The sequence below is a fragment of the Pseudomonas sp. 3MA1 genome (assembly GCF_029237275.1).
GTDB lineage: Bacteria > Pseudomonadota > Gammaproteobacteria > Pseudomonadales > Pseudomonadaceae > Aquipseudomonas > Aquipseudomonas fluorescens_AP.
This window is the reverse complement of record NZ_JAACFX010000004.1, coordinates 339,213-396,626: the sequence shown is the minus strand read 5'-3', so window position 1 is coordinate 396,626 and position 57,414 is coordinate 339,213. Positions and strand designations below refer to the sequence as shown.

Genomic DNA, 57,414 nt, shown 5'->3' with positions numbered 1-57,414 from the left:
ATCTTGTTCTGGATACCGTCCAGGCCGGCCATCAGCAGAGCGGCGAAGGCCAGGTACGGGTTGGCAGCCGGGTCCGGGAAACGGGCTTCGATACGGCGGGCTTTAGGGCTCGAAACGTAAGGAATACGGATCGAAGCGGAACGGTTGCGTGCCGAGTAGGCCAGCATCACCGGGGCTTCGAAGCCTGGAACCAGACGCTTGTAGGAGTTGGTAGCCGGGTTGGTGAAACCGTTCAGGGCCTTACCGTGCTTGATGATGCCGCCGATGAAGTACAGAGCGGTATCGGACAGGCCGGCATAGCCTTCGCCAGCGAAGGTGTTCTTGCCGTCTTTCCAGATCGACATGTGCACGTGCATGCCCGAGCCGTTGTCGCCGTACAGTGGCTTAGGCATGAAGGTGGCGGTGCGACCGTAGGCGTCGGCCACGTTGTGCACGACGTATTTCAGGGTCTGGGTTTCGTCGGCTTTCTTCACCAGGGTGTTGAACTTGACGCCGATTTCGTTCTGGCCGGCAGTCGCCACTTCGTGGTGGTGAACTTCAACGGTCAGGCCCATTTCTTCCAGTGCGTTGCACATGGAGGTACGGATTTCGTGGTCGTGGTCGAACGGTGGAACCGGGAAGTAGCCGCCTTTGACGCCTGGACGGTGGCCCTTGTTGCCGCCTTCGATGTCCTGGTCGGACATCCACGAACCTTGTTCGGAGTAGATCTTGAACATCGAGCCGGAGATGTCGGACTTGAATTTCACCTGGTCGAAGATGAAGAACTCTGGCTCTGGACCGGCGAATACGGTGTCGCCGATACCGGTGGCTTTCAGGTGCTCTTCAGCGCGCTTGGCGATGGCCCGTGGGTCGCGATCGTAACCTTGCATGCTCGAAGGTTCGATGATGTCGCAGACCAGGATCAGGGTCGGTTCTTCGGTGAACGGGTCCAGCACGGCGGTTTCGTCGTCCGGCATCAGGATCATGTCGGAGGCTTCGATGCCTTTCCAGCCAGCGATGGAGGAACCGTCGAACATCTTGCCGGATTCGAAGAAGTCTTCATCCAGCGCATCACGGGCCGGCATGGTCACGTGATGTTGAGTGCCCTTGGTGTCAGTGAAGCGCAGATCAATCCATTTGACGTCATGATCTTTGATGAGTTGAACCGACTTCGACATAGTGTCCTCCGGGGTGGCTTCGGGCTTGGTGTTGGAGTGCCCTTAGAATGTGGGTGATGCCGGCGCGAATACTCTGCCATGGCAACCTGCCTCACAAGGGAGCAAATTGCATGCCAGTGCCCTGTGATGGGTTTTCTGCCCCAAAATCAGGCTTTGTGCGGCGGATTCGGCTAAATTTCGGCCTGTGGCGCACTGCAATGTAGCGCCTTACTCGATAAATGACCTGTTTTGGTGCACCGAAAACCTTCTGCACATTAATTGGTTAAACCTTGAGCAATTTCCGCTATAATCCGCGCCCCCCTTTTTCGGCTGGCCCAGCGCGCACAGTTTTCATGAAACTAATCGTTAAAGTTTTCCCGGAAATCACCATCAAGAGCCGCCCGGTACGGATGCGTTTCATCCGTCAGTTGGCCAAGAACATCCGTGCCGTGCTCCGCGATCTGGACCCGGCCGTGGTGGTCAATGGTGTGTGGGACAACCTTGAGCTGGAAACCACCCTCAGCGAGCCCAAGGCCCTGAAGGAGCTGGCCGAGCGCCTCTGCTGCATGCCCGGTATCGCGCACTTCCTGCAGGTCGACGAATACCCGCTGGGCGACTTCGACGACATCGTCGCCAAGTGCCAGCAGCACTTCGGCGAGGCCTTGCCCGGGAAGATTTTCTCGGTGCGCTGCAAGCGTGCCGGCAAGCATGAATTCAGCTCCATGGACGTGGAAAAGTACGTCGGCAGCCGGCTGCGTCGGCAGTGCGGCGCCGCCGGAATCTCCCTCAAAGAGCCGGAAATCGAAGTGCGGATGGAAATTCGCGACCAACGGTTGTTCGTGATCCACAGCCAGCACGATGGCATCGGTGGCTACCCGCTGGGTGCCCTGGAACAGACCCTGGTGCTGATGTCCGGCGGTTTCGATTCCACGGTGGCGGCCTACCAGATCATGCGCCGTGGCCTGATGAGCCATTTCTGCTTCTTCAACCTGGGCGGTCGTGTCCACGAATTGGGCGTGATGGAAGTCGCGCACTATATATGGAAGAAGTACGGCAGCTCCCAGCGCGTGCTGTTCGTCAGCGTGCCGTTCGAGGAAGTGCTCGGGGAAATTCTCGGCAAAGTCGACAACAGTCATATGGGCGTCATTTTGAAGCGTATGATGTTGCGTGCCGCCTCGAGCATCGCCGACCGCCTGCACATCGATGCACTGGTGACCGGCGAGGCGATTTCCCAGGTGTCCAGCCAGACCCTGCCGAACCTGTCGGTGATCGACTGCGTGACCGAGAAGCTGGTGCTGCGTCCGCTGATCGCCAGCCACAAGCAAGACATCATCGACCTGGCCGAACAGATCGGCACCGCCGACTTCGCCAAACACATGCCGGAGTACTGCGGGGTCATCTCGGTGAACCCCAAGACCCATGCCAAGCGCCATCGCGTCGAGCATGAAGAGAAAGAATTCGATATGGCGGTGCTCGAGCGTGCGATCGAGCGGGCCAAGCTGGTGCCGATCGATCGGGTGATCGACGAGTTGGGCCAGGATTTGCAGATTGAAGAAGTCAGCGAGGCGCTGGCCGGTCAGATCGTCATCGACATCCGTCACCCGGATGCCCAGGAAGACGACCCGCTGGAGCTTGCTGGCATCGAAGTACAAGCGCTGCCGTTCTATGCATTGAACGCCCGCTTCAAGGAACTGGACCCTACGCGCCAGTACCTGCTGTATTGCGACAAAGGCGTCATGAGTCGCCTGCATGCTCACCATCTGCTCAGTGAGGGACATGCCAATGTGCGCGTTTATAGACCGAGCTAAGTGCCCGGGGATGTTCGCCTGTGGCTTGCGTCACCGGCCCCCCGACGCCGCCGTCCAGCTGTAACGGCCAGGCCTGACTCTATTGTTAATCGCTGCCAGCATTTGTCAGCACACCGAATCCTCTGATCGAGATACACAAGTGATCGAAAATCTACGCAACATCGCCATCATTGCCCACGTTGACCATGGTAAGACCACCCTGGTAGACAAACTCCTGCGTCAATCCGGCACCCTGGAGCGCAACGAGCTCAACGACGAGCGCGTGATGGACTCCAACGACCAGGAAAAAGAGCGCGGTATTACCATCCTGGCGAAAAACACCGCCATCAACTGGAACGGCTACCACATCAACATCGTGGACACCCCGGGCCACGCCGACTTCGGTGGCGAAGTTGAGCGCGTAATGTCCATGGTCGACTCCGTGCTGCTGCTGGTCGACGCTCAAGACGGCCCGATGCCGCAAACCCGTTTCGTGACCAAGAAGGCGTTCGAAGCCGGCCTGCGTCCAATCGTGGTGATCAACAAGGTCGACCGTCCGGGCGCGCGTCCTGACTGGGTTCTGGACCAGATCTTCGACCTGTTCGACAACCTGGGCGCCACCGAAGAACAGCTGGACTTCAAAGTCGTCTACGCCTCGGCCCTGAACGGCATCGCCGGTCTGGACCACACCGACATGGCCGAAGACATGACCCCGCTGTACCAGTCGATCGTCGACAACGTACCCGCGCCGGCCGTTGACCGTGACGGTCCGTTCCAGATGCAGGTTTCCGCTCTGGACTACAACAGCTTCCTGGGTGTGATCGGCGTTGGCCGTATCGCTCGCGGTCGCGTCAAGCCGAACACCCCGGTTGTGGCCATCGACGTCAACGGCAAGCGCCGTAACGGTCGTATCCTCAAGCTGATGGGTCACCACGGCCTGCACCGTGTAGACGTTGAAGAAGCCGCTGCCGGCGACATCGTCTGCATCAGCGGTTTCGACGAGCTGTTCATCTCCGACACCCTGTGCGATCCGACTGTTGTCGAAGCGATGAAGCCACTGAGCGTCGACGAACCAACCGTTTCCATGACCTTCCAGGTCAACGACTCGCCATTCTGCGGTAAAGAAGGCAAGTTCGTGACTTCCCGTAACATCAAGGAACGTCTGGACAAAGAGCTGCTGTACAACGTTGCTCTGCGCGTTGAAGAAGGCGACTCGGCCGACAAGTTCAAGGTTTCCGGCCGTGGTGAGCTGCACCTGTCGGTACTGATCGAAACCATGCGTCGCGAAGGCTTCGAGATGGGCGTTGGCCGTCCTGAAGTGATCATCCGTGAAGTGGATGGCGTGAAGCAGGAACCGTTCGAAAACGTCACCATCGACATCCCTGAAGAATCCCAGGGCAAGGTCATGGAAGAAATGGGCCTGCGTAAGGGCGACCTGAGCAACATGGTTCCGGATGGCAAGGGCCGTGTACGCCTGGAATACAACATTCCAGCCCGTGGTCTGATCGGTTTCCGTAACCAGTTCCTGACCCTGACCAACGGTGCAGGCATCCTGACCTCGATCTTCGATCGCTACGCTCCGATGAAGTCCGGCCACATGTCCGGCCGTCAGAACGGCGTACTGGTATCGGTAGAAACCGGCAAGGCCCTGACCTACTCCCTGGAAACCCTGCAGGCGCGCGGCAAGCTGTTCGTCGAGCACGGCCAGGAGATCTACAACGGTCAGATCGTTGGTCTGAACAGCCGTGACAACGACCTGGGTGTGAACCCAACCAAAGGCAAGAAGCTCGACAACATGCGTGCTTCGGGCAAAGACGAAACCATCGCCCTGGTTCCACCTGTTCGCTTCACCCTGGAACAGGCTCTGGAATTCATCCAGGACGACGAGCTGTGCGAAGTGACTCCTAAGTCCATTCGTCTGCGCAAGAAGATCCTGGACGAAGGCGAGCGTACCCGCGCTGCCAAGAAAGCCAAGAACTGAGTCTTTAGTTCCGGCTGAATGAAAACGCCCCCGGTCTTGCGACCGGGGGCGTTTTTTTTCGCCTGGAGAAAACCTGTAGCCGCTGCCGAGCCTGCGAGGCTGCGCCCGGGCGCGCAGCGGCCGTCAACCCGGGCGGCGCCTAGTGCCTGAGCTACCGCGCTGGCCGTCTTGCGGCTGCCTTGCAGCCGTTCGCAGCCTCGCGCTGCTCGGCAGCGGCTACAGCAGTGCCAGCCAGCCTGAGGGGCAGGGGCTCAGAAGCGTTCCAGGGTCCGGCTGCTGGTATTGGTCGGACGCTCCAGGGGCTTGGGCTTGTAGGCGCAGTAGCCCGGACGCGGACCGATCTTCGGATGGTTGCGGCAGGTGTCCGGGCGCTTGTCATAAATGGTGCACAGGCGGCTTTTACGATCCAGATACAGGCAATCGTTGTTGCTCATGCGCTGCAGGGTGAAGATTTCCGATTTCTGGTTGTAGCGCTCGACGATGCCTTCTTTCTGCAGGCGCTTGGCGATGTTCTTCGCCGGCTCGCCGCGCTCGAATTCATCGACGATGCCAATCCGGATCAGGTCCTTGATCTTCACTTCCACCGGCAGCGTGCAGCAGCTGGACATGCAGGAACCGCACATGGGCGCGGAGTATTTGGCCCAGGTATCGAGACGATCGATTTCCGCGGCGGCGATCAGGTTGGACTTCATCAAGGTGGTTATTCCGGCATGTTCCAGGGCGCGCGATCATACCGGGACTGATGGATTTTTGAACGACTTTGGGTCGGATTTTTCTTAGAGGGCGTCGGATTTACGCCCGGCGGCACGGCATCTGCATCTTTTTCCCCGCAGGCGCCGAAGACTCCCCCTTGAGCCGAGCCATTTGCAGCAGCGCCGAACCAGAGCCTTCGCCTCGTGTCAGACCGACTAGGCTCAGACCATTCCATGCTCACTGTGTATCTCGTCAGAGGTCGTATCGATGACTCAGGAACCCCTAGCTCGTGACGCTGAGGTGGCCGCTTTTCGCGAAGCGGTCTTGACCAAACTCACCTACGCGGTCGGCAAAGATCCGGACCACGCCTTCGACCACGACTGGTTCGAGGCCATTGCCCTGGCCGCGCGGGACCACATGGTCGACCACTGGATGGATCACACGCGGCAGATGTACCGCAAGGGGCAGAAGCGGGTGTACTACCTGTCCCTGGAGTTCCTCATCGGCCGGCTCTTGTTCGACAGCCTGAGCAATCTTGGCCTGCTGGACGTGGCCCGCGAAGCCCTGACCGACCTGGGGGTGGACCTGGAGCGCATTCGCCTGCTGGAGCCCGACGCGGCCCTGGGCAATGGCGGCCTGGGACGCCTGGCGGCGTGTTTCATGGAAAGCATGTCGACCCTGGGCCTGGCCGGTCACGGCTACGGCATTCGTTACGAGCACGGGCTGTTCCGCCAGGCGATCGTCGATGGCTGGCAGCAGGAGCAGACCGAGCACTGGCTGGATTTCGGCAACCCCTGGGAGTTCGAGCGTCCCGAGGTGATCTATTCCATCGGCTTTGGCGGCAGTGTCGACAGCGTGACCGACGAGGCGGGCAATACGCGCCAGGTCTGGTGGCCGGCGGAGACGGTGCGCGCGGTGGCCTACGACACCCCGGTGGTGGGCTGGCGCGGGGCCAGCGTCAACACCCTGCGCCTGTGGCGGGCCCGGGCCATGGAAGACCTGCACCTGGAGCGTTTCAACGCCGGCGACCACTTGGGCGCGGTGGCGGAAGTGGCTCGGGCCGAGAGCATCTCCCGGGTGCTGTACCCGGCCGATAGCACCGAAGCCGGCCAGGAATTGCGCCTGCGCCAGGAATACTTCTTTGTCTCGGCCTCGCTGCAGGACTTGCTGCGGCGCCACAAGAACATGCACGACTCGGTGCTCAGCCTCGGCGAGCATGCGGCGATCCAGCTCAACGACACCCATCCGTCGATCGCCGTGGCCGAGCTGATGCGCCAGCTGGTGGACCTGCACGGCATCGCCTGGGACGCGGCTTGGCAGATCACCGTGGACACCCTGGCCTACACCAACCACACGCTGCTGCCCGAGGCCCTGGAAACCTGGCCGGTGGGCTTGATGGAGCGCATGCTGCCGCGGCACATGCAGATCATCTACCTGATCAACGCCCAGCACATCGATGCCTTGCGGGCCAAGGGCCTGCACGATTTCGACGTGCTGCGGGCGGTGTCGCTGATCGAGGAGGACAATGGGCGCCGGGTGCGCATGGGCAACCTGGCGTTCCTCGGCTCCCACAGCGTCAATGGCGTGTCTGGCCTGCATACCCAACTGATGCGCAGCACGGTGTTCTCCGAGTTGCACAAGCTGTACCCGGAGCGGATCAACAACAAGACCAACGGCATCACCTTTCGCCGCTGGCTGTACCAGGCCAACCCGCCCCTCACCGAAATGCTGGTGGATGCCCTGGGTCCCGAACTGCTGGACAGCCCCGAGCAGCTGTTGCGGGGGCTTGAGCCCTTTGCCGAGAAGCCGGCGTTTCGCAAGCAGTTCGCCGAGCAGCGCCTGCACAGCAAGCGCGCCCTGGCGGCGCTGATCCACGAGCGCCTGGGCATCGCCATCAACCCGGCGGCGCTGTTCGATGTGCAGGTCAAGCGCATCCACGAGTACAAGCGCCAGTTGCTCAACCTGCTGCACACCGTGGCGCTGTATCAGGCAATCCGCGCCGAGCCGGAAACCGACTGGGTGCCGCGGGTGAAGATCTTCGCCGGCAAGGCGGCGGCCAGCTATCACCAGGCCAAACTGATCATCAAGCTGACCAACGACATCGCCCGCACGGTGAACAGCGATCCGACCGTGCGCGGTTTGCTCAAGGTGGTGTTTTTGCCCAACTACAACGTCAGCCTGGCGGAAAGCATCATTCCTGCCGCCGACCTGTCGGAGCAGATTTCCACCGCCGGCTTCGAGGCTTCGGGCACCAGCAACATGAAGTTCGGCCTCAACGGCGCCCTGACCATCGGCACCCTGGACGGCGCCAACGTCGAGATGTGCGAGCAGGTCGGCGCCGAACACATGTTCATCTTCGGCCTCAGTGCCCAGCAGGTGGAGGCGCGCAAGCGCAATGGCGAATTCAGCGCGGTGCCGGACATCGCCGCCTCCCATCGGCTCAACGATGTGCTGCAGGCGATTCGCGGCGGGGTGTTCTCCCCGGATGATCCGTCGCGCTACACCGGGCTGATCGATTCGCTGATCGACTATGACCGGTTCCTGGTCTGCGCCGATTTCGACGCCTATTGGGACGCCCAGGCCCGGGTCGAGGAGCGCTGGCACGACTCCAAGGAATGGTGGCGCTCGGCGGTGCTCAACACGGCGCGCATGGGCTGGTTCTCTTCGGACCGGACCATCCGCGAATACGCCACGGAAATCTGGAAGGCCCTGGACTGACGGGCCCGGAAAAATGCCTGAACTGTGCACAAGGCCCAACGTTTGTTGGGTCGGGTCGATATACTGAGCGGCGATTTTATCTCCCATCGGGTGTCTTTTGGGCCGCGCTCGGCTTCCAATCGGGGAGAAATCTTCGCCGGCACGCCGGCTCCTGCAGTGATTGGTCGGAGCCTGAGTGCCGGTGAAAACCTCAACACCGCCGTACCCGTCCGTCCGTGGACCGCTTAGGGATATCGACACATGCAATGGATGTTCATGCTGCTGGGTGCCTTGCTGGGCTGGATCGTCGACCAGTCCATCAGCGACGCCCTGATTGGCGCGCTGCTGGGCCTGGTGCTTGGCCTGGCCATTCGTTTCGGTGCCCTGCAGCGACAGGTGCTCGACCAGCACCGTGAGCTGGAGCGGGCGAAAAGCACCCTCGAAGCCCTGGGCCAGCGCCTGGCCCTGCTGGAAAGCCCCGACGGCGCGGCCCAGGCGCTTGCAGAGCCCCAGGTCAGCAACCCACCTGCCGAGGCAAGCAGCGTCTTGAGCGCCGCGCCGGACCTGCAGGACCTGCCTGAATTCATTCTTGACGACGTGCGGCCGGTGGAACCGGCAGCGCCGGCTCCCGAGCTGGTCTGGGAGTTGCCCGCCGCGCCGCCGCCCGGTGCGGCAAACGAAGCCAGCCAGCCGCTGCCGGAGTCGGTCTGGCAGCCCCAGGCAGCGGCCCGTGAGCCTGCCGTGGCGCAGCCGCAGGAGCCGAACCTGATCGAGCGCGCCATCAGCGGGGCGCGCAACTGGCTGTTCGGCGGCAACACCGTACTGCGGGTCGGCGTGGTGCTGCTGTTCCTCGGCCTGGCCTTCCTGCTGCGCTACGCCACCGAAGGCATGGTGGTGCCCATCGAACTGCGCTACGCCGGGGTCGCGGCCAGCTCCCTGGGCCTGTTGGGGCTGGGCTGGTGGCTGCGGCGGCGCAACAGCAACTACGCCCTGATGCTGCAGGGCACCGGCATCGCCGTGCTGTACCTGACGGTGTTCGCCGCCATGCGCCTGCACCCGCTGCTCGACCCTTCCGCGGCCCTGGGCCTGCTGGTGGCGGTCACGCTGTTTTCGGCGATTCTGGCCATCACCCAGGATGCCCTGGGGCTGGCGGCCGCGGCGGCCCTCGGCGGCTTCGCCGCGCCAATCCTGACCTCCACCGGTGCCGGCAGCCATGTGGCGCTGTTCAGCTACTTCGCGCTGCTCAATGCCGGCATTCTGGCCATCGCCTGGTTCAAGGCCTGGCGCCTGCTCAACCTGATCGGTTTTGTCGGCACCTTCGGCATCGGCCTGGCCTGGGGCCTGCGTTCCTATACCCCGGAGCTGCTGTGGAGCACCGAGCCGTTCCTGATCCTGTTCTTCTTCATGTACCTGGCCATCGGTCTGCTGTTTACCCGGCGCAAGTTGCTGGAACTCAGCGATGCGCCGGCGGACGCCGATCGTCAGGCGCTGCTGCACTGGTCCGCGCGCAAGGGCGACTACGTCGACGGCAGCCTGCTGTTCGGTCCGCCGCTGGTGGGCTTTGGCCTGCAACTGGCGCTGGTCCAGCACCTGGCGTTCGCCGCCTCTTTCAGTGCCCTGGCCCTGGGCCTGATCTACATGGTCCTGGCACGGCTGCTGATGGGCGGTCGCGCGCTGTTGCTCGGTGAAACCTGCCTGGCCCTGGGGGTGATCTTCGCCACCCTGGCCATTCCGCTGGGCCTGGATGCGCGCTGGACGTCCGCGGCCTGGGCGGTGGAGGGCGCGGGGATCTTCTGGCTCGGCCTGCGTCAGCAACGTCCCCTGGCCCGGGTCTTCGCCCTGCTGCTGCAGTTGGGTTCGGCCCTGGCCTTCCTCAGTGAGCTGCGCCCCGGCGATTCCAGTCTGTTGGAGGGTGCGCCGTTGGGCGCGCTGTTGCTGGGCGCGGCGTTGCTGTTCAGTTTCGAGCAACTGCGCCGGGCCGATAAGGCCTGGTCGGCGAGCTGGGAGCAGGGCATGGCGCCGATCCTGGCAGTGGCCGGGCTGGGCTTCCTGTACCTGCTGGCGCCGCTGTTCTTGTTGACCCAGGGCACGGCCATCAGTTGGGCCCTGGCTGGGCTGGGGACCTTGTTTGTCGGCCTGCGCCTGCAATCGCGGACCTTCCTGTTCACGGCCTTTGCCGTGCAGCTGTTGGGCGGAGGGTTGTTCCTGATGCGCCTGCAAGGCGCGGACGGCGATGCCGGCGCGGTATTCAACGCCGGCTGGAGCGGCCTCATGAGCGCTTCGCTGATTGGCCTGACCCTGGTCGGTGGCATGCTCCTGGCCGCGCGCAACGACATGGTGCGCCATGAACCGCGCCTGCTGCGGGGCTTGTCGGTGGTGCTGCTGGCCGGGCTGATGATGATCAACCTGGCGGTGCTGTTCGTGCTGCCCTGGCGCACCGCCAGCGGCGTCTGGGCTGCCAGTGGGTTGTTGATCATCTGGCTCAGCCTGTACCTGCAGCAGCGCGCCAGTTTTGCCTTCGGCCTGCTGTTGCAGGTGATCGGCGGTAGTACTTTTCTGCTGGCCGGCACGGACGGCTTCTTCAGTGGCCTGGTCGAGGGCGTGCGGCCGTTGGCCAATGGCGATTTCTGGACGCCGATGGTCCTGGCGCTGGCGGCATTGCTCGGGGCGTGGCGCTTGCAGCGGGGCAATCACGGCTCGGCCTTCGACGCCTTGAGCCTGGGCCATCTGTCCGATCTGCTGCTGGCCTGGGGCGTTTGCTGGTGGGCGTTTACCTGGCTCCAGGAAGTGCTGCGTTTCGCCCCGGCCCATTGGCAGGCGAGCCTGTTGCTGTTGATCACTGCCCTCAGCGTGCTGCTCTGTGCGCTGTTGGCCCGGCGCCTGCAGTGGAAGTCCCTGGGGCTGGTGTGCAGCCTGTTGATACCGGCGGGGGCCCTGGTGCTGCTGGCCTCCTGGACGTCGCGCTATCACCCGGCGGCGAATCTGGGCTGGCTGGCCTGGACCCTGTTGTTCGCCGTGCACTTCTTCAGTGTGCGGCGCCTGGAAGCCTGGCTGCCGAAGCGGGTCTTGAGCATCGCCCATGTGCTGGGCTGCTGGTTGCTGATCGGCGTGCTGGCGCTGGAGCTGCGCTATGGCTTGCTGCTGTTGTCCGAGCAGTACAACGCCTGGCGCTGGCTGGGTTGGGCGATCCTGCCGAGCCTGTATCTGGTGGCGATGGCCGCGCCGCGAACCTGGCCTTGGCCGGTCAGTGCGCATTCCCGTGAATATCGTCTGTATGCCGCGCTGCCCCTGGCGCTGCTGATGCTGGGCTGGTTCTGGCTGGCCAATACCTTCAGCGATGGTCGCGCCGAACCGTTGCCGTACCTGCCGCTGCTCAACCCCCTTGAACTGGGGCTGCTGTTTGCCCTGTTCGGCGTCTATGTCTGGTCGCGCAGTGCGCTGCAGCAACTGGCGATCCGCGCCGATTACGCCGAGCGCGGCGCGCCGTTGCTGGCGGGGATTTCCCTGTTCGCCTTCTTCACCGTGCTGGTGATGCGCGCCGCCCATCATTGGAGCGGCGTGCCGTTCCAGGCCGATGCCTTGCTGGCGTCGATGATGGTCCAGGCCGGGCTATCCATCGTCTGGACCCTGATTGCCCTGGGCCTGATGATCGGCGGGCATCTGCGCCATCGCCGCGAAGTCTGGCTGATCGGCGCGGTGCTGATCGCCGTGGTGGTGGCCAAGCTGTTCCTGGTGGAATTGAGCAACCGTGGTGGACTGGCGCGGATCGTCTCGTTCATCGGGGTGGGGGGACTGCTGCTGGTGGTGGGCTATTTCGCGCCATTGCCGCCCAAGCGCGCCGAGGCCGAATCCGCGCCCGGAAAACCGTTGGATGAAGGAGTGTCATCGTGAGTTCGAAGCTGAGCCTGGGCTGGTTGGGCACTGTGAGCCTGTGTGTGGCGCTGTCCGCCGTGGCCCAGGACAAGCCGGGGGACTTCAAGTCCCAGGTGCCCTTGACCCTGAGTGGCGAGGGGCCTTGGTATCGCCTGGAGCTGCCGCTGGACGTGCAACTGCATGCCAGCCAGACCGATCTGCGGGATATTCGCGTGTTCAACGCCGCCGGCGAGCCCCAGGCCTATGCCCTGGCCCGTCAACAGGCCCAGACCCGCGAGCAGCAGAGCCTCACCGAGGTGAAGTGGTTCCCGCTGTACAGCTCGGCGCAAGCCGGCGACAGCACCCCCAGCGTGCGGGTGCAATCCAGTGCCAACGGCACCCTGGTGGAGGTGCAGCCTGCCACGCAGTTGGAGGCCGGCGAGGAAGTGCTGCGCGGCTGGCTGCTGGATGCCAGTGGCATCAAGGCCCCGCTGCAGCAATTGGTGCTGGACTGGACCAGCGAGCGCGACGGTTTCCAGCGTTTCAGCATCGAGGCCAGCGACGACCTGCAGCACTGGCAATCCTGGGGCGACGGTCAGGTGGCGCGCCTGTCATTCGCCGACGAGCGGATTGAGCAGCACGAAGTGGCCTTGCCCGGGCAGTCGGCGCGCTACCTGCGCCTGCTGTGGAACACCCCGCAATCGGCGCCGGTGCTGACCTCGACACAACTGCAGAGCAGCAGCACTACCAGCCTGGCGTCGCCGCTGGTGTGGTCCCAGCCGCTGCGCGGCACCGCCGCCAAGGCCGGTGAATACACCTGGCAGTTGCCCATGGGGCTGAATGTCGAGCGGGTGCGCATCGATCTCAAAGAGGCCAACACCCTGGCGCCGGCGACCCTGTATGGCCGCCGTGAAAGCAGCCTGCCCTGGCAGACCCTGAACAACGGCCTGCTGTACCGCCTGACTCAGAATGGCCAGGACGTGCAGCAGAACGAACTGCAAGTGCCGGGGCAGACCGTGCAGCAGTTGAAACTGGCGGTGGACGAGCGGGGCGGTGGCCTGGGGGCCGAGGCGCCGACCCTGGCGTTTGCCGTGCGCGGTACGCAGCTGGTGTTCCTGGCCCGTGGCGCCGGGCCCTACACGCTGGCGCTGGGCAACCCGAGCGCGACGGCGGCCAACCTGCCGCTGAGCACCCTGATTCCCGATTACAGTCCGCAGCGCCTCAGGGAGCTGGGCCAGGCCAAGGTCGAAGGCGCGACGCCATTGCCGCCAGCCACTGCTACGTCGCCGGCCGCCGCCGTGGCCGGCGGGCCGGACTGGAAGAAGATCGGCCTGTGGGCCGTGCTGCTGCTGGGGGTGCTGGCCCTGGGCGGCATGGCGGTGAGCCTGCTGCGCAAACCGGCGGCCAGATCCTGATCACCGTGGCGGGGGCAAGCGCCCCCGCGACGAATCCGTCTACGCTGAAAACCGGCGCCTGAACTCTATCTGCCAGTTCCCTGTCTGAGAGGAGGAAATGCGCCCCGACTCGCGTTAAACTGCGCGGGTTTTCAACCTCCCCCATTCCTCCGGAGCCGTCCATGTCCCGCGTTACCCTGAGTCGCTATTTGATTGAGCAGACCCGCAGCAACAATACTCCTGCCGATCTGCGCTTCCTGATCGAAGTGGTGGCGCGTGCTTGCAAGGAGATCAGCCACGCCGTGTCCAAAGGCGCCCTGGGCGGTGTCCTGGGCAGCATGGGCACGGAAAACGTGCAGGGCGAAGTGCAGAAGAAGCTCGATGTGATCTCCAACGAGATTCTCCTGGAAGCCAACGAATGGGGCGGTCACCTGGCCGGCATGGCGTCCGAGGAAATGGACAATGCCTACCAGATCCCGGGCAAATACCCGAAAGGCGCCTACCTGCTGGTATTCGACCCGCTGGACGGTTCGTCGAACATCGATATCAACGCGCCGGTCGGCACCATCTTCTCGGTGCTGCGCTGCCCGAACGAGTACCTGAGCCAGAACGAAGCCTTGAATGAAAAGGCCTTCCTGCAGCCGGGCACCCAGCAGGTCGCTGCCGGTTACGCCATCTACGGTCCGCAGACCATGCTGATCCTGACCCTGGGCCACGGCGTCAAGGGCTTCACCCTGGACCGTGAAATGGGCAGCTTCGTCCTGACCCACGAAGACATCCAGATTCCGGAGTCCACCCAGGAATTTGCCATCAACATGTCCAACGAGCGTCACTGGGAAGCCCCGGTCAAGCGCTACGTGAGTGAGCTGCTGGCCGGCGACACCGGTCCGCTGAAAAAGAACTACAACATGCGCTGGGTCGCGGCCATGGTCGCCGACGTGCACCGTATTCTGACCCGTGGCGGTCTGTTCATGTACCCACGCGACAGCCGCGAGCCGGAGAAGCCGGGCAAACTGCGCCTGATGTACGAAGCCAACCCGATGTCCTTCCTCATCGAGCAGGCCGGTGGTGCTTCCACCGACGGTCACCAGCGCATCCTCGACATTCAGCCTGAAGGCCTGCACCAGCGCGTGGCGGTGTTCCTCGGTTCGAAAGAAGAAGTGGCTCGCGTGACGGGCTACCACAAGGAGTAAGACATGGCCGCGCCTTGGCAGCCTCTGCTTGATTGGTGGTTCGGTTCAGCCGAAAAGCCGGCAGAGATGGTCGCTGCCAAGGGCCGGTTGTGGTTTGGCAAGCGCGACAGCCAGGACCTCGAAGCGCGCCAGCGCTTTGGCGACCTGACGGAGCAGGCACTGGCCGGCGGATTGACCGAGTGGACGCAAAGTCCCCACGGTTGGCTGGCCCTGGTGCTGTTGCTCGATCAGTTACCGCGCATGATCCACCGCGATACGCCCAAGGCCTTTTCCGGCGATGCCCGGGCCCAGGCCCTGGTGGCGCAAGGCATCGCGGCGGATTTTGACCGGCGCCTGTCGGCCATGCAGCGCAGTTTCATCTACCTGGTGTTCGAGCATTGCGAGCACCTGGCGGTGCAGAACGAAGGGGTTTCGCGCTTTGCCGCCCTGCATGACGAACAGCCCGAGGACGACCGCCCGGTGTTCGCCGATCAGCTGGACTACGCCGAACGGCACCAGAAAGTCATTGCCCGCTTCGGGCGCTTTCCCCATCGCAATGCCATTCTCGGCCGTGAATCCACTGCCGAAGAGCTGGCTTTCCTGCGCGAGCCTGGTTCGCGTTTCTGACGGCCGGCAAGCATTACCTGTCCGCTCGCAACAGGCGCTTCATCAGCAACGACTGCAGGTCTTTGCGTGTATCGGCAATGATGTGGATAAAGACGGTGTTCTCCCGCACTTCGTAGATCACCCGGTTAATGCCGCAAAGTACCTGGCGATAGTGGCGCAGATTGAGCTGCTGAATTTCGTCAGGTATCACGCCAGCGTAGGGCGAGGTCGCCAGTTGAGCCACGGTGGATTTCAAGTGCTGGAAGGTGCTGTGCCAGGCTTGGGGAGAGAATCGACTGATCAGGTAGTGTCTGAGTTCTTTCAGGTCATGTTCTGCCGAATGCAGAATGACCACCTTGAATCTCATTGCGGGTCGTCCCGCTCCAGGTCGGCAAACACCTGTTCTGCATCACGGAACTGGCCGGCTTCAATCTCCCGGTTGCCCAAGGCCAGAAGTTTCAACATGGCCAGGGTCGCTTCCTGTTCCTCAAAGCTCTGTACATCCATAACCACCAGCTTGGCTTCGCCATTCTGGGTAATAACCAGAGGCTCGCGGCTTTCCGTCAGTTGCTTGACGATCTCGGCGGTGTGGCTTTTCAGGTAACTGATGGGCTTGACCTGGGATGAAAGCTTCATGGGGCGGGCTCGACTGGAAAGGCAGGCCTGAGTTTAGTCTTAATCCAGTTCTGTTGGGGGCGTGCAGACCAGCGACTGTATTGCCGGATGTCCGCAATCGAATGATTTCGCCGGCAAGCCGGCTCCTACGAATACTGGTAGGAGGCGGCTTGCCGGCGAAGCTGCTCCTCAGATGCGGAAGCTGCCCACCAGGTGCTGCAGGCGCTTGGCCTGTTGTTCCAGGTCGGCGCAGGCGCGCAGGGTGGCTTGCAGGTTTTCCACCCCTTCTTGATTCAGGGTGTTGATCTCGGTGATGTCGACATTGATCGACTCCACCACCGCGGTCTGCTCCTCGGTGGCGGTGGCCACCGACTGGTTCATGCCGTCGATCTCGCCGATGCGCTGGGTCACGCTGCCCAGGCGCTCGCCGGCCTGGTTGGCAATGCCCACGCTGCTTTCGCTCTCGCGCTGGCTCTCGGTCATGGTGCCCACCGCTTCACGGGCACCGACCTGCAGTTCTTCGATCATCTTCTGCACTTGCTGCGCCGAATCCTGGGTGCGGTGGGCCAGGTTGCGCACTTCGTCCGCCACCACCGCGAAGCCGCGCCCGGCCTCGCCGGCGCGGGCCGCTTCAATGGCGGCGTTGAGCGCCAGCAGGTTGGTCTGCTGAGAAATGCTGGTGATGACTTCGAGGATCTGCCCGATGTTCACCGTGTTGCTGTTGAGGGTCTCGATGTTGTCGCAGGAGCTGCTGATCTTGGCCGACAGCTGGTGCATGGCGGCGATGGTCTGGTCCACCACTTGCTGGCCGTCTTGCGCCAGGCTGCGGGCCTCGCTGGAGTGCTGCGAGGCGAGGGCGGCGTTCTGGGCGATTTCCTGGGCGGCGGCGCCCAGCTGGTTGATGGCTGCGGCCACGCTGCTGGTGCGCGAAGCCTGTTGGTCGGAGTTGAACATCGACGAGTTGGAGGCGGCGACCACGCGCAGGGCCACTTCGTTGACCTGGCCGGTGGCCGAGGACACTTCGCGGATCGAGCTGTGGATGCGCTCGACGAAACGGTTGAACGACAGCCCCAGGGTGCCGAACTCGTCGTGGCCATGGATCACCAGGCGCTTGGTCAGGTCGCCTTCGCCTTCGGCGATGTCGTGCATGGCCCGGCCCATCACGTGCAGCGGCTGCATCAGCATGCGGATCAGCATGCCCAGCAGGCTGATGATGATCACCACCGCGATCAGCATGGCGATGATTGCCGAGGTGCGAAACTCGCTGAGTACGGCGAAGGCGGTGTCCTTGTCCAGCACCAGGGCCACGTACCAGTCGGCCGAAGGCACGCCGTTGACGTGGGTGAAGGAGATCAGCTGGGTCTTGCCATTGAGCTGCACTTCCTTCAGGCCGGGGCTGATGCTCGGGGCACCCGCGGGATAGGCCTCGGCGAGACTCTTGAGCACCAGCTTGCTGTCGGGGTGAATGAGGATCTTGCCGTCGGCGCTGACGATGAAGGCCTGGCCATGACCGCCGAAGTTCAGCGAGTTGATGATGGCGCTGATGCTCGACAGATCGATGTCGGCGCCGGCCACGCCGATCATCTGGTTCTGATGCTGCACCGGGGTGGCCACGGTGATCACCAGCTTGCCGGACGACGCGGCGATGTAGGGTTCGGTGACGATGGTCCGTTGTGCGCCGGTGGCCGCCTTGTACCAGCCGCGGGCGCGGGGGTCGTAGTCGGCGGCGCGATTGCCGGCCGGCACCGAGAACATCACGCCGTCCTGGCCGCCGAAGTAGCTGAGCTGGAAGTTGCTGGTATAGGCGGGCAGGCCGACGCTGCGTTTCAGGCTTTCGGCGCCACTGCCGTCCACGGCGATCTGCTGGGCCAGGGACTGCAGGAGCTGGATGCGGCTTTCCAGCCAGGTCTGGATATTGCTGGTGGTCAGGCTGCCCAGTTCCTGCATGGTTGACTCGGTGCTGTTGCGCAGGGCTTCGCGCTGTCGGTAGTCGTTGAACAGAATAAAACAGGCGAACGCGACGGCCACCACAAGGGCGGCGGCGAGCAGGATCTTGTGGCTGAATTTCATATTTCTGGTCATTAAGTGAACTACCGCGATGGGCTGGTCAACGAGGGGCGTCAATTTGCCACAGTGGAAGGCTTTGCGCTGCAGTTATGTCGACTGGCCATCAAGGAAGATGAGGGCCGGGCGGGGAAAACCGACGAACTGCAGGGCGGTCCGAAGAGGTGCTTGATTTACCGGGAAAATGCCTTGCTCGCCGGGTAAGAAATACCCGGCCGCGCGGGGAACCAGAAGGGGGTTTTCTCTTCTAAGCTTCTGGTTGGCTGACAGGCCTTCCCCCCTTCGTCCAGGAGTTCACCATGTCCCTGCGTTCTCTCGCTCTGTTGTCCTTCTGCGTGCTGCTGGCCGCGTGCAGCAAGGTCAATCAGGAAAACTATTCCAAACTCTCGGCGGGCATGCCCAAGGCCGAGGTCGAACAACTCCTGGGTAAACCGACCGACTGTTCGGGCGCGCTGGGTATGTCCAGTTGCACCTGGGGCGACAAGAACAGCTTTATCAGCGTGCAGTATGCCGGTGACAAGGTTCTGATGTTTTCCGGGCAAGGCCTGAAGTAAGAACCGGGGCCTTGGGCCCACGGGAGAAAAATAATGATGCGTTTTGTTTTCACTCTTCTGGTCGGCCTGCTCTTGGCCGGCTGCGCCACGTCCCGGGACGATTCGCTGGCGCCCAAGACCGTCAACCACGTCGATCTCAAGCGTTACCAGGGGACCTGGTACGAGCTGGCGCGGCTGCCGATGTATTTCCAGCGTAACTGTGCGCAATCCGAGGCGCGTTACACCCTGTTGCCCGAGGGCAACGTGGCAGTGCTCAATCGCTGCCTGACCCCGGAGTGGAAGTGGGAAGAGGCCCGTGGTACCGCCACGCCTCAGGTGCCGGGCAAGACCGACAAGCTGTGGGTCGAGTTCGATAACTGGTTCTCGCGGCTGCTGCCGGGAGCGACCAAGGGCGACTACTGGGTGCTGTATGTCAGCGATGACTACAAGACCGCGATTGTCGGCAACCCGAACCGGCGCTACCTGTGGTTGCTGTCGCGCACGCCGGAAGTCAACGAAACGGTGCGTGAAGAGTTGCTGAGCAAGGCGCGTCAGCAGGGCTATGACACCACGCGTTTGATCTGGCGGGTGTCGGACTCGGCCATGGCCAAGACTTCGAAGTAGACCTGTAGGAGCCGGCTTGCCGGCGAAGGCGCTCGCATGGACGCTTTCGCCGGCAAGCCGGCTCCTGTGCCTATGGGTCAGTTGAGCAGGTCGCGCAGAACCTGGGTGAAGGCCCGGTTGCTGTCTTCTTCGGCGGCGTGATGCCCGTCACGCACCACCCATTGCCCGCCCACCATCACATCCCGCACCTGACGGTCGCCGCCGGCGAACAGCCAGCGGTTGAGAATCCCGTCGCCATCGGCCGTGGCCAGGTAAGGGTCGTTGCCATCCAGCACCAGCCAGTCGGCGCGCTTGCCCACGGCCAGGGTGCCAATGTGTTGCCCCAGCGCCTGGGCGCCGCCATCCAGCGCGGCATCGTACAAAGTGCGGCCGACCATGGGCTGGTCCGCGCGGTACAGACGGTTGCGGCGCTGGTCCCGCAGGCGTTGGCCGTACTCCAGCCAGCGCAGTTCTTCCACCACACTCAAAGACACATGGCTGTCGGAGCCGATGCCCAGGCGTCCGCCTTGGGCGAGGAAGTCCACCGCCGGGAAGATGCCGTCGCCCAGGTTGGCTTCGGTGGTCAGGCACAGGCCGGCAATGGCCCGGCTGTTGGCCATGAGGCTGACTTCTTCCGGGTTGGCGTGAGTGGCGTGGACCAGGCACCAGCGTTGATCCACCGCGACGTTTTCGTACAACCATTGCAGGGGACGGCGTCCGCTCCAGGCCAGGCAGTCGTCCACTTCCTTCTGCTGCTCGGCGATGTGGATATGCACCGGGCACTGGCGGTCGCTGGCGGCCAGCACTTCGCTGATCTGCTGGGGCGTGACCGCGCGCAATGAGTGAAAGCACAGGCCCAGTTGCTGGTTGGCCTGTTGCGCCAGCACCGGTTGCAGGCGCTGTTGCAGTTGCAGGTAGTGTTCCGTGCTGTTGATGAAACGGCGCTGGCCGTCATTCGGCGCCTGGCCGCCAAAGCCGGAATGGCTGTACAGCACGGGCAGCAGGGTCAGGCCGATGCCGCTGCTGGCGGCCGCCTGGCTGATGCGTCGGGACAGCTCGGCGGGGTCGGCGTAGGGCTGGCCGTCGCTGTCGTGGTGCACGTAATGGAATTCGGCCACCGAGGTGTAGCCGGCCTTGAGCATTTCGATGTACAGCTGGCGAGCGATGATCTGCAACTGGTTGGGGCTGATCTTGCCTACCAGGCGGTACATCAGGTCGCGCCAGGTCCAGAAGCTGTCGTTGGGGTTGCCGGCCACTTCCGCCAGCCCGGCCATGGCTCGCTGGAACGCGTGGGAGTGCAGGTTGGGCATGCCGGGTAGCAGCGGGCCCTTGAGCCGTTGTGCACCTTCGGCGCTGGCGTTGGCCTGGATCTGTGTCAACAGGCCATCGGGGCTGACTTCAAGACGTACATGATTGGCCCATCCATCAGGCAGCAGCGCGCGTTCGGCGAAGAAGGCGGACATGGTTCAAGCACCCTATCGTGTGTTATTTGTATATACATATACAGACGTTTGCCTGCCCGGTAAACTCCGGCAAGCTAGTCACCTTTTTTGCTCAACAAGGATTTCCTGTGCCGACTCCGCCTGCCAAATCGCCGCTGGCTGCCCATCTGGGCGATAGTCCGGCGCCCTTGTATGCCCGCGTCAAACAGATGATCACCCAGCAGATCGAGAGCGGAAACTGGCCGCCGCACTACCGGGTTCCCTCGGAAAGCGAGCTGGTCAACCAGCTGGGTTTCAGCCGCATGACCATCAACCGCGCGCTGCGCGAGATGACCGCCGAAGGCATGCTGGTGCGCATGCAGGGCGTGGGGACTTTCGTCGCCGAGCCCAAGAGCCAGTCGGCCCTGTTCGAAGTGCACAACATTGCCGACGAGATCGCCTCCCGCGGTCATCGCCACACCTGCCAGGTCATCACCCTGGGCGAAGAGGCCGCCGGTTCCGAGCGCGCCCTGGCCCTGGACATGCGTGAAGGGCAGAAGGTCTTCCACTCGCTGATCGTGCATTTCGAGAACGATATCCCGGTGCAGATCGAGGACCGTTTCGTCAACGCCCTGGTGGCGCCGGAGTACCTCAAGCAGGACTTCACCCTGCAAACCCCTTACGCCTATCTGTCCCAGGTGGCGCCGCTGACCGAGGGCGAGCATGTGGTCGAGGCGATCCTCGCCGAGCCCGAGGAGTGCCGGCTGCTGCAGATCGAACGCGGCGAGCCGTGCCTGCTGATTCGCCGGCGTACCTGGTCCGGGCGTCAGCCGGTGACCGCCGCCCGGTTGATCCACCCCGGTTCCCGTCATCGCCTGGAAGGACGCTTTCACAAATGATCCAGCCCACCCTGTTACGCGCCGCCGACTACCCGCGCATGCCCTGGAAGAACGGCGGCGGCAGCACCGAAGAAATCACCCGTGACGCCGGCACTGGCCTGGAAGGTTTCGGCTGGCGCCTGTCGATTGCCGATATTGGCGAGTCCGGCGGCTTCTCCAGCTTTGCCGGTTATCAGCGGATCATCACCGTGCTGCAAGGCGCGGGCATGCAACTGACGGTGGATGGTCAGGCTGCGCGGCCCCTGCTGGCGCTGGACCCCTTCGCCTTCAGTGGCGCCAGCCAGGTGAGCTGCACGCTGCTGGACGGGGCGATCCGCGACTTCAACCTGATCTACTGCCCTGAGCGTTATGCCGCTCGTTTGCAGTGGTTCGATGGTCAGCAGCGCTTCTTTACCCAGGCCCACACCGTGCTGGTGTTCAGTGCCGCCGAGCAAGCCTGGGTCGACACGGGCAGCACCCCGTTGCAGGCCCTGGGTCGTTACGATTGCCTGCGTCTGGATGGCAATGCCGGAGTGCTGGAGATCGCCACCGACGGACGCTGCTGCGTCATCGAGCTCAGCGCCCGCTGATTCCCATGGGCCGTCGCTGGCCGGGACACGGACGGCGACGGCTGCAGGTTTTCCTTCCTTATATCCGCCCTTCGCTTGCCCCCGGATGCTGGTCCGCGGCGCAGGTTCGTGCCGTGCATCTTTCCCGGCCCGGGCGCTGTCTCCCGCGCACCCATTTGTTACCGAACGCCCCAGAACAGCGCGAAACCGTTGTTTGGTAACAGCCTCGCGGCTGAGCAAAATCCCCTTCTCGAAAAATCTCCCTCCTTTGAAAGCCTTGTTCCACAAGGGTTGCAGTTTTATCCCCAGGCTTTTCAGTGAAGTTTCATACAAGTTGGCCGCTTGATTGCATATGCTTGTATGTACAAGTAAATATGTGTGCGTAAGAGTCGATGGAATCCTCTTCGCACCTTGGACTCATCGCCGAGGAGTTTTTCCGTGACTGATAGCAAACCCACTAAATTCCGCAACGTCGAAATCCGCGCCGCACGTGGCAACAAGCTGACCGCCAAGAGCTGGCTGACCGAAGCGCCGCTGCGCATGCTGATGAACAACCTCGACCCGGAAGTGGCCGAAAACCCCAAGGAACTGGTGGTCTACGGTGGCATTGGCCGTGCCGCGCGCAACTGGGAGTGCTACGACAAGATCGTCGACGCCCTGACCCAGCTCAATGACGACGAAACCCTGCTGGTGCAGTCCGGCAAGCCGGTGGGCGTGTTCAAGACCCACAGCAACGCGCCGCGGGTGCTGATCGCCAACTCCAACCTGGTGCCGCACTGGGCCAGCTGGGAACATTTCAACGAGCTGGATGCCAAGGGCCTGGCCATGTACGGCCAGATGACCGCCGGCAGCTGGATCTACATCGGCAGCCAGGGCATCGTCCAGGGCACTTATGAAACCTTCGTCGAAGCCGGTCGCCAGCATTACGACTCCAACCTCAAGGGCCGCTGGGTCCTGACCGCCGGTCTGGGTGGCATGGGCGGCGCTCAACCGCTGGCCGCGACCCTGGCCGGGGCCTGCTCGCTGAACATCGAGTGCCAGCAGACCAGCATCGACTTCCGCCTCAAGACCCGCTACGTCGACGAGCAGGCCACCGACCTGGACGACGCCCTGGCACGTATCAAGAAGTACACCGCCGAAGGCCGCGCGATCTCTATCGCCCTGTGCGGCAACGCAGCGGAAATCCTGCCGGAACTGGTACGCCGTGGCGTGCGTCCGGACATGGTCACCGACCAGACCAGCGCCCACGACCCACTCAACGGCTACCTGCCCAAAGGCTGGACCTGGGAGCAGTACCGCGACCGCGCCAAGACCGAGCCCGCCGCCGTGATCAAGGCCGCCAAGCAGTCCATGGCCGAACACGTCAAAGCCATGCTGGCCTTCCAGAAAATGGGCGTCCCGACCTTCGACTACGGCAACAACATCCGCCAGATGGCCCAGGAAGAAGGCGTGGAAAACGCGTTCGACTTCCCGGGTTTCGTTCCGGCTTACATCCGTCCGCTGTTCTGCCGTGGCGTCGGTCCATTCCGTTGGGCGGCGCTGTCCGGTGACCCGCAGGACATCTACAAGACCGACGCCAAGGTCAAGGAACTGATCCCCGACGACGCCCACCTGCACAACTGGCTGGACATGGCCCGCGAGCGCATCAGCTTCCAGGGCCTGCCGGCACGGATCTGCTGGGTCGGCCTGGGCCAGCGCGCCAAGCTCGGCCTGGCGTTCAACGAAATGGTGCGCAGCGGCGAGCTGTCGGCGCCGATCGTCATCGGTCGCGACCACCTGGACTCCGGTTCCGTGGCCAGCCCGAACCGTGAAACCGAATCCATGCAGGACGGCTCCGACGCCGTGTCCGACTGGCCGCTGCTCAACGCCCTGTTGAACACCGCCAGCGGTGCGACCTGGGTTTCCCTGCACCACGGCGGCGGTGTCGGCATGGGCTTCTCCCAGCATTCGGGGATGGTGATCGTCTGTGACGGCACCGATGAAGCAGCCGAGCGGATTGCCCGGGTGCTGCACAACGATCCGGCCACCGGGGTCATGCGTCACGCCGACGCCGGCTACCAGATCGCCATCGACTGCGCCAAGGAACAGGGCTTGAACCTGCCGATGATCACCGGCAAGTAACCGCAACATCGGTTCACTCCACCCTCCCTGTAGGAGCCGGCTTGCTGGCCAAGCAAGCACCGCGGTGCATCAGTTGCACCGCCTCGCGAGCCAGCTCGCTCCTACAGTGGAAATCGTCTGCAGTGCCCATAGAGGTTTGACGTCCATGGCCTTAGCGAATGATCGTGCAAGCAACAAACCGTTGATCGAAAGGCGTTCGATCGACTACATCCCGGAAGCGGAAAGACACGGTCGTCTCTTGAGCCAGTTCACCCTGTGGCTGGGTGCCAACCTGCAGATCACGGCGATCGTCACCGGCGCGCTGGCGGTGGTGCTGGGCGGCGATGTGTTCTGGTCGTTGATCGGTCTGCTGATCGGCCAACTGCTGGGCGGCGGGGTGATGGCCCTGCATGCGGCGCAAGGACCGAGGCTCGGCCTGCCGCAGATGATTTCCAGTCGGGTGCAGTTCGGGGTCTATGGCGCGGCCATCCCGATGGTGCTGGTGTGCCTGATGTACCTGGGGTTCACCGCAACCGGCACGGTGCTTTCCGGTCAGGCGCTGGGCCAGATGTTCGGCGTCAGCGACAGTCTCGGCATCCTGATGTTCGCCAGCGTCATTGTGCTGGTCACGGTGCTTGGCTATCGGGTGATTCACTACATTGGCCGGGTCGCCAGCGTGATCGGTGTGGTCGCCTTCTTCTACCTGTTCAGTCGCCTGCTGGGGCAGACCGATGTCAGCGCCTTGCTGGCCATTCGGCACTTCAGCTGGAGCAGTTTCCTCCTGGCCGTGTCGCTGGCCGCGTCCTGGCAGATCGCTTTCGGTCCTTATGTGGCCGACTATTCGCGCTACCTGCCGAGCAAGACGTCGCCATTGAAGACCTTCTTCGCCGCGGGCGCAGGCTCGGTGATCGGTGCCCAGGTGGCGATGGTGCTCGGGGTGTTCGCCGCGGCCCTGTCCCAGGGCCAGTTCGCCGGTCGTGAAGTGGCCTACATCGTCGGCCTGGGCGGCAGTGGCGCGATTGCCGCGTTGCTCTACTTCAGCATCGCCTTTGGCAAGGTGACCATCTCCACGCTGAACTCCTACGGCAGCTTCATGTGCATCGCCACCATCATCAGCGGCTTTCGCGGCGAGCTGAAAGTGACGCGCTTGCAGCGGCTGGTCTTCGTGTTGCTGATCGTCGGTGCCGCGACCCTGATCGCGCTGCTGGGCCAGCACTCGTTCCTCGGCGCATTCAAGTCCTTCATCCTGTTCCTGCTGGCGTTCTTCACGCCCTGGAGCGCGATCAACCTGGTGGATTTCTACTGCATCACCAAAGAGCGCTATGACATCCCGGCACTGTCCAACCCGGACGATCGCTACGGTCGCTGGAATGTCATGGGCATCAGCATTTATGTGTTCGGCGTGCTGGTCCAGATGCCGTTCATCTCCACCCACTTCTACACCGGCCCCCTGGTGGCCAGTCTGGGCGACACCGACATCTCCTGGATCATCGGCCTGGTGGTGCCGGCGGCGTTGTACTACGTCTGCGCGAAGAAGTGGCATGGCGCGGTGCCCGAGCACCTGATCCTGCCGCAAGAGCAGGTTGCGCCGATCGAACAACAACTGAGTGGGACCGGCCGCGCTACAGCGGTGTGAGTCTTGATGGGACGTGGACAGGGCTGGATGCCTCTTAACTGCCGTAAGCCAACTCACGATTAGGAGCGTCACACAATGAAAATGCATAAGACCCTGCTGACCACGTTGCTGTCCATGGGCCTTGCGGCCGCTTCCGGCGCCCAGGCGGCCGGCTGGTGCGAGTCGGGCAAAGCGGTGAAGTTCGCCGGCCTGAACTGGGAAAGCGGCATGTTGCTCACTGATGTTCTGCAGTTCGTCCTGGAGAAGGGCTACGACTGCAAGACCGACAGCCTGCCGGGCAACTCCATCACCATGGAGAACGCCCTGGGCAGCAATGACATCCAGGTCTTCGCCGAAGAGTGGGTGGGCCGCAGCGAGGTGTGGAACAAGGCCGAAAAGGCCGGCAAGGTGGTGGGTGTTGGCGCGCCGGTGGTGGGAGCCGTCGAAGGCTGGTACGTGCCGCGCTATGTGATCGAGGGCGACGCCAAGCGCAAGCTCGAAGCCAAGGCGCCGAACCTGAAAAACATCGCCGATCTGGGCCAGTACGCCAGCCTGTTCAAAGACCCGGAAGAACCGAGCAAGGGCCGCTTCTACAACTGCCCGGCCGGTTGGACCTGTGAGCTGGACAACAGCGAGATGCTCAAGAGCTACGGCCTGGAAAGCAGCTACACCAACTTCCGTCCCGGCACCGGCCCGGCCCTGGATGCGGCGGTGCTGTCGAGCTACAAGCGGGGCGAACCTATCCTCTTCTACTACTGGTCGCCAACCCCGCTCATGGGCCAGGTGGACCTGGTCAAGCTGGAGGAGAAACCCGGCGTCGACAAGAGCGTGAGCATCAAGGTCGGCCTGTCCAAGACCTTCCACGACGAGGCCCCGGAACTGGTGGCGGTGCTGGAAAAGGCCAACCTGCCCATCGACCTGCTCAACCAGAACCTGGCGCGCATGACCCGCGAACGCATCGAGTCGCCGAAACTGGCGAAACTCTTTCTCAAGGAACATCCTGAAGTCTGGCACCCATGGGTCAGCGAAGACGCGGCCAGGAAAATCGACGCGGCCTTGTAGGTCGAGCCTTTCCGGCGGTTCGCAAGCACCGCCGGAAGCCGGACCACAACCTCCTTTGATCGAGAGTTTCTTATGTTTCCAGACCGTTTCACTTTTTCCATCGCCGACTGGGTCAACGGCTGGGTCGACGCCCTGGTGACCAACTACGGCGATGTGTTCCGGCACATTTCCGACACCCTGCTGTGGGCCATCGTCAACCTTGAAGGCCTGCTGCGGCTGGCGCCCTGGTGGCTGATGCTGGCGATTGTCGGCGGCATCGCCTGGCATGCGACCCGCAAGCTGCTGACCACGGCGGTGATCGTCGGCCTGCTGTTCCTGGTGGGCGCCGTCGGCCTGTGGGACAAGCTGATGCAGACCCTGGCCCTGATGCTGGTGGCCACGCTGATCTCGGTACTGATCGGCATCCCCCTGGGGATCCTTTCGGCCCGTAGCAACCGCTTGCGTTCGGTACTGATGCCGCTGCTGGACATCATGCAGACCATGCCCAGCTTCGTGTACCTGATCCCGGTGCTGATGCTGTTCGGCCTGGGCAAGGTGCCGGCGATCTTCGCCACGGTGATCTACGCCGCGCCGCCGCTGATCCGCCTCACCGACCTGGGGATCCGCCAGGTGGACGGTGAAGTCATGGAAGCGATCAATGCCTTTGGCGCCAACCGCTGGCAGCAGCTGTTCGGCGTGCAACTGCCCCTGGCCCTGCCGAGCATCATGGCCGGGATCAACCAGACCACCATGATGGCCCTGTCGATGGTGGTGATCGCCTCGATGATCGGGGCCCGTGGCCTGGGCGAGGATGTGCTGGTGGGGATCCAGACCCTCAACGTCGGGCGTGGCCTGGAAGCGGGACTGGCGATCGTGATTCTGGCGGTGGTGATCGACCGCATTACCCAGGCCTACGGTCGTCCACGTCATGAGGTGAGCAAATGAGCAGTGCTGCCGTGAGCAAGATCGAAGTCAGGAACGTCTTCAAGATATTCGGCAACCGCCCCTCTGACGCCCTGGCGATGATCCGCAAGGGCCAGAGCAAGGATCAGGTACTGGCCCAGACCGGTTGCGTGGTGGGGGTCAATGACCTGTCGCTGAGCATCGGCACCGGTGAGATCTTCGTCATCATGGGGTTGTCCGGTTCCGGCAAGTCGACCCTGGTGCGCCACTTCAACCGTCTGATCGACCCCACCAGCGGGGCGATCCTGGTGGACGGCGAAGACATCCTGCAATACGACATGGAAGCCCTGCGCCAATTCCGCCGGCACAAGATCAGCATGGTGTTCCAGAGCTTCGGCCTGCTGCCCCACCGCAACGTGCAGGACAACGTCGCCTATGGCCTCAAGGTGCGTGGCGAGAGCAAGGCGCTGTGTGCCGAACGGGCCCTGCACTGGATCAACACCGTGGGCCTCAAGGGCTACGAGAAGAAGTACCCGCACCAGCTGTCCGGCGGCATGCGCCAACGGGTCGGCCTGGCCCGGGCCCTGGCCGCGGACACCGACATCATCCTCATGGATGAAGCCTTCAGCGCCCTGGACCCGCTGATCCGCGCCGAGATGCAGGACCAGTTGCTGGAGCTGCAGAAGACCCTGCACAAGACCATCGTCTTCATTACCCACGATCTGGACGAGGCGGTGCGCATCGGCAACCGCATCGCGATCCTCAAGGACGGCCGCCTGATCCAGGTGGGTACGCCGAAAGAGATCCTGCATTCGCCGGCGGATGAATACGTCGATCGTTTTGTCCAGCGCCGCGCCGCCACCGTGTAGGAGCCGGCTTGCCGGCCAAAGGTCCGGCAAAGCGGCAGACAACCCAAGGTTTGCAAGAAGAGGTCCCCGATGTCCCAGGCTGAAAAAATCGTTATCGCCGACGCCCCCCTGGGTTGGCAGGATGTTGTCGCCGTCGCCCGTCATGGCGCGCAGCTTGAGCTGTCGGCCCAGGCCTGGGCGCGTATCGACAATGCCCAGGCCATCGTGCGCCAGGTGGTGGACAGCGGCGAGCGCGCCTATGGCATCAGCACGGGCCTGGGCGCCTTGTGCAATGTGCTGCTGGCTGGTGAGCAACTCAGCCAGCTGTCGCGCAACACCTTGCTCAGCCATGCCTGCGGCGTGGGCCCGGCCTTGGCCGATGAGCAGACCCGAGCGATCCTCTGCGCCGCCATCATCAACTACAGCCACGGCAAATCCGGCATCCACCGCCAGGTGGTCCAGGCGCTGCTGAACCTGCTCAATCGCGGCATCACTCCACAGGTGCCATCCCAGGGTTCGGTGGGTTATCTGACCCATATGGCGCACATTGGCATCGCCTTGCTCGGCGTCGGTCAGGTCAGCTATCGCGGTCGTATTGTCAGCGCCGAACAGGCCCTGGCCGAGGAAGGGCTGCAGCCGGTGCAACTGGGGGCCAAGGACGGCCTGTGCCTGGTCAACGGCACGCCGTGCATGACCGGCCTCAGCTGTCTGGCCCTGGCCGACGCCAGTCGCCTGTTGCAGTGGGCCGACGTGATCGGCGCCATGAGTTTCGAGGCCCAGCGCGGCCAGATCGACGCCTTCGATGCGCAGATCATTGCCCTCAAGGCGCACCCCGGCATGCAGGTGGTGGGCAGCAATTTGAGGGCCTTGCTCGACGGCAGCGAAGTGATCGCCAGCAGCCGGGGCATCCGCACCCAGGACGCCTTGAGCATCCGTTCCATTCCCCAGGTGCATGGCGCTGCCCGGGATCAACTGGCCCACGCCGTCCGGCAGGTGGAAATCGAGCTCAATGGCGCCACCGACAACCCGTTGCTGCTGGGCACCCCGGACCACTACCGGGTGGTGTCCCAGGCCAATCCCCATGGCCAGTCGGTGGCCCTGGCGGCGGATCTGCTGGCGATCGCCATGGCCGAGATCGGCTCGATCGCCGAGCGGCGCCTGGACCGCCTGATCAACCCCCATGTCAGTGGCTTGCCGGCGTTTCTGGTCAGCGAGCCTGGGGTCAACTCCGGAATGATGATCGTGCAGTACGTGGCCGCCTCGCTGTGTGCGCAGAACCGTCAGCTGGCCCAGCCGGCAGTGCTGGACAACTACGTGACCTCGGGCTTGCAGGAAGACCACCTGAGCCTGGGTACCAATGCCGCCCTGAAGCTGCATCAGGTGCTGGAGAACTGCACCCAGATCCTCGCCATCGAGTACCTGCTGGCGGCCCAGGCTTTCGAGTTTCTCAAGGCGCAGCGCTTCGGCACCGGCACCGGTATCGCCTGGTGCCTGTTGCGCGAGCGGGTCCCGGCCTATGACCAGGACCGCTGGCTGGCGCCGGACATTGCCAGCGCTGCGGCCCTGCTCAAGGACCCGGAGCTGCTGCACAAACGTTTTTCCAAGGTGCAATGAACCGTTTTTTCCATCACCAGCGTGCCAAGGCGTCACTCGCGCAAAACCGCGAATGACGACGGATAACGGAAGCTTCCGGAGCGACTGGTAGTTATTACAAAACTCTCAAAAGGAGCATGAATGTGACTGCGCTTAACCTGATTCCCGGCCAACTGACCCTGGCCCAACTGCGGGCCATCTATCAGCAGCCGCTGACCCTGACCCTGGACGACAGCGCCTCCGCGCAGATCGATGCCAGCGTCGCTTGTGTCGAGCAGATCCTCGCCGAGAACCGCACCGCCTACGGTATCAACACCGGTTTCGGCCTGCTGGCCTCGACCCGCATCGCCAGCGCCGATCTGGAAAACCTCCAGCGCTCCCTGGTGCTGTCCCATGCCGCTGGCGTGGGCGAGCCGATCAGCGACGATCTGGTGCGCCTGATCATGGTGCTCAAGGTCAACAGCCTGAGCCGCGGCTTCTCCGGCATCCGTCGCCAAGTGATCGATGCCCTGATCGCCCTGATCAACGCCGAGGTCTATCCGCATATCCCGCTCAAGGGCTCGGTGGGCGCTTCCGGCGACCTGGCGCCTCTGGCCCACATGTCCCTGGTGCTGCTGGGCGAGGGCAAGGCGCGCTACAAGGGCCAATGGCTGGAAGCGACCGCGGCCCTGGAAATCGCCGGCCTCAAGCCGCTGACCCTGGCCGCCAAGGAAGGCCTGGCGCTGCTCAACGGCACCCAGGTGTCCACCGCGTTCGCCTTGCGCGGGCTGTTCGAAGGTGAAGATCTGTTCGCCGGTGCCCTGGTGTGCGGCGGCCTGACGGTGGAAGCGGTGCTGGGTTCGCGCTCGCCGTTCGACCCACGGATTCACGCCGCGCGTGGTCAGCGCGGGCAGATCGATACCGCCGCGGCCTATCGCGCCTTGCTCGGCGAGAGCACCGAGGTGTCCGCCTCGCACCAGAACTGCGACAAGGTCCAGGACCCGTACTCCCTGCGTTGCCAGCCGCAAGTGATGGGCGCCTGCCTGACCCAGTTCCGCCAGGCCGCCGAAGTGCTGGTGATCGAAGCCAACGCGGTGTCCGATAACCCGCTGGTGTTCGCCGCCGAAGGCGATGTGATTTCCGGTGGCAACTTCCACGCCGAGCCCGTGGCCATGGCGGCCGACAACATGGCCCTGGCGATTGCCGAGATCGCGTCCCTGAGCGAGCGTCGTATCTCGCTGATGATGGACAAGCACATGTCCCAGCTGCCGCCGTTCCTGGTGGCCAATGGCGGGGTCAACTCCGGCTTCATGATCGCCCAGGTCACCGCTGCGGCCCTGGCCAGCGAGAACAAGGCCCTGGCCCACCCGCACTCGGTGGATAGCATTCCCACTTCCGCCAACCAGGAAGACCACGTGTCCATGGCCCCGGCCGCCGGCAAGCGCCTGTGGGAAATGGCCGAGAACACCCGCGGTGTGCTGGCCGTGGAATGGCTGGCGGCCTGTCAGGGCCTGGACCTGCGCGAAGGCCTGAAAACCTCGCCAACCCTGGAAAAAGCCCGCGCCATCCTGCGCGAGAAGGTGGCGTACTACGAGAAGGACCGTTTCTTTGCACCGGATATCAACGCGGCCAGCGAGTTGTTGGCTTCGCGCTGCCTGAATGGGCTGCTGCCAGCCCAGTTGTTGCCGAGCCTGTAATGCACGCCGGGCCACCCGATCACTCCGCGCTCGGCCGAGAGCGGTGGCCCGAGTGGGTTCGCTTTACCTGCAAGACGGGCGCGGAGCGTCCGCTTATGTCGCCCCGCGCTCCGGCGTGGGGTGCACTTGTCCGATAACAATAAAAGGGACGATGACATGCAATCGCAAGAAACAGGATTACGTCGGGGGCTGACTGCTCGCCACATTCGCTTCATGGCCCTGGGGTCGGCCATTGGCACCGGATTGTTCTACGGCTCGGCCTCCGCCATCCAGATGGCCGGCCCGGCGGTGCTGCTGGCCTACCTGATTGGTGGCGCGGCCGTGTTCATGGTGATGCGCGCCCTGGGGGAGATGGCGGTGCACAACCCGGTGTCCGGCTCCTTCGGGCAGTACGCCAGTCAGTACCTGGGGCCCTTGCCGGGCTTTATCCTGGGCTGGACCTATGCGTTCGAGATGCTGATTGTCTGCCTGGCGGATGTCACGGCCTTCGGCATCTATATGGGCTTCTGGTTTCCCGAGGTGGCGCGCTGGATCTGGGTGCTGGGCATCGTCCTGCTCATTGGCGGGTTGAACCTTTGCAGCGTCAAGGTCTTCGGCGAGATGGAGTTCTGGCTGTCGCTGCTCAAGGTCGGGGCGATCATCGCCATGATCCTCGGCGGCTTCGGCATCATGCTGTTCGGCGTTGGCAGCGCGCTCACCGAGCAGGCCACCGGCGCCAGCAACCTCTGGACCCATGGCGGCTTCATGCCCAACGGCATTGGCGGGGTGATCGCCTCCTTTGCGGTGGTGATGTTCGCCTTTGGCGGCATCGAGATCATCGGCGTCACCGCCGGCGAGGCCAAGGACCCGCAGCGGGTCATTCCCAAGGCGATCAACGCGGTGCCGCTGCGCATCCTGCTGTTCTACGTACTGACCCTGTTCGTGCTGATGTCGATTTTCCCCTGGCCGCAGATTGGCACCCAGGGCAGCCCGTTCGTGCAGATCTTCGACAGCCTGGGCATCAGCTCGGCGGCCACCATCCTCAATATCGTGGTGATTTCGGCGGCGGTGTCGGCGATCAACAGCGACATCTTCGGTGCCGGGCGCATGATGTACGGCCTGGCCCAGCAAGGGCAGGCACCCAAGGGCTTTGCCCAGATTTCCAAGGCCGGGGTGCCGTGGATGACTGTGGTGGTGATGGCCGTAACGCTGTTGGGCGGCGTGGTGCTGAACTACCTGATCCCGGAAAACATCTTCCTGCTGATCGCCTCCCTGGCCACCTTCGCCACGGTCTGGGTGTGGCTGATGATTCTGCTGACCCATGTGGCCATGCGTCGCTCCATGACCGCCGAGCAAGTGGCCCGGTTGCAGTTCAAGGTGCCGTTCTGGCCTTGGGCGCCGGCGGCGGCGATCGCCTTCATGCTGTTCATCTTTGGCGTGCTGGGCTACTTCCCGAAAACTCAAGCGGCGCTGATGGTGGGCGTGGTGTGGATCGTTCTGCTGGTGGTGGCCTATCTGTTGTGGGTCAAGCCGGCGGCGGGGCAGGCTCAGCAGATCCGCGCCGATTCTTCTTTACCTACTGATCATTAACGGAGGCCTTGGATGAAAACTCTTTGGCAACACTGCAACGTCGCCAGCATGGCCCAGGGCACTTACTCGATCATCGAGGACGCGGCCATCGTGACGTCAGGGGCGCACATCGAGTGGATCGGCCGGCGCCAGCAGGCGCCGGTCGCCGATGACCACCAGGTCCAGGACCTGGGCGGCGCCTGGGTCACCCCGGGGCTGATCGATTGCCACACCCACACGGTGTTTGGCGGCAACCGCAGCGGCGAGTTCGAACAGCGCCTGCAAGGCGTGAGCTATGCCGAGATCGCCGCCGCCGGTGGCGGTATCGCCAGCACCGTGCGGGCGACCCGCGCGGCCACTGAAGAAGAACTGTTCGTCAGCGCCCGCAAGCGTCTGCTGAGCCTGCTGCGCGATGGTGTGACCAGCGTCGAGATCAAGTCCGGCTACGGCCTGGATCTGGCCAGTGAGCGCAAGATCCTGCGGGTGATCCGTCGTCTTGGCGAGGAACTGCCGGTCAGTGTGCGCAGCACCTGCCTGGCGGCCCACGCCCTGCCGCCGGAATATGCCGAGCGCAGCGACGACTACATCGAGCATATCTGCAGCGAGATGCTTCCGGCCCTGGCGGCCGAGGGGCTGGTGGATGCGGTGGATGCCTTCTGTGAATACCTGGCGTTTTCCCCGGCCCAGGTGGAGCGGGTATTCATTGCCGCGCAGCAGCTCGGACTGCCGGTCAAGTTGCATGCCGAGCAGCTGTCGTCGCTGCACGGTTCGAGCCTGGCGGCGCGCTACCGGGCGCTGTCCGCCGATCACCTGGAGTTCATGACCGAGGACGATGCCATCGCCATGGCGGCTTCGGGAACCGTCGCGGTGCTGCTGCCGGGGGCGTTCTATTTTCTTCGGGAAACCCAGCTGCCACCGATGGACGCCCTGCGCAAGCACGGGGTGAAGATGGCGGTGGCCAGCGATCTCAATCCCGGGACGTCGCCGGTGCTGTCGCTGCGCCTGATGCTGAACATGGCCTGCACCTGTTTGCGGATGACGCCGGAAGAGGCGTTGGCCGGGGTGACCCTGCACGCCGCCCAGGCCCTGGGCATGGACAAGACCCATGGCTCGCTGGAAGTGGGCAAGGTGGCGGACTTCGTCGCCTGGCAGATCGATCGTCCCGCCGACCTGGCCTACTGGCTGGGCGGTGACCTGGAAAAACGCGTCGTGCGACACGGCGTTGAAGTGACTGTGTAGGAGAAGGCTTGTGGATAAGGTTCTGACGTTCAAACAAGGCCGGGTGCCGCTGCTGATCAGCATGCCCCACGCCGGTACGCGCCTGACCCCGGACGTGGCGGCCGGGTTGGTGCCCCAGGCACAGAGCCTGCCGGATACCGACTGGCACATTCCGCGGCTGTATGAGTTTGCCGAGGCGTTGGGGGCCAGCACCCTGGCCGCCGAGTATTCGCGCTTCGTCATCGACCTGAACCGGCCGTCCGACGACAAGCCGCTGTACGTGGGCGCCACCACCGGGCTGTATCCGGCGACGCTGTTCGATGGCCAGCCCCTGTTCGTCGAGGGGCAGGCACCGTCCAGTGAGGAGCGGCAGCAGTACCTGCAGCAGGTCTGGGTGCCCTATCACCGCACCCTGCAGGAGGAGCTGGCGCGGCTCAAGGCCGAGTTCGGCTATGCCTTGCTGTTCGATGCCCACTCCATCCGTTCGCTGATTCCGCACCTGTTCGAGGGCAAGCTGCCGGACTTCAATCTCGGCACCTTCAATGGCGCCAGCTGCGATCCGCAACTGGCCAGCCGCCTGGAGAGCATTTGCGCGGCCCACGGCGATTACACCCATGTACTCAACGGGCGTTTCAAGGGCGGGCACATCACCCGGCATTACGGCAACCCGGCCGAGCACATTCATGCGGTGCAGCTGGAGCTGGCGCAGAGTGCCTACATGGAGGAGTTCGAACCGTTCCGCTATCGCGAGGACCTGGCGGCACCGACCCAGGTGGTGCTCAAGGCGCTGCTGCAGGGGCTGCTGGACTGGGGGCAGGAGCGTTACCGCTGACATTGCTTGCGCCAGCAGGCTGGTTCCTACCGCTGATGCACACCTTCATGTAGGAGCGAGCTTGCTCGCGAAGCACCCTGCGCTACGCGTCGCAATCCCCCGAACAACCCTGTTTTCTTCAAGGACATGCTGATTGCGTGATTCGGGTTTATGATGCCGAACGGCAGAATAAATGAAGTCCCACCAGGGATGAACCCGACCTCCACGGAGCGCGTAATGCAGACTTTGTACCCGCAGATCAAACCCTATGCCCGGCACGATCTGGCCGTCGACGAGCCTCATGTGCTGTATGTCGACGAAAGCGGTTCACCGGAAGGGTTGCCGGTGGTGTTCATTCATGGCGGGCCGGGGGCCGGCTGCGACGCGTCCAGTCGCTGCTACTTCGATCCGAACCTGTACCGTATCGTCACCTTCGACCAGCGCGGTTGCGGGCGCTCCACCCCTCACGCCAGCCTGGAAAACAACACCACCTGGGACCTGGTGGCGGACCTGGAGCGGATTCGCCAGCACCTGGGCATCGACAAATGGGTGCTGTTTGGCGGCTCCTGGGGTTCGACCCTGGCCCTGGCCTACGCGCAAACCCATCCCGATCGGGTGCTGGGGCTGATCGTGCGGGGGATCTTCCTGGCCCGTCCCCAGGAAATCCAGTGGTACTACCAGTGTGGCGCCAGCCGCCTGTTCCCCGACTACTGGCAGGACTATGTGGCGCCGATTCCCCTGGAAGAGCGTCACGATCTGGTCAGCGCCTTCCACAAGCGCCTGACCGGCACCGACCAGATCGCCCAGATGCATGCGGCCAAGGCCTGGTCGGGCTGGGAAGGGCGCACCGCGACCTTGCGTCCCAATCCATTGGTGGTTGACCGTTTCTCCGAGCCACAGCGAGCGCTGTCGATTGCCCGGATCGAATGCCATTACTTCATCAACAATGCCTTCCTCGAACCCGACCAACTGATCCGCGACATGGGCAAGATCGCCCATCTGCCCGGGGTCATCGTGCATGGCCGCTATGACGTGATCTGCCCGCTGGACAATGCCTGGGAGCTGCATCAGGCCTGGCCCAACAGCGAGCTGCAGGTGATTCGCGACGCCGGTCACGCCGCTTCCGAACCGGGCATCACCGATGCTCTGGTGCGTGCCACTGATCAGATGGCACGGCGCCTTCTCGATCTGCCACCCGAAGAAGCATGAAGGGGCTGTTGCAGCGCGTAACCGGCGCGCGGGTCGAGGTGGCCGGGGAAATCGTCGGCGCGGTGGACCAGGGGTTGCTGGTGCTGGTGGCGGTGGAGCCCGAGGATACTCGGGCCAGCGCCGACAAACTTCTGCATAAGCTGCTTAACTATCGGGTGTTCAGCGATGCTGAAGGCAAGATGAACCTGTCCCTGACCGATGTGCAGGGCGGGTTGCTGCTGGTGTCGCAGTTCACCCTGGCAGCGGACACCAAGAGCGGGTTGCGCCCGAGCTTTTCCACGGCCGCGCCACCCGCCCTTGGCGAGGAGCTTTTTGACTACCTGGTAGTGAAGGCGCAACAGTTGCATGGCAAAGTGGCATCAGGGCGTTTCGGCGCGGACATGCAGGTGCATCTGGTCAATGACGGCCCGGTAACCTTCCTGTTACAGACCTGAAAACGCCTGAAACAGCTTTTTCCACCGAAATGCGGCGCAAACGGCTGTTTTTCGCAATAAATACTTTGTTACCCCTGATGCGTTGTAACGCGGGCTACTAGATAATCGCGCGCTACGGGGATCAGCGTTCGTTGGTCCATTTTGACTTAAGTAGAGACTTGTCCACGGCCGCTTGGGGAATCATTTAGCCCCATCGGAGTCGGAACAATGCTCGCCAACCTGGCATATAGATAGCTGGCCGTTGGTTTTTTGATCTGTTTTCGGCGAGGGTTGCTCGTGATTGTTAGTCCCTGTAATGCACCAAACTTGTTTGCCAAACGGTTACGAAACGCACTGGTGACGGGCTCTGCTCTGGTCTGCCTGTTCGGTGCCGGTCAACTCATGGCATTCAATCTGGATGATGTGTCGGCCAAGGCCAAGGACCTGGCCGGGCAGAAGTACGAGGCCCCGCGCAGTAACCTGCCGAACGAGTTCCGTGAGATGAAGTTCGCGGACTACCAGAAAATCCGCTTTCTCAGCGAAAAAGCCGAATGGGCCGATCAGAAGACCCCGTTCAAGTTGTCGTTCTATCACCAGGGCATGCACTTCGACACGCCGGTGAAGATCAACGAGATCAGCGCCAATACCGTATCCGAGATCAAGTACGACCCGAACCGTTTCGATTTCGGCGACGTCAAGTTCGATCCCAAGGCCACCGAGAAACTCGGCTATGCCGGTTTCCGTGTGCTGTACCCGATCAACAAGGCTGACAAGCAAGACGAAATCATGACCATGCTCGGCGCCAGCTACTTCCGCGTCGTTGGCAAGGGTCATACCTATGGCCTGTCCGCCCGCGGCCTGGCGATCGACACCGCCTTGCCGTCCGGCGAAGAGTTCCCGCGTTTCAGCGAGTTCTGGATCCAGCAGCCCAAGCCGACCGACAAGCACCTGGTGATCTACGCCCTGCTGGACTCGCCACGGGCCACCGGCGCCTATCGCCTGACCCTGCGTCCGGGCGCCGACACCATCGTCGACGTCAAAGCCCGGGTGTTCCTGCGGGACAAGGTCGGCAAGCTGGGCCTGGCCCCGCTGACCAGCATGTACCTGTTCGGCGCCAACCAGCCGTCGAAAGTCCTCAACTACCGTCGCGAGCTGCATGACTCCAGCGGCCTGTCGATCCATGCCGGCAACGGCGAGTGGATCTGGCGTCCGCTGAACAACCCGAAACACCTGGCCGTGAGCAACTTCTCGGTGGAAAACCCGCGTGGTTTCGGCCTGCTGCAGCGTGGCCGCGACTTCAGCCACTACGAAGACCTCGATGACCGCTACGACAAGCGCCCAAGCGCCTGGATCGAGCCCAAGGGCGACTGGGGCAAGGGCACCGTCGACCTGGTCGAGATCCCGACCGCGGATGAAACCAACGACAACATCGTGGCGTTCTGGAACCCGGAAAAACAACCGGAGCCCGGCCAGCCGCTGGACTACGCCTACCGCCTGCACTGGACCATCGACGAAGCCGCCCTGCATTCCCCGGACAGCGCCTGGGTGCAACAGACCCTGCGTTCCACCGGCGACGTCAAGCAGTCCAACCTGATCCGTCAACCCGATGGCAGCGTGGCTTACCTGGTGGACTTCCAGGGCCCGTCCCTGGCGGCATTGCCGGAGAATGCCGAAGTTCGCAGCCAGGTCAGTGTCGGCGACAACGCCGAGCTGGTGGAAAACAGCGTGCGCTACAACCCGGAAACCAAGGGCTGGCGCCTGACCCTGCGCATGAAGATCAAGGACGCGAGCAAGTCCACCGAGATGCGCGCCGCCCTGGTCCGTGACATTGCCCAGCCGGAGCCGGCCAAGGCCTCGATGCCGAACTCCAACTCCTCCGTGGCCAAGGCCGACAAGCTCGCCGCCAAGCAGCAGGAGAAGAAGGACAAGGAAGCCGCCGCAGCCGCCGCCAAGCAGGCGGAAGCCAAGCCGGCCAAGGATGCCAAGGGCACCAAGGACAAGGACCACAAAGACGCCAAGCAGCCTGCTGCTGCCGAAGCGGCCCCTGCCACACCGGAACCGGTTAAAACTGAACAAGTCCTGACCGAGACCTGGAGCTATCAGTTGCCTGCCGATGAGTAACTCTCAACTACAGCCAGAGTCTCTTGCCGAGTACCTGGCGCACCTGCCGATGTCGGATGCGCAGCGCGCGGAACTCGCGGGCTGCCAGTCCTTCAGCGAACTGCACCAACGCCTGTCGTCAAGCACCTTCGACGCCCCCGCCGATGCCGCCCAGGCCTCGGTGGGCCAGCGCCTGAACATGAGCACCGCCGCTGAACTCGAAGAAGCGGAAATGCTCGGTGTCGACGCCGAAGGCCGGGTCTGCCTCAAGGCCACGCCCCCCATCCGCCGCACCAAGGTGGTACCGGAGCCGTGGCGCACCAATATCCTGGTGCGTGGCTGGCGGCGCCTGACCGGGCGCAGCAACCCGCCGGCGCCGAAGAAGGACGAACGCGTGCTGCCCGCTGCCCGCTGGCGCACCGTGGGTTCGATCCGCCGCTACATCCTGCTGCTGTTGATGCTTGGCCAGACCATCGTCGCCGGCTGGTACATGAAAGGCATCATGCCGTACCAGGGCTGGTCGTTCGTCGATCTGGAAGAGGTCATGCACCAGCCGCTGATGCAGACCGCCCAGCAAGTGCTGCCCTATGCCTTGCAGACCAGCATCCTGATTCTGTTCGGGATCCTGTTCTGCTGGGTGTCGGCGGGTTTCTGGACCGCCCTGATGGGCTTCCTGGAACTGTTGACCGGTCACGACAAGTACCGCATTTCCGGGGCCAGCGCCGGCAACGAGCCAATCCCCAAGGATGCGCGCACCGCCTTGGTCATGCCGATCTGCAACGAAGACGTGCCGCGGGTGTTTGCCGGCCTGCGGGCGACCTTCGAGTCGGTGGCGGCCACCGGTGACCTGGACCGCTTCGACTTCTTCGTCTTGAGCGACAGTAACGACAGCGATATCTGCGTCGCCGAGCAGCAGGCCTGGCTGGATGTCTGCCGCGAAGCCAAGGGCTTCGGCAAGATCTTCTATCGCCGTCGCCGTCGCCGCGTGAAGCGCAAGAGCGGCAACCTCGACGACTTCTGCCGTCGCTGGGGCGGCGACTACAAGTACATGGTGGTGCTCGACGCCGACAGCGTGATGAGTGGCGAATGCCTGACCAGCCTGGTGCGCCTGATGGAAGCCACGCCGGACGCCGGGATCATCCAGACCGCGCCACGGGCCTCGGGCATGGATACGCTGTATGCGCGCATGCAGCAGTTCGCCACCCGGGTCTATGGTCCGCTGTTCACTGCTGGCCTGCACTTCTGGCAGTTGGGCGAGTCGCACTACTGGGGCCACAACGCGATCATCCGCATGCAGCCGTTCATCGAGCACTGCGCCCTGGCGCCGTTGCCCGGTAAAGGTGCTTTCGCCGGTGCGATCCTGTCCCACGACTTCGTCGAAGCCGCGCTGATGCGTCGCGCTGGCTGGGGCGTGTGGATTGCCTACGACCTGCCGGGCAGTTACGAAGAATTGCCGCCGAACCTGCTGGACGAACTCAAGCGTGACCGTCGCTGGTGCCACGGCAACCTGATGAACTTCCGCCTGTTCCTGGTCAAGGGCATGCACCCGGTGCACCGCGCGGTGTTCCTCACCGGGGTGATGTCCTACCTGTCGGCGCCGCTGTGGTTCTTCTTCCTGGTGCTGTCCACGGCCCTGCTGGCGGTCAACACCCTGATGGAGCCGCAGTACTTCCTCGAGCCGCGCCAGCTGTATCCGCTGTGGCCGCAGTGGCACCCGGACAAGGCCATCGCGCTGTTCTCCACCACCATCGTGCTGCTGTTCCTGCCGAAGCTCTTGAGCATCATCCTGATCTGGGCCAAGGGCGCGAAAGAGTTCGGCGGCAAGTTCAAGGTGACCCTGTCGATGCTCCTGGAGATGCTGTTCTCCATGCTGCTGGCGCCGGTGCGGATGATTTTCCACACCCGTTTCGTCCTGGCCGCGTTCCTCGGCTGGGCCGCGACCTGGAATTCGCCGCAGCGTGACGACGACTCCACGCCGTGGAGCGAAGCGGTCAAGCGCCACGGTCCACAGACCCTGCTGGGCTTCTGCTGGGCGCTCTTGGTGATCTGGCTGAACCCGAGCTTCCTCTGGTGGCTGGTGCCGATCGTCGGTTCGCTGATGCTGTCGATTCCGGTGTCGGTGATTTCCAGCCGGGTGGGCCTGGGCCTGAAGTCCCGTGACGAGAGCCTGTTCCTGATCCCTGAGGAATACAATCCGCCGCAGGCGCTGCTGGCCACCGACCAGTACACCCACGAGAACCGCTGGCACGCGCTCAACGACGGCTTTATCCGCGCCGTGGTCGATCCGCAGCAGAACGCCCTGGCTTGTGCCCTGGCGACGTCCCGTCATACCCAGGCCGAGCCGATCGAATGGCTGCGTCAGGAACGGGTGCGTCATGCCCTCAAAGCCGGCCCGGCGGCCTTGAACAACAGCGAGCGCCTGGCGCTGTTGAGCGATCCAGTGGCCCTGGGACGCCTGCATGAGCAGGTGTGGAGCGAGGGGCACAGCGAATGGCTGAGCGCCTGGCGCCAGTCGGTGGATACCGATCCCCATGCCCCCCTGCTGCCGTTGCAGCCGCTGAACGCGGCGCCGCAACCGGCCTGAAGCCAACGCCCTTGAGCTCCTGCTCAAGGGCGTTTTGCTATGTGCGGCCGATAGTCTCCATGCCCTTGGCCGGCAACAAAAATCCTTGTGCAAATGGCCGAGTGCGTTAGCATCGCACCCGCAAATTTCTGTGCGTGATCGATAACGGCTTGATCGTCGAAGACTTTCCTTCCAAGGCCCGCCGCGCGCAGACACCACAATAAAATGGCTTCAGGGGACTTGAGATGAAGAAGTATCTTTCGCTGCTGCTGGCAGGCGCTGCCGCCATGCTGGCGGTCACTACCGCCCAGGCCGGCGCCATCGATGACGCGGTCAAGCGCGGCACGCTGAAAGTCGGCATGGACCCGACCTACATGCCGTTCGAGATGACCAACAAGCGCGGCGAAATCATCGGTTTCGAAGTCGACCTGCTCAAGGCCATGGCCAAGTCCATGGGGGTCAAGCTGGAGATGGTTTCCACCGGTTATGACGGCATCATCCCGGCCCTGCTGACCGACAAGTTCGACATGATCGGCAGCGGCATGACCCTGACCCAGGAACGCAACCTGCGCCTGAACTTCAGCGAACCCTTCATCGTGGTCGGCCAGACCCTGCTGATCCGCAAGGAGCTGGAAGGCACCATCAAGTCCTACAAGGACCTGAACAGCGCCGATTACCGCATCACCTCCAAGCTGGGCACCACCGGTGAAATGGTCGCCAAGAAGCTGATCGCCAAGGCCAAGTACCACGGCTATGACAACGAGCAGGAAGCGGTGCTGGACGTGGTCAACGGCAAGGCCGACGCCTTCATCTATGACGCCCCGTACAACGTGGTGGCCGTCAACAAGGTGGGCAATGGCAAGCTGGTATTCCTCGACAAGCCGTTCACCTACGAGCCCCTGGCCTTCGGCCTGAAGAAGGGCGACTACGACAGCATCAACTTCATCAACAACTTCCTGCACCAGATCCACGAAGACGGCACCTACGATCGCATCCATGACAAGTGGTTCAAGAGCACCGAGTGGCTCAAGGACATGGAATAGGCGTCAGGCAACTGATTGGCGGTTGATCGCGAGCAAGCTCGCTCCTACAGGGCGTACCGCGTTTTTGTAGGAGCGAGCTTGCTCGCGATGATGCCCACCCAGGCTCTGCCGAACCTCCCCGCTGCAAACCGCTGGAACCTGCAAAGTGAACAAACAGAAAAAAGCCCAATGGCCCTGGCACGTGCTGACCGTGCTGGTGCTGATCGGTCTGGCTGGCGCGCTGTACTACGCCACCTCGTTGATGTCCTACGAGTGGCGCTGGAACCGTGTCCCCCAGTACTTCGCCTATCAGGCCGAAGAATCCCAGCGGGCGGCGGAGATCTCCACCGTCGCCGAGGTCGTGCGCCAGGGCGGCAAGGCCCAGGTCACCCTGCGCGGTGACTCGGGTGCCGAGCAGCACCTGAGCGTCGATGAAAGCAGCCTGCAGGTGGCCAGCGGCGATGACGTGGCCGAAGGCGACGTGATCGGCGTCACCCGGCACTGGGCCGCGGGGCCTTTGTTGTGGGGCCTGTGGACCACCTTGTGGCTGTCGGTGGTGTCCGGGGTGCTGGGCCTGATCATCGGTCTGGGCACCGGTCTGTGCCGGCTGTCCAGTAACCCGACCCTGCGCGACCTGTCGACGATCTATGTCGAGCTGGTGCGGGGCACGCCGCTGCTGGTGCAGATCTTCATCTTCTATTTCTTTATCGGCACGGTGCTCAACCTGTCCCGGGAATTCGCCGGGATCGCCGCGCTGTCGCTGTTCACCGGGGCTTATGTGGCGGAGATCGTCCGCGCCGGGGTGCAGTCCATCGCCCGCGGCCAGAACGAAGCCGCCCGCTCCCTGGGGCTCAGCGCCGGCCAGTCGATGCGCCATGTGGTGCTGCCCCAGGCCTTCAAGCGGGTGCTGCCGCCCCTGGCCGGGCAGTTCATCAGCCTGGTCAAGGACACTTCGCTGGTGTCGGTGATCGCCATTACCGAGCTGCTCAAGAGCGGCCGGGAAGTCATCACCACCTCGTTCTCGCCGTTCGAGATCCTGTTCTGTGTGGCGGGCCTGTATTTGTTGATCAACCTGCCGCTGTCGAAGATGGCCAGCCGGCTTGAGCGGAGGCTCGCGCAAAGTGATTGAAGTCCGCGATCTGGTAAAAGTCTTCGACACCCGTGGCCAGGTGGTGCGCGCGGTGGATAACGTCACCACCCAGGTGGCCAAGGGCGAAGTGCTGGTGGTGATCGGGCCTTCCGGTTCCGGCAAGTCGACCTTCCTGCGCTGCCTCAATGGCCTGGAAGCGTTCGACTCCGGCTCGGTGAGCATCGACGGCCTGCAGCTGGCCGATCCCAAGACCGACGTCAACGCCTATCGCCGGGAAGTCGGCATGGTGTTCCAGCATTTCAACCTGTTTCCCCACATGACCGTGCTGGACAACCTCTGCCTGGCGCAGAAGGTGGTGCGCAAGCGCGGCAAGCAGGAGCGCGAGGCCAAGGCCCTGGCGCTGTTGGAGAAGGTCGGTATCGCGCAGAAGGCCCACGAGTTTCCTTCACGGCTTTCCGGCGGTCAGCAGCAGCGGGTGGCGATTGCCCGGGCCCTGGCGATGGAGCCCAAGGTGATGCTGTTCGACGAGCCGACCTCGGCCCTGGACCCGGAAATGGTCGGCGAGGTGCTGGACGTGATGAAGACCCTGGCCCTGGAAGGCATGACCATGGTCTGCGTCACCCACGAAATGGGCTTTGCCCGGGAAGTGGCGGATCGGGTGCTGTTTTTCGATCACGGCAAGTTGCTGGAGGATGCGGCGCCGGAGGTGTTCTTCGAGGCGCCGAAAGACCCTCGGGCCCAGGCTTTCCTGCGTCAGGTGCTGTGAGGCCTGCGCCGGCAAGCCGGTTCCTACATCCCCTGTAGGAGCCGGCTTGCCGGCGAAGCGGTTCAGACCCGGAAACGCCCCACCAGGCTCTGCAAGTGAATCCCCAACCGCGCCAGCTCGGCGCTGGAGGCCGCGGTTTCCTCGCTGGCCGATGACGTCTGTTCGGACACATCACGCACATTCAATACGCTGCGGTTGATCTCTTCCGCTACGGCGCTCTGCTGCTCGGCGGCGGCGGCGATCTGCTGGTTCATCGCCTGGATCGCCGACACGGTGCGAGTAATGTTCTCCAGCGAACCCCCGGCCCGGCGGGTCAGCTCGACGCTGCTGTCGCTCAGGCTGCGGCTGGTGTCCAGGGTGCTGGCCACTTGCTGGGTGCCGCTTTGCAGGCCGACGATCAGCTCGGCGATTTCTTCGGTGGATTGCTGGGTGCGTTGCGCCAGGCTGCGCACCTCGTCCGCGACCACGGCGAAACCGCGTCCGGCTTCGCCGGCCCGGGCGGCTTCGATGGCGGCGTTGAGGGCCAGCAGGTTGGTCTGCTGGGCCACGGACTTGATCACGTCCAGCACGCTGCCGATCTTGTCGCTTTCCTGCTTGAGGTGGCCCATGGCTTCGGTGGAGTTGCCCATCTCGCGGGCTAAGCGCTCGATCTGGGCGATGGCTTCGTTGACCACCCGGTCGCCTTCGCGTGCCTGCTGATCGGCGGCTACGGCCGCTTCCGAAGCCTCTTCGGCGTTGCGTGCCACTTCCTGCACCGTGGCGGCCATTTCATTCATGGCCGTGGCCACTTGGTCGGTTTCGACTTTCTGGCTGTTGACCCCGGCGCTGGTCTGCTCGGTGACGGCGGACAGTTGTTCGGCGGCGCTGGCGATCTGGGTCACGCCGTCGCTGATACCGCCGATCAGCTCCCGCAGGCCCAGGGTCATGCGTTGCATGGCGCGTTGCAGCTGGCCCATCTCGTCGCGCCGGTCGACTGTCAGGTCCTGGCTGAGGTCGCCGGACGCCACGCGCTCGGCGGCCTTGAGGGTCTGTTGCAGGGGCTGGATGATCTGCCGGGTGATGGCCCAGGCAGCGACCATGCCGAAGACCAGCGCCAGTAGCGTGGCGATCAACAGGGTGCTCTTGGCCTGGCTGGCCTCGCTGTCACGCTTGGCGGTCTGCGCGGCGGTCAGTTGCTTGCTCAGGTTCATCAAGCGGTCGCCCTGGGTGGCCATGCGCTTGAGGGCGGCGGCGCCGGCTTCCTCGGAGTCGCTGAAGGCACTGACCGCCGCGCGGTAGGCCTTGAGCGAGTCGCTGGCCTGTTGCAGGTTGGCGATGTGCTGTTCTGGCAGGCGCGAGGGCAGGCCGGTGAGGTTGTTCAGGGCGTTGTCGATGGCGTCCAGGGCCGGCTGCTTGGCTTCGGGCTTGCCGCTGTAGGTGTAGCCGCGAACCTGGAAGCGTGCCTGCTGGATCAGCCTGGAAAGCTCGATGACGTTGTTGAACTGGGCCACGCTGTCGCCTTGCAGCAGCGACTTCTCGACTTCGGCGACCCGGGCCGCGGCGTTGTCCGCGCTGGCCCCGAGCTGGGAGCGGGCCGCTTCGCGGGCTGCGGTGGCGCGTGTCATGTCGTTGAAGGCCCGGTGATACTCGGCGACGGCATCCAGTTGCTGTTCGACCATGGCGATGCTTTCAGGTTGCTGCAATTGCGCGCGGGCTGCTTGCAGGCCTTCGTCGAGCTGCTTGAGCATGGCGTTGACGGCATCGGGACCTTGTTCGCCATGCAGCATCTCGTAGTTGAGGCGGGCGATGCGCAGGTCCTTGGTCATGGCGTAGAGGGTGGAGATGTTGCCCAGCTTGTCGCCACGATCGATGACTCCCGCCAAGCCCGTCCAGCCGGTGGCGGTGATCAACAGGGTCAGCAGCAGTACCAGGCCGAAGCCGATGCCGAGCTTGAGGCTGACGCTCAGGTTTCCCAGTTTTTTGGCTAGCCAACCGTACATGCCGCGAACTCCCTTTTAGCAATATGGGCTTAACCATAGGCTATCGGCGGGAACCCTGGATTCTGTAGCTGACTGGCGGTTTGCTATTACTGGCGACAGGCCCGGCTGAGGCCGTGCCCATCCTCAGAACAGACGGGCGAGCAGGGCGGTGACGGCGGTTTCCACCCGCAGGATGCGTTCGCCCAGTTGCACGGGTTGCAATCCGGCCTTGCCCAGCAGGTCGATTTCGTAGGGAATCCAGCCGCCTTCCGGGCCGATGGCCAGGGTCACCGGCCGATCCACGTCGCGCGGGCAGGGCGGGTACTGCCCCGGGTGGCCCACCAGTCCCAGAGTGTCGGCGCAAAGGGCCGGCAAACGGTCCTCGACGAAGGGCTTGAAGCGCTTCTCGATGACCACTTCGGGCAGCACAGTGTCGCGTGCCTGCTCCAGGCCAAGGATCAGTTGTTCGCGGATGGCTTCGGGTTCAAGGAACGGAGTCTGCCAGAAGCTCTTCTCGACCCGGTAGCTATTGACCAGCACCAGCCGGGGCACACCCATGGTGGCCACGGTCTGAAACACCCGGCGCAGCATTTTCGGCCGTGGCAGGGCCAGGACCAGGGTCAGTGGCAGCTTGGCCGGTGGCGCTTGTTCCAGGGTGACTTGCAGTTCGGCCTCGCCGGCTTCCAGGCGCAGGACCTGGGCGTTGCCCATCAAGCCGTCGATGCGCCCCACCCGCAGGCTGTCGCCCACCGCTACCCGATGCACTTCCTGCATGTGGGTCAGGCGCCGATCGTGCAGTACCACTCGGTCGGCCGCGATGAAGTCGGCCTCCTCCAGAAGCAGCAGGTTCACCCTCGGGTCGCTGGCGGCTGGTCGTTGTGATCGTCGGCCGGGGCGTCGTCCGCATGTTCGCCGCGCTTGCTGATCAGCCCGCCGAACAGCACGCCGATCTCGAACAGCAGCCACATGGGCACGGCCAGCAGGGTCTGGGAGAAGATGTCCGGCGGCGTGAGGATCATGCCCACCACGAAGCAGCCGATGATCACGTAAGGCCGGATCTTCCTCAGGTACGCCACGTTGACCACGCCGATCCACACCAGCAGGACCACGGCCACCGGGATCTCGAAGGCCACGCCGAAGGCGAAGAACAGGGTCATGACGAAATCGAGGTAGCTGGTGATGTCGGTCATCATTTCCACGCCGGCCGGGGTGGCGGCGGCGAAGAACTTGAAGATCAGCGGGAACACCAGGAAGTAGGCGAACGCCATGCCGATGTAGAACAGCAGGATGCTCGACACCAGCAAGGGCACGGCAATGCGTTTTTCATGCTTGTACAGGCCAGGTGCGATAAAGCCCCAGATCTGGTGCAGGATCACCGGAATGGCCAGGAACAGCGAGACCATCATGGTCAGCTTCAGCGGCGTCAGGAACGGCGAGGCGACGTCGGTGGCGATCATCGTCGCGCCGACCGGCAGGTACTGGCGCAGTGGCGTGGAGACGATGGTGTAGATCTGCTGGGTGAAGGCGAACAACCCGGCGAAGATGATGAAGATCGCCGCTACGCAGCGCAGCAGGCGGGTACGCAGCTCGGTGAGGTGCGATACCAGCGGCATGTGTTGGTCGTTCTCTGGGATATCGCTCATGGTGCTCGCGGCGGCAAGGTGGAGTCGTGGGGGGCCGTGGTGGCGGGTGTTGCCACCGGGGCTGCTGGCTCTGCGGTCGGTGCCGAGGTCACTGTCGCGGGGGCGGGCACTTCACTGACTGGCGAGGCTTCGGCTGGCGGCGTGGCGCCTGGCGCGTGGATCGTCTGCACGGCCACAGGCTCCACTGGAGTGGGTTGCTGCTGGGTCGGGGCGAGGATTTTCCGCGCCTCCTGTTCCAGGGACAGAATGTGCTCGTTGTGCAGTTGCCGACGAATTTCATCGGCCCCGATTTCCCGTTCAACTTCCTGTTTTATCGCGTTGAAGCTGCGCTTGAGGCGCCCGACCCACAGGCCGGCGGTGCGCGCAGCGCCGGGCAGGCGCTCGGGGCCGAGCACCAGCAGGGCCACCAGGCCCACCAGCAGCAGTTCAGAGAAGCTGATACCAAACATTAGTCAGTGCTCACGAGTCTTTGCGGGTCGGCTCTTCGACTTTCTGGGCCTGCACGTCGATGGTGTGCGGCTGGTTCAGCGGCGCGCTTTGCTGGGGCTGGGCCGGTGGCACCGGTTGGGCCGCTGGAGGAACCACGGGCTCGGCCGGTTTTTCGTCGTCGTTCATGGCCTTGCGAAAGCCCTTGATCGACTCGCCGACATCGGTGCCCAGGTTCTTGAGCTTCTTGGTGCCGAATACCAGTACCACGACCACCAGGATGACGATCCAGTGTTTCCAGTCAAAAATGCCCATGCTGCGTTTCCTCTTAGAAAGTTGTTCAGGCGGACGGGCGCGAGGCTTTCTCGGCGTGTCCGGACAGACCGAAGCGGCGGTCCAGCTCATCGAGCACGGCCTGGGGATGCTGCCCCAGCTGCGCCAGCATGACCAGGGTGTGGAACCACAGGTCTGCGGTTTCGTAGATCAGGTCGCTGCAGTCGCCGCTGATGGCGGCGTCCTTGGCGGCGATGATGGTTTCCACCGACTCTTCGCCGACTTTTTCCAGAATCTTGTTCAGGCCCTTGTGATACAGGCTGGCGACGTAGGAGCTGTCGGCTGCGGCGTCTTTACGCTCTTCCAGCACCTGGGCCAGACGGGTGAGGGTATCGCTCATGTCAGTGTCCTGCAGAATAAATCGCGTGCGGGTCCTTGAGGACCGGTTCGACGGTTTTCCACTCGCCGTCTTCGAAGACGCGGTAGAAACAGCTGTGGCGGCCGGTGTGACAGGCAATGTCGCCGATCTGCTCGACCATCAGGATGATCACGTCGGCGTCGCAGTCCAGGCGCATTTCATGCAGTTTCTGCACATGCCCGGACTCCTCGCCCTTGCGCCATAGCTTGCCACGGGAACGTGACCAATAAATGGCGCGGTTCTCGGCGGCGGTCAGGCTCAGGGCCTCGCGGTTCATCCAGGCCATCATCAGCACGCGCCCGGTCTTGTGGTCCTGGGCGATGGCCGGCACCAGGCCGTCCGCGTCCCATTTGATCTGGTCCAGCCAATCTTTCATGTTCGACTCCGACAACCGGGCGCCACCCGCTGGTAGCGCCTCGGCGATTGCGACAGTTTGCCAGCAGGTCGCGCCACTGGCTATCGGCGCACGATCAGATACAGACCCACTGCGATCATCACGCCGGCAGGCCAGTGCCCCAGTTCCTGCAGTGGGCCGCCAGCGGCCAGAACGGCGCCACCGGCCAGATGAGCGGTGCCCAGCAAGCGCAGGAACCAGTCGTCCTTGCGTCGCTGCCAGGGCGCAGGAGGATCGGCGGCGTGGGGCTGCGACATGCGTTCCAGCAGGTCGCGGGTCATGTTGGCCAGGTGCGGCAGTTGCTCGATCTGGCTGTGGATATTGCCCAGCACCGCCTTGGGGCTGACCCGCTCGCGCATCCAGCGTTCGAGGAAGGGTTGCGCGGTGTTCCACAGGTCCAGGTCCGGGTACAGCTGGCGGCCCAGGCCTTCAATGTTGAGCAGGGTCTTCTGCAGCAGCACCAGTTGCGGCTGCACTTCCATGTTGAAGCGCCGAGCGGTCTGGAACAGGCGCATCAGCACCTGGCCGAAGGAAATGTCCTTCAGCGGCTTTTCGAAGATCGGCTCGCACACGGTACGGATTGCCGCCTCGAATTCGTTGAGTTTGGTTTCTGCCGGGACCCAGCCGGAGTCGATGTGCAACTGGGCCACGCGGCGGTAGTCGCGCTTGAAGAAGGCGAACAGGTTGCGCGCCAGGTAGTCCTGGTCTTCCGGGGTCAGGCTGCCGACGATGCCGCAGTCGATGGCAATGTACTGCGGGCTCCAGGGCTGCACGGTGCTGACGAAGATGTTGCCCGGGTGCATGTCGGCGTGGAAGAAACTGTCGCGGAACACCTGGGTGAAGAAGATCTCCACGCCGCGCTCGGCGAGCATCTTCATGTCGGTGCGCTGGTCGGCCAGGGTCGCCAGGTCGGTCACCTGAATGCCGTAGATGCGCTCCATCACCAGCACTTTCGGCCGGCACCAGTCCCAGTAGACCTGGGGCACATACAGCAGCGGCGAGCCTTCGAAGTTGCGCTTGAGCTGGCTGGCGTTGGCCGCCTCGCGCAGCAGGTCGAGCTCGTCGTAGATGGTTTTCTCGTAGTCGCTGACCACGTCCACCGGGTGCAGCAGGCGCGCGTCGGCGGAGAGTTTTTCCGCGGCGCGGGCGAGGATGAACAGCCACGCCAGGTCCTGGGCGATGATCGGCTTGAGCCCGGGGCGGATCACCTTGACCACCACTTCTTCACCGGTCTTGAGCTTGGCGGCGTGGACCTGGGCCACCGAGGCCGAGGCCAGGGGCTCGATGTCGAAGCGGCTGAATACGTCGCTGATCTTCTTGCCCAGTTGCTCCTCGATCAGGGCCACGGACTTTTGCGAGTCGAACGGCGGCACCCGGTCCTGCAGCAGCATCAGCTCGTCGGCGATGTCTTCCGGCAGCAGGTCGCGGCGGGTGGAGAGGATCTGCCCGAACTTGATGAAGATCGGGCCCAGGTCCTGCAGCGCCAGGCGCAGTCGGGCGCCACGGCTCAGGTCCAGCGACTTGCGCGGGAACCAGCGCCAGGGCAGGGCGAAGCGCAGGGCCAGGAGAAACCAGGGCAGGGGCAGGGCGAACAGCAGGTCATCGAGGCGGTAGCGGATCACGACGCGCTGGATGCGCAACAGACGGCGGACGGCAAGCAGCTTCATGCGTTATCGCTTGGGTCAAGGGAGCGGGAAAGGCGCTCGAAGCGCGCCTCAAGGCGTTCCAGGTCGAGTTTGGCCTGATCCAGTTCGCGAAAGCGCGCTTCGGCTTCGCGCTGACCCACCAGGGTCCGCGATTCTTCGGCGAGGAATTCGGCAAGGTTCTGATTCAGGCTGGCAAAGCCCTGTTGATAGCAGCGTGCCCGGCTGCGCACATGGCCACTGAACAGCTGGGTGGCCACGGGGCCCAGCCAGCGGGACAGTTCGTATTCCCAGTCCAGCTCCAGATCCTGGAGGATGGCCGCCAGGTCCAGCAGCACGCCGCTGTCGCCTTCCAGCTCCACCTCCGGCGCGTGCAGCACTGCGGTCTTGTCCTTGCTCAGGGCCAGGCGTACCAGGCTCGATGCCGGCGCGCGGAGGATGCAGTCCGGGTCGGCGGCCCACTGGCTGGCCAGTATCAGGCCTTCATCGCTGGGCAGGATGAACAGTTGCAGTGCCGGGCTGCGGCAGTCGACGGCGATCACCTTGCCGTTGAGGTGCTGCAGGCGCGTCAGGGCCGTGCTGTCCAGACGCAGCATCCGGTTGATGCCGGTCTCGACGCTGGCGAGCAGGCCGCTGAGCAACATCAGGGCTTGATGCCGCGGTGCAGGGCGACGATGCCTGCGGTCATGTTGTGATAGGTCACGCGGTCGAAACCGGCCTCGACCATCATCGACTTCAGGGTTTCCTGGTTGGGGTGCATGCGGATCGATTCGGCCAGGTAGCGGTAGCTTTCCGAGTCGTTGGTGATCAGCTTGCCGGCCAGGGGCATGAAGGCGAACGAATAGGCGTCGTAGACCTTGGACATCAGCGCGTTGGTCGGCTTGGAGAATTCCAGCACCAAGAGGCGGCCACCGGGCTTGAGCACCCGCAGCATGGAGCGCAGGGCGTCTTCTTTATGGGTGACGTTGCGCAGGCCGAAGGCGATGGTCACGCAGTCGAAATGGTTGTCGGGGAACGGCAGTTTTTCCGCGTCGGCCTGGACGAATTCGACGTTGCCGGCCACACCCAGGTCCAGCAGGCGGTCACGGCCGACCTTGAGCATGGATTCGTTGATGTCCGCCAGCACCACTTGGCCGGTCGGCCCAACCAGGTGGGAAAACCGCTTGGTCAGATCGCCCGTGCCGCCGGCGATATCCAGCACACGGTTGCCGGCGCGCACGCCGGAGAGCTCGATGGTGAAGCGTTTCCACAAACGGTGCATGCCGCCGGACAGTACGTCGTTCATCAAGTCGTACTTGGCCGCTACCGAGTGGAACACCTCTGCGACTTTTTCCGCTTTCTGGCTTTCAGGAACGTTCTTGAAGCCGAAATGCGTGGTGGGTTCGGCATCGCTGCCTTTGCGCTGATCAGTCATATCGCTGTCACCAAAAGAGAATGCGCGACATTCTAATCCCGGTGGCGGTCTTTGTCTTGGCAAGGCTGAATGTAAGATAGCGAACCGCCGGGACGTTTTGACGCACGCAGGGTCAAGATGCTTCAGGCAAGTCCGGAAACAGCAGGAGTCCTTCGATGGCCCGTATTAGTGTTGAACGCGCCCATGGCCTGGGTAAGCAGGTAGCCCGTGAAAAGGCCGACAAACTGGCGCAGAAACTCGCCGATCAATATGGCCTGGAGCCGCAATGGGCGGGAGATACGCTGAACCTCAAGCGCTCCGGGGTCAAAGGCGCGGTGCATGTGGGCGAGGCGTCGATCCGGATCGACGTGGAGCTGGGCCTGTTGATGTCGGCCATGAGCGGCACCATCCAGTCCGAAATTGAAAAAGCCCTGGACAAGGCCCTGGCCTGACCTCCACTCCCCAGGAGCCGGCTTGCAGGCCAATCCAAGGCACTGCAATGGTTGCCAAGGTTAAGCGCCTTGCCGGCGAGCCGGCTCCGACATGAATTGATGACATTCGTTAGGGTGCCGATTCTAATTTTTCTCTCTAGGTTGTGCCTCAGGTCCTCGTTTCGAGGACGGTTCCTCAAACCATCCGCGCGTGAGGTGCACCATGGCCAAAGTGATTCTGAAGAAAAAAGTTGATGCTCAATCGACTGCTCTGAGCGAAGTCAAATCCTATGCCCGCAAGATCTGGCTGGCAGGCCTTGGTGCCTACGCCAAAGTCGGCCACGAAGGCAGCGAATACTTCCAGGAGTTGATCAAGGCCGGTCAATCCGTTGAAAAGAAAGGCAAAAAAGTTGTCACTGAACAACTTGAAGCGGCCAATAGTCAGATAGATAGCGTTAAAGGGGATGTCAGTACTCTTAAAGGCAAGGTCGAAGTGCAACTGGACAAGGTCGAGAAGGCCTTTGACACGCGCGTCGCCAGTGCCTTGAATCGCATCGGCATTCCGTCTAAACATGACGTCGAGACACTCTCTGCTAAGCTCGATGAGCTGACGGCGTTGCTCGAACGTGTCGCGCGTAAACATTAAGGAGAACGGGATGGCTGGTAAAAAGAATACTGAAAAAGAAGGCAGCTCGTGGATCGGGAAAGTCGAAGAGTACTCCCGTAAAATTTGGCTTGCTGGTTTAGGCGTGTACTCGAAAATCGACTCTGACGGCAGCAAGCTTTTCGAGACACTGGTCAAAGATGGCGAGAAAGCCGAGAAACTGACCAAGAGTGTAGTCGGCAAGAAAGTCGATGCCGCCAAAGACTCCGCAAGTTCGGCCAAGTCGCGCATCAGCGACGTCAAGGACCGCGCCCTGGGCAAGTGGGACGAACTGGAAGGCGCTTTCGACAAGCGTTTGAACAGTGCCATCTCGCGTCTGGGCGTACCGAGCCGCAACGAGGTGAAAGCACTGCATGACAAGGTCGACACCCTGACCAAGCAGATTGAAAAACTCACAGGTGCCAAGGTCGCGCCGGTTGCGGCCAAGACCGCCGCTGCCAAGCCTGCGGCAAAACCTGCAGCCAAGCCTCTGGCCAAAGCTGCCGCTAAACCCGCCGCCAAGCCTGCCGCGAAAACCGCTGCCGCCAAACCGGCTGCCAAAACCGCTGCCAAGCCTGTTGCAGCAAAACCTGCGGCCAAGCCCGCCGCCAAGCCTGCGGTGAAAGCCGCCGCCAAGCCTGCGGCTAAACCCGCTGTGGCGAAAAAGCCTGCCGCCAAGAAGCCTGCTACCAAGCCCGCAGTGGCGGCCAAGCCAGCAGCGCCAGCCCCGACGGCTTCGGCCAGCTCGGCAAACTCTGCCGCAGCCCCCAGCCCGGCGGTAGCGCCGACTGCTGCGCCAGCTCCAGCGACGCCAAGCAGCCAGTCCTGATTGCATCGGGCACAAACAACGCCCGGCCTGTAAAGGCCGGGCGTTTTTTATTGGGCCGCGTTCGGTACTCGCCAGGCGCGCCTATGCCTGTTCTTCCAGGTAGCGCAACGCCATCTGTTCGGTGGCCAGCTTCGCCGGCGGTAACAGGTGCGGAGCCACCAGCATCATGATCTGGTAGACCACCAGGCGCACTTCCCCCTCGCGATCAAGAATCCGCTGGTAGTCCAGGGAAAACAGCAGGGTCAGGGTGATCTGTTCCACCAGTTGGCCCAGGGCCTGGGTCCCGCTGACCAGTTGCCCCTGGGCTTTGAGCCGGGCCAGCAGCGAGGCCAGGGTGCGCTTGAGGGCGTTGAGCAGGTGGCGAATGCCCTTGGCCAGTTTCGGCAGGCGCCCCGCGAGGTTGGACAGATCCTGGAACAGGAAGCGGTAGTGGGCCAGGCGCTCGACAATCAGGTGCAGGAACAGCCAGTAGTCTTCCGGCGCCAGTTGGGCATCGGACGGCGGGTCCAGCAGCGGTGTCAGCTCGTTCTGGAAACGTTCGAACAGGCCGAGCACCAGGGGCTCCTTGCCATGGAAGTGGTAGTAGAGGTTGCCGGGGCTGATGCCCATCTCATTGGCCACCTCCATGGTGGAGACGTTGGGCTCGCCCTTCTGGTTGAACAGTTGCAGGGCACATTCGAGTATCCGGTCGCGGGTCTTCATCCTGACTTCTTGTCGGTCCATTGGGCGGACGACTCCGGCATGGAGTCGTGGAGCAAAGTGTTTTCAGCGCACGCGCACGTAGGTGCCCGGTGCATCCTCCATGGGCGGATAGTTCGGGTTGCCGAGGGTGGTCAGGGTTTCCCGCTGCGCTCCAGAGTGCTCCTGGACCCAGCTCAGCCACTGGCCCCACCAACTGCCGTCGACATGCTTGGCGTCGTAATACCAGGCTCGCGGATCGCTGCTGAGCTTGTGGTTTTCCACGTAGTTGGCCTTGGGGTTGCTCGGCGGGTTGAGAATGCTCTGCACATGCCCGCTGTTGGACAGCACGAAGCGCCGTTCTCCGCCCAGCAGCAGGGTCGAGCGGTACACCGCATCCCAGGGAGTGATGTGATCGTTGATGCCGGCCACGCTGAAGCTGTCCACCGTGACCTTCTGCAGATCGATCGGGGTGCCGCAGACTTCAAGTCCGCCTTCGTGGCTCAGAGGGTTGTGCTTGAAGAAGTCCAGCAGGTCGCCGTGCAAGGCGGCGGGCAGGCGGGTGCTGTCGTTGTTCCAGTAGAGAATGTCGAAGACCGGCGGCTCCTTGCCCAGCAGGTAGTTGTTGACCCAGTAGTTCCAGATCAGGTCGTTGGGGCGCATCCAGGCAAACACCTTGGCCATGTCGCGGCCATCGAGCACCCCTTGCTGGTAGGAGCGACGCTTGGCCGCTTCCAGGGTTTTCTCATCGGCGAATAGGGTGGCCGGGCTGTCCAGCTGGCTGTCCAGCAGACTCACCAGGTAAGTGGCGCTGGCGACCCTGCGCAGCTGGCGCTTGGCCTGCAGGTGACCTTGCAGGGCGGCGATGGTCAGGCCGCCGGCGCAGGCGCCCACCAGGTTGACGTCCCGACTGCCGGTGATGGCCCGGGCGACGTTCAGTGCCTCCTCGGTAGCCTCTACGTAGCTCGACAGGCCCCACTCGCGATGGCGCACGTCCGGGTTGCGCCAGCTGATCATGAACACCTGCAGGCCGTTCTTCAGGGCGTACTGGACGAAGCTGTTGTGCGGGCTGAGGTCGAAGATGTAGTACTTGTTGATTTGCGGCGGCACGATCAGCAACGGCTTGGCGTACTGTTTCTCGCTCATGGGGCTGTACTGGATCAGTTCCAGCAGCTCATTGCGAAACACCACCGAGCCTGGGGTCACGGCCAGATTCTTGCCGATCTCGAAGGCGTGCTTGGTCACCTGGCTGGGCAGTCCGTTGTTGTGCAACAGGTCGTCCAGCAGGTTGCCGATGCCGCGCACCACGCTGTTGCCGCCGGTGTTGAAGATTTCCTTGAGAGCCAGGGGATTGAGCAGGGTGTTGGAGGGCGACACCGCGTCGTTGAGCAGGGAGAAGGCAAAGTGCGCCCGGGCCCGGTCGTCCTCGCTCATGCCGCTGTCGTCGATCCAGTGCCGGACCTGCTTCTGCCAGCTGAGGTAGGCCTGCAAGCCTCGTTTGTAAAAGGGGTTGAGGGTCCAGGCCGGATCGGCGAAGCGGTTGTCCTTGGGATTGGGTTTATGCAGGGTTTCCCCCAGCAGTACACGTCCCAGCTGGCCACCCAGGGCCAAGGTATGGCGGGCGCTGTGCAACGGGTTGCGCAAGCTGTGGGCCGCAATGCTGCGCAGTGTCGAGAGCAGATCCCGGCCGCGCAGACCGGTGATCGCGCTCTGCGCATTGATGTAGGCCGCAGGGGCCGGAAGCGAACCCTGTGCAGGCTTGTCTTGCATGAGTCAACACTCCTTCGTCAAACCACTAACAAGCAGACCAATCCAAGACAGACAACATAGTCGCTCCTGGCCTTTCTTGCGCGCGACGACCCTGTCGGCAGCGTTGTTTTATTTCGTTGGGTGCGATGGCAGTGGATGCGGGTGCATCACGGCGCGTTGTCGCTCTTCCTGGAGGAATTTCATGATGATCGGGGCGACGGCCTCGGCCCGGGTGATCAGGAACAGGTGGCCGTCGTCGATGATGTGCAACTGCGCGTTGGGAATCCGCCAGGCCAGCATGCGCATATTGATCAGGGGGATCAGTGGGTCATCGTCGCCGGCCAGCACCAGTGTCGGCTGGTGGATCTTGTGCAGCCAGTGGATGCTGGTCCAGCCCAGTCCGGCGAACAGCTGCCAGT

The 57,414-nt window shown here is 63.3% G+C and carries 51 protein-coding genes (2 of these 51 running past the window's edge); 32 read left to right on the top strand and 19 right to left on the bottom strand.

What is annotated here, in order from left to right; all coding sequences use genetic code 11:
• A protein-coding gene (gene glnA, locus GWQ44_RS14315) for a glutamate--ammonia ligase (protein WP_016965623.1) crosses the window boundary here: on the bottom strand, positions 1-1,157 show its 5' portion. The gene continues 250 nt to the left of window position 1, outside the view; the window shows 1,157 of its 1,407 coding nt (coding positions 1-1,157); its start codon is at positions 1,155-1,157; its stop codon lies off the left edge, out of view.
• A 332-nt stretch (positions 1,158-1,489) separates the two neighbouring features.
• Between glnA and thiI the strand changes: the two genes are divergently transcribed.
• Together thiI and typA are read left to right on the top strand one after the other, a co-directional pair.
• Positions 1,490-2,944, top strand: coding sequence for a tRNA uracil 4-sulfurtransferase ThiI (thiI, locus tag GWQ44_RS14310; RefSeq protein WP_275927605.1), 1,455 nt, complete (start codon positions 1,490-1,492; stop codon positions 2,942-2,944).
• Between the two features lie 139 nt (positions 2,945-3,083).
• Positions 3,084-4,904 carry a translational GTPase TypA gene (typA, locus tag GWQ44_RS14305; RefSeq protein ID WP_047301133.1) on the top strand — a complete coding sequence of 607 codons (1,821 nt, stop codon included), beginning with the start codon at positions 3,084-3,086 and terminating at the stop codon, positions 4,902-4,904.
• A gap of 251 nt (positions 4,905-5,155) precedes the next feature.
• On the opposite strand, the gene GWQ44_RS14300 is transcribed toward typA, so the two are convergent.
• Positions 5,156-5,599, bottom strand: coding sequence for a YkgJ family cysteine cluster protein (locus tag GWQ44_RS14300; protein WP_173655882.1), 444 nt, complete (start codon positions 5,597-5,599; stop codon positions 5,156-5,158).
• A 265-nt stretch (positions 5,600-5,864) separates the two neighbouring features.
• Between GWQ44_RS14300 and GWQ44_RS14295 the strand changes: the two genes are divergently transcribed.
• From GWQ44_RS14295 to GWQ44_RS14275, 5 genes are all read left to right on the top strand, one after another.
• Positions 5,865-8,315, top strand: a complete 2,451-nt coding sequence (locus GWQ44_RS14295; protein ID WP_275927604.1) for a glycogen/starch/alpha-glucan phosphorylase — start codon at positions 5,865-5,867, stop codon at positions 8,313-8,315.
• 240 nt (positions 8,316-8,555) lie between these two features.
• Positions 8,556-12,185, top strand: a complete 3,630-nt coding sequence (locus tag GWQ44_RS14290) for a DUF2339 domain-containing protein (protein ID WP_275927603.1) — start codon at positions 8,556-8,558, stop codon at positions 12,183-12,185.
• Positions 12,182-13,561: a DUF3999 domain-containing protein gene (locus GWQ44_RS14285; protein ID WP_275927602.1), complete on the top strand. Its 1,380-nt coding sequence runs from the start codon at positions 12,182-12,184 to the stop codon at positions 13,559-13,561. Before GWQ44_RS14290 ends, GWQ44_RS14285 begins: the two co-directional genes overlap by 4 nt.
• Positions 13,562-13,722: 161 nt before the next feature.
• Positions 13,723-14,733 carry a class 1 fructose-bisphosphatase gene (locus tag GWQ44_RS14280; protein ID WP_016968637.1) on the top strand — a complete coding sequence of 337 codons (1,011 nt, stop codon included), beginning with the start codon at positions 13,723-13,725 and terminating at the stop codon, positions 14,731-14,733.
• 3 nt (positions 14,734-14,736) lie between these two features.
• Complete coding sequence (locus GWQ44_RS14275) at positions 14,737-15,339, top strand: DUF924 family protein (RefSeq protein WP_179598605.1); 603 nt, start codon at positions 14,737-14,739, stop codon at positions 15,337-15,339.
• A 13-nt stretch (positions 15,340-15,352) separates the two neighbouring features.
• Here GWQ44_RS14275 and GWQ44_RS14270 read toward each other — a convergent pair whose 3' ends face one another.
• From GWQ44_RS14270 to GWQ44_RS14260, 3 genes are all read right to left on the bottom strand, one after another.
• A complete protein-coding gene (locus GWQ44_RS14270; protein ID WP_275927601.1) occupies positions 15,353-15,685 on the bottom strand; it encodes a type II toxin-antitoxin system RelE/ParE family toxin in 333 nt (110 codons plus the stop codon).
• Entirely contained in the window at positions 15,682-15,954 is a 273-nt protein-coding gene (locus GWQ44_RS14265; protein ID WP_110722658.1) for a type II toxin-antitoxin system Phd/YefM family antitoxin, read from the bottom strand. Before GWQ44_RS14265 ends, GWQ44_RS14270 begins: the two co-directional genes overlap by 4 nt.
• Before the next feature lie 168 nt (positions 15,955-16,122).
• Entirely contained in the window at positions 16,123-18,015 is a 1,893-nt protein-coding gene (locus GWQ44_RS14260) for a methyl-accepting chemotaxis protein (protein WP_275927600.1), read from the bottom strand.
• A 3-nt stretch (positions 18,016-18,018) separates the two neighbouring features.
• Here GWQ44_RS14260 and GWQ44_RS14255 point away from each other — a divergent pair, with 3 nt between their 5' ends.
• The 3 genes from GWQ44_RS14255 (at position 18,019) to GWQ44_RS14245 (ending at position 19,154) form a co-directional block, all read left to right on the top strand.
• Positions 18,019-18,201: a hypothetical protein gene (locus GWQ44_RS14255; protein WP_016968640.1), complete on the top strand. Its 183-nt coding sequence runs from the start codon at positions 18,019-18,021 to the stop codon at positions 18,199-18,201.
• A 95-nt stretch (positions 18,202-18,296) separates the two neighbouring features.
• Positions 18,297-18,551, top strand: a complete 255-nt coding sequence (locus GWQ44_RS14250; protein WP_011058771.1) for a hypothetical protein — start codon at positions 18,297-18,299, stop codon at positions 18,549-18,551.
• Between the two features lie 33 nt (positions 18,552-18,584).
• Positions 18,585-19,154: a lipocalin family protein gene (locus GWQ44_RS14245; protein ID WP_016968641.1), complete on the top strand. Its 570-nt coding sequence runs from the start codon at positions 18,585-18,587 to the stop codon at positions 19,152-19,154.
• Positions 19,155-19,231: 77 nt separating this feature from the next.
• On the opposite strand, the gene GWQ44_RS14240 is transcribed toward GWQ44_RS14245, so the two are convergent.
• The gene (locus GWQ44_RS14240; RefSeq protein ID WP_275927599.1) at positions 19,232-20,596 is read right to left on the bottom strand and encodes a formimidoylglutamate deiminase; all 1,365 of its coding nucleotides are present in this window, start codon (positions 20,594-20,596) and stop codon (positions 19,232-19,234) included.
• 107 nt (positions 20,597-20,703) lie between these two features.
• On the opposite strand from GWQ44_RS14240, the gene hutC reads away from it, so the two are divergent.
• The 19 genes from hutC (at position 20,704) to GWQ44_RS14145 (ending at position 44,517) form a co-directional block, all read left to right on the top strand.
• Positions 20,704-21,453 (top strand): histidine utilization repressor, encoded by a 750-nt coding sequence (gene hutC / locus GWQ44_RS14235; protein ID WP_016968643.1) that lies wholly within the window; start codon positions 20,704-20,706, stop codon positions 21,451-21,453.
• Positions 21,450-22,022: a HutD family protein gene (locus tag GWQ44_RS14230; protein ID WP_275927598.1), complete on the top strand. Its 573-nt coding sequence runs from the start codon at positions 21,450-21,452 to the stop codon at positions 22,020-22,022. The genes hutC and GWQ44_RS14230 overlap by 4 nt, the downstream gene beginning before the upstream one ends.
• A 417-nt stretch (positions 22,023-22,439) precedes the next feature.
• Entirely contained in the window at positions 22,440-24,122 is a 1,683-nt protein-coding gene (hutU, locus tag GWQ44_RS14225) for a urocanate hydratase (RefSeq protein WP_047301154.1), read from the top strand.
• A 145-nt stretch (positions 24,123-24,267) separates the two neighbouring features.
• Positions 24,268-25,737, top strand: a complete 1,470-nt coding sequence (locus GWQ44_RS14220; protein WP_275927597.1) for a cytosine permease — start codon at positions 24,268-24,270, stop codon at positions 25,735-25,737.
• Between the two features lie 75 nt (positions 25,738-25,812).
• Positions 25,813-26,778: an ABC transporter substrate-binding protein gene (locus GWQ44_RS14215; protein ID WP_275927596.1), complete on the top strand. Its 966-nt coding sequence runs from the start codon at positions 25,813-25,815 to the stop codon at positions 26,776-26,778.
• Positions 26,779-26,850: 72 nt separating this feature from the next.
• Positions 26,851-27,702, top strand: a complete 852-nt coding sequence (locus tag GWQ44_RS14210; RefSeq protein ID WP_016968647.1) for a proline/glycine betaine ABC transporter permease — start codon at positions 26,851-26,853, stop codon at positions 27,700-27,702.
• Complete coding sequence (locus tag GWQ44_RS14205; RefSeq protein ID WP_275927595.1) at positions 27,699-28,529, top strand: glycine betaine/L-proline ABC transporter ATP-binding protein; 831 nt, start codon at positions 27,699-27,701, stop codon at positions 28,527-28,529. The genes GWQ44_RS14210 and GWQ44_RS14205 overlap by 4 nt, the downstream gene beginning before the upstream one ends.
• 69 nt (positions 28,530-28,598) lie before the next feature.
• Positions 28,599-30,122, top strand: coding sequence for a histidine ammonia-lyase (hutH, locus tag GWQ44_RS14200; RefSeq protein WP_275927594.1), 1,524 nt, complete (start codon positions 28,599-28,601; stop codon positions 30,120-30,122).
• Positions 30,123-30,238: 116 nt separating this feature from the next.
• The gene (gene hutH / locus GWQ44_RS14195) at positions 30,239-31,777 is read left to right on the top strand and encodes a histidine ammonia-lyase (RefSeq protein ID WP_016968649.1); all 1,539 of its coding nucleotides are present in this window, start codon (positions 30,239-30,241) and stop codon (positions 31,775-31,777) included.
• 156 nt (positions 31,778-31,933) lie between these two features.
• On the top strand, positions 31,934-33,346 hold the full coding sequence (locus GWQ44_RS14190; protein WP_016968650.1) for an amino acid permease: 1,413 nt from the start codon (positions 31,934-31,936) through the stop codon (positions 33,344-33,346).
• A 12-nt stretch (positions 33,347-33,358) separates the two neighbouring features.
• A complete protein-coding gene (hutI, locus tag GWQ44_RS14185) occupies positions 33,359-34,564 on the top strand; it encodes an imidazolonepropionase (RefSeq protein ID WP_016968651.1) in 1,206 nt (401 codons plus the stop codon).
• A gap of 10 nt (positions 34,565-34,574) precedes the next feature.
• The gene (hutG, locus tag GWQ44_RS14180; protein ID WP_016968652.1) at positions 34,575-35,375 is read left to right on the top strand and encodes an N-formylglutamate deformylase; all 801 of its coding nucleotides are present in this window, start codon (positions 34,575-34,577) and stop codon (positions 35,373-35,375) included.
• A gap of 216 nt (positions 35,376-35,591) precedes the next feature.
• Entirely contained in the window at positions 35,592-36,563 is a 972-nt protein-coding gene (gene pip, locus GWQ44_RS14175) for a prolyl aminopeptidase (RefSeq protein WP_047301166.1), read from the top strand.
• Positions 36,560-36,997 carry a D-aminoacyl-tRNA deacylase gene (gene dtd, locus GWQ44_RS14170; protein ID WP_016962703.1) on the top strand — a complete coding sequence of 146 codons (438 nt, stop codon included), beginning with the start codon at positions 36,560-36,562 and terminating at the stop codon, positions 36,995-36,997. The genes pip and dtd overlap by 4 nt, the downstream gene beginning before the upstream one ends.
• 276 nt (positions 36,998-37,273) lie before the next feature.
• Positions 37,274-39,097: a glucan biosynthesis protein G gene (locus GWQ44_RS14165; protein WP_042940449.1), complete on the top strand. Its 1,824-nt coding sequence runs from the start codon at positions 37,274-37,276 to the stop codon at positions 39,095-39,097.
• Positions 39,090-41,660 carry a glucans biosynthesis glucosyltransferase MdoH gene (gene mdoH, locus GWQ44_RS14160; RefSeq protein ID WP_275927593.1) on the top strand — a complete coding sequence of 857 codons (2,571 nt, stop codon included), beginning with the start codon at positions 39,090-39,092 and terminating at the stop codon, positions 41,658-41,660. The genes GWQ44_RS14165 and mdoH overlap by 8 nt, the downstream gene beginning before the upstream one ends.
• Positions 41,661-41,884: 224 nt before the next feature.
• A complete protein-coding gene (locus GWQ44_RS14155) occupies positions 41,885-42,682 on the top strand; it encodes a transporter substrate-binding domain-containing protein (protein WP_047301171.1) in 798 nt (265 codons plus the stop codon).
• A 145-nt stretch (positions 42,683-42,827) separates the two neighbouring features.
• Positions 42,828-43,790 (top strand): amino acid ABC transporter permease, encoded by a 963-nt coding sequence (locus GWQ44_RS14150; protein ID WP_016962724.1) that lies wholly within the window; start codon positions 42,828-42,830, stop codon positions 43,788-43,790.
• Positions 43,783-44,517, top strand: a complete 735-nt coding sequence (locus tag GWQ44_RS14145; RefSeq protein WP_016962726.1) for an amino acid ABC transporter ATP-binding protein — start codon at positions 43,783-43,785, stop codon at positions 44,515-44,517. Before GWQ44_RS14150 ends, GWQ44_RS14145 begins: the two co-directional genes overlap by 8 nt.
• Positions 44,518-44,579: 62 nt before the next feature.
• Here GWQ44_RS14145 and GWQ44_RS14140 read toward each other — a convergent pair whose 3' ends face one another.
• From GWQ44_RS14140 to ubiE, 10 genes are all read right to left on the bottom strand, one after another.
• Positions 44,580-46,496: a methyl-accepting chemotaxis protein gene (locus GWQ44_RS14140; RefSeq protein ID WP_275927592.1), complete on the bottom strand. Its 1,917-nt coding sequence runs from the start codon at positions 46,494-46,496 to the stop codon at positions 44,580-44,582.
• Positions 46,497-46,619: 123 nt separating this feature from the next.
• Positions 46,620-47,327: a 16S rRNA (uracil(1498)-N(3))-methyltransferase gene (locus GWQ44_RS14135; protein ID WP_016962729.1), complete on the bottom strand. Its 708-nt coding sequence runs from the start codon at positions 47,325-47,327 to the stop codon at positions 46,620-46,622.
• On the bottom strand, positions 47,324-48,118 hold the full coding sequence (gene tatC / locus GWQ44_RS14130) for a twin-arginine translocase subunit TatC (protein ID WP_275927591.1): 795 nt from the start codon (positions 48,116-48,118) through the stop codon (positions 47,324-47,326). The genes GWQ44_RS14135 and tatC overlap by 4 nt, the downstream gene beginning before the upstream one ends.
• Positions 48,115-48,567, bottom strand: coding sequence for a Sec-independent protein translocase protein TatB (tatB, locus tag GWQ44_RS14125; protein ID WP_275927590.1), 453 nt, complete (start codon positions 48,565-48,567; stop codon positions 48,115-48,117). Before tatB ends, tatC begins: the two co-directional genes overlap by 4 nt.
• Positions 48,568-48,577: 10 nt before the next feature.
• Positions 48,578-48,859, bottom strand: a complete 282-nt coding sequence (locus GWQ44_RS14120; RefSeq protein WP_016962732.1) for a twin-arginine translocase TatA/TatE family subunit — start codon at positions 48,857-48,859, stop codon at positions 48,578-48,580.
• Positions 48,860-48,884: 25 nt separating this feature from the next.
• Positions 48,885-49,217, bottom strand: a complete 333-nt coding sequence (locus GWQ44_RS14115; protein ID WP_103741122.1) for a phosphoribosyl-ATP diphosphatase — start codon at positions 49,215-49,217, stop codon at positions 48,885-48,887.
• A 1-nt stretch (position 49,218) separates the two neighbouring features.
• The gene (hisI, locus tag GWQ44_RS14110; RefSeq protein WP_016962735.1) at positions 49,219-49,611 is read right to left on the bottom strand and encodes a phosphoribosyl-AMP cyclohydrolase; all 393 of its coding nucleotides are present in this window, start codon (positions 49,609-49,611) and stop codon (positions 49,219-49,221) included.
• 80 nt (positions 49,612-49,691) lie between these two features.
• Positions 49,692-51,296, bottom strand: a complete 1,605-nt coding sequence (gene ubiB / locus GWQ44_RS14105; protein WP_016962736.1) for a ubiquinone biosynthesis regulatory protein kinase UbiB — start codon at positions 51,294-51,296, stop codon at positions 49,692-49,694.
• Positions 51,293-51,916 carry an SCP2 sterol-binding domain-containing protein gene (locus tag GWQ44_RS14100; RefSeq protein WP_275927589.1) on the bottom strand — a complete coding sequence of 208 codons (624 nt, stop codon included), beginning with the start codon at positions 51,914-51,916 and terminating at the stop codon, positions 51,293-51,295. Before GWQ44_RS14100 ends, ubiB begins: the two co-directional genes overlap by 4 nt.
• Complete coding sequence (gene ubiE, locus GWQ44_RS14095; protein WP_011058802.1) at positions 51,916-52,686, bottom strand: bifunctional demethylmenaquinone methyltransferase/2-methoxy-6-polyprenyl-1,4-benzoquinol methylase UbiE; 771 nt, start codon at positions 52,684-52,686, stop codon at positions 51,916-51,918. The genes GWQ44_RS14100 and ubiE overlap by 1 nt, the downstream gene beginning before the upstream one ends.
• A 155-nt stretch (positions 52,687-52,841) precedes the next feature.
• On the opposite strand from ubiE, the gene GWQ44_RS14090 reads away from it, so the two are divergent.
• From GWQ44_RS14090 to GWQ44_RS14080, 3 genes are all read left to right on the top strand, one after another.
• The gene (locus tag GWQ44_RS14090; RefSeq protein ID WP_016962738.1) at positions 52,842-53,117 is read left to right on the top strand and encodes a polyhydroxyalkanoic acid system family protein; all 276 of its coding nucleotides are present in this window, start codon (positions 52,842-52,844) and stop codon (positions 53,115-53,117) included.
• 202 nt (positions 53,118-53,319) lie between these two features.
• A complete protein-coding gene (locus tag GWQ44_RS14085) occupies positions 53,320-53,742 on the top strand; it encodes a phasin family protein (RefSeq protein ID WP_016962739.1) in 423 nt (140 codons plus the stop codon).
• 10 nt (positions 53,743-53,752) lie between these two features.
• Positions 53,753-54,568 carry a phasin family protein gene (locus GWQ44_RS14080; protein WP_016962740.1) on the top strand — a complete coding sequence of 272 codons (816 nt, stop codon included), beginning with the start codon at positions 53,753-53,755 and terminating at the stop codon, positions 54,566-54,568.
• A gap of 81 nt (positions 54,569-54,649) precedes the next feature.
• Here the strand turns inward: GWQ44_RS14080 and GWQ44_RS14075 are convergent, their stop codons facing one another.
• From GWQ44_RS14075 to phaZ, 3 genes are all read right to left on the bottom strand, one after another.
• On the bottom strand, positions 54,650-55,270 hold the full coding sequence (locus GWQ44_RS14075; RefSeq protein ID WP_047301188.1) for a TetR/AcrR family transcriptional regulator: 621 nt from the start codon (positions 55,268-55,270) through the stop codon (positions 54,650-54,652).
• Positions 55,271-55,333: 63 nt separating this feature from the next.
• Positions 55,334-57,016: a class II poly(R)-hydroxyalkanoic acid synthase gene (gene phaC / locus GWQ44_RS14070; RefSeq protein WP_047301190.1), complete on the bottom strand. Its 1,683-nt coding sequence runs from the start codon at positions 57,014-57,016 to the stop codon at positions 55,334-55,336.
• Positions 57,017-57,124: 108 nt separating this feature from the next.
• Positions 57,125-57,414, bottom strand: the final stretch of a protein-coding gene (gene phaZ / locus GWQ44_RS14065; RefSeq protein ID WP_016962741.1) for a poly(3-hydroxyalkanoate) depolymerase. It continues 571 nt past the right edge of the window; only the last 290 of its 861 coding nucleotides appear in the window; its start codon lies off the right edge, out of view; it ends in the stop codon at positions 57,125-57,127.

Bases quoted from the DNA above. Each gene is read 5' to 3' on its own strand.
- thiI (WP_275927605.1), top strand. From the start codon at position 1,490: ATGAAACTAATCGTTAAAGTTTTCCCGGAAATCACCATCAAGAGCCGC.
- GWQ44_RS14295 (WP_275927604.1), top strand. From the start codon at position 5,865: ATGACTCAGGAACCCCTAGCTCGTGACGCTGAGGTGGCCGCTTTTCGC.
- GWQ44_RS14290 (WP_275927603.1), top strand. From the start codon at position 8,556: ATGCAATGGATGTTCATGCTGCTGGGTGCCTTGCTGGGCTGGATCGTC.
- GWQ44_RS14280 (WP_016968637.1), top strand. From the start codon at position 13,723: ATGTCCCGCGTTACCCTGAGTCGCTATTTGATTGAGCAGACCCGCAGC.
- GWQ44_RS14275 (WP_179598605.1), top strand. From the start codon at position 14,737: ATGGCCGCGCCTTGGCAGCCTCTGCTTGATTGGTGGTTCGGTTCAGCC.
- GWQ44_RS14270 (WP_275927601.1), bottom strand. From the start codon at position 15,685: ATGAGATTCAAGGTGGTCATTCTGCATTCGGCAGAACATGACCTGAAA.
- GWQ44_RS14265 (WP_110722658.1), bottom strand. From the start codon at position 15,954: ATGAAGCTTTCATCCCAGGTCAAGCCCATCAGTTACCTGAAAAGCCAC.
- GWQ44_RS14260 (WP_275927600.1), bottom strand. From the start codon at position 18,015: ATGACCAGAAATATGAAATTCAGCCACAAGATCCTGCTCGCCGCCGCC.
- GWQ44_RS14250 (WP_011058771.1), top strand. From the start codon at position 18,297: ATGTCCCTGCGTTCTCTCGCTCTGTTGTCCTTCTGCGTGCTGCTGGCC.
- GWQ44_RS14245 (WP_016968641.1), top strand. From the start codon at position 18,585: ATGATGCGTTTTGTTTTCACTCTTCTGGTCGGCCTGCTCTTGGCCGGC.
- GWQ44_RS14240 (WP_275927599.1), bottom strand. From the start codon at position 20,596: ATGTCCGCCTTCTTCGCCGAACGCGCGCTGCTGCCTGATGGATGGGCC.
- GWQ44_RS14230 (WP_275927598.1), top strand. From the start codon at position 21,450: ATGATCCAGCCCACCCTGTTACGCGCCGCCGACTACCCGCGCATGCCC.
- GWQ44_RS14220 (WP_275927597.1), top strand. From the start codon at position 24,268: ATGGCCTTAGCGAATGATCGTGCAAGCAACAAACCGTTGATCGAAAGG.
- GWQ44_RS14215 (WP_275927596.1), top strand. From the start codon at position 25,813: ATGAAAATGCATAAGACCCTGCTGACCACGTTGCTGTCCATGGGCCTT.
- GWQ44_RS14210 (WP_016968647.1), top strand. From the start codon at position 26,851: ATGTTTCCAGACCGTTTCACTTTTTCCATCGCCGACTGGGTCAACGGC.
- GWQ44_RS14205 (WP_275927595.1), top strand. From the start codon at position 27,699: ATGAGCAGTGCTGCCGTGAGCAAGATCGAAGTCAGGAACGTCTTCAAG.
- hutH (WP_275927594.1), top strand. From the start codon at position 28,599: ATGTCCCAGGCTGAAAAAATCGTTATCGCCGACGCCCCCCTGGGTTGG.
- hutH (WP_016968649.1), top strand. From the start codon at position 30,239: ATGAATGTGACTGCGCTTAACCTGATTCCCGGCCAACTGACCCTGGCC.
- GWQ44_RS14190 (WP_016968650.1), top strand. From the start codon at position 31,934: ATGCAATCGCAAGAAACAGGATTACGTCGGGGGCTGACTGCTCGCCAC.
- hutI (WP_016968651.1), top strand. From the start codon at position 33,359: ATGAAAACTCTTTGGCAACACTGCAACGTCGCCAGCATGGCCCAGGGC.
- pip (WP_047301166.1), top strand. From the start codon at position 35,592: ATGCAGACTTTGTACCCGCAGATCAAACCCTATGCCCGGCACGATCTG.
- dtd (WP_016962703.1), top strand. From the start codon at position 36,560: ATGAAGGGGCTGTTGCAGCGCGTAACCGGCGCGCGGGTCGAGGTGGCC.
- mdoH (WP_275927593.1), top strand. From the start codon at position 39,090: ATGAGTAACTCTCAACTACAGCCAGAGTCTCTTGCCGAGTACCTGGCG.
- GWQ44_RS14155 (WP_047301171.1), top strand. From the start codon at position 41,885: ATGAAGAAGTATCTTTCGCTGCTGCTGGCAGGCGCTGCCGCCATGCTG.
- GWQ44_RS14140 (WP_275927592.1), bottom strand. From the start codon at position 46,496: ATGTACGGTTGGCTAGCCAAAAAACTGGGAAACCTGAGCGTCAGCCTC.
- tatC (WP_275927591.1), bottom strand. From the start codon at position 48,118: ATGAGCGATATCCCAGAGAACGACCAACACATGCCGCTGGTATCGCAC.
- tatB (WP_275927590.1), bottom strand. From the start codon at position 48,567: ATGTTTGGTATCAGCTTCTCTGAACTGCTGCTGGTGGGCCTGGTGGCC.
- GWQ44_RS14120 (WP_016962732.1), bottom strand. From the start codon at position 48,859: ATGGGCATTTTTGACTGGAAACACTGGATCGTCATCCTGGTGGTCGTG.
- GWQ44_RS14115 (WP_103741122.1), bottom strand. From the start codon at position 49,217: ATGAGCGATACCCTCACCCGTCTGGCCCAGGTGCTGGAAGAGCGTAAA.
- hisI (WP_016962735.1), bottom strand. From the start codon at position 49,611: ATGAAAGATTGGCTGGACCAGATCAAATGGGACGCGGACGGCCTGGTG.
- ubiB (WP_016962736.1), bottom strand. From the start codon at position 51,296: ATGAAGCTGCTTGCCGTCCGCCGTCTGTTGCGCATCCAGCGCGTCGTG.
- GWQ44_RS14100 (WP_275927589.1), bottom strand. From the start codon at position 51,916: ATGTTGCTCAGCGGCCTGCTCGCCAGCGTCGAGACCGGCATCAACCGG.
- ubiE (WP_011058802.1), bottom strand. From the start codon at position 52,686: ATGACTGATCAGCGCAAAGGCAGCGATGCCGAACCCACCACGCATTTC.
- GWQ44_RS14090 (WP_016962738.1), top strand. From the start codon at position 52,842: ATGGCCCGTATTAGTGTTGAACGCGCCCATGGCCTGGGTAAGCAGGTA.
- GWQ44_RS14085 (WP_016962739.1), top strand. From the start codon at position 53,320: ATGGCCAAAGTGATTCTGAAGAAAAAAGTTGATGCTCAATCGACTGCT.
- GWQ44_RS14080 (WP_016962740.1), top strand. From the start codon at position 53,753: ATGGCTGGTAAAAAGAATACTGAAAAAGAAGGCAGCTCGTGGATCGGG.
- GWQ44_RS14075 (WP_047301188.1), bottom strand. From the start codon at position 55,270: ATGAAGACCCGCGACCGGATACTCGAATGTGCCCTGCAACTGTTCAAC.
- phaC (WP_047301190.1), bottom strand. From the start codon at position 57,016: ATGCAAGACAAGCCTGCACAGGGTTCGCTTCCGGCCCCTGCGGCCTAC.